The following is a 50,854-nucleotide window of genomic DNA, read 5'->3' on the forward strand; positions in this document are numbered from 1 at the left end:
GCACACCGTCGACGCCTACCTCCGCCGCATCCGCGCCAAGCTCAACATCAACAGCACCGCCGAAATGACCCGCATGGCCATCGCCCTCGGACTCTGACATTGACGCCGTCGCTCCGATGTCAGAGGGTCCTGAGAACCTGGAGCCATGACGGACCGTACCGAGTTGATTACCGCCTACTGGGATGCCGCCGCGGCAACCTTCGACGAGCAGCCCGACCACGGGCTGAGGACTGACGACACGCGCGCCGCGTGGGCCCGGCTCCTGCGGTCGGTGATGCCGGACCATCCGGTCGACGTTCTCGACATCGGCTGCGGCACCGGATCGGTGTCCCTGCTGCTGGCCGAGTCCGGGCACCGGCCCACCGGTGTCGACCTGGCGCCGCGCATGATCGAGCAGGCCCGCACGAAGTTCGAGACCGCCGGCTTTGCGGGCCGTTTCCTGATCGGCGACGCCATGGCTCCCCCGACCGGGGAAGAGCTCTTCGATGTCGTGCTGTCGCGGCACCTGGTGTGGACACTCCCCGATCCGGAGACTGCCTTGCGGGAGTGGGTGACGCGTGTACGGCCGGGAGGCCGGCTGGTGCTGGTCGAGGGGCGCTGGGGTGAGGCGGGTCAGAAGGAGGCCCCGTATGTGGCCGGCGCCGAATCACTACCGTGGAACGGCGGACTCAGCGCCGAAGCCCTTGCTGCGGCCGTACGCCCGCTTGCCGCCCGCGTGCGCGTGGAACTGCTCAGCGGCAACCCGGACCTGTGGGGTGGCCCGGTGGACGACGAGCGGTACGTCCTGGTCGCCGAGCTGTGACGGGCCGAGGCGGCCGGCCCGCGGCGGCCGGCCCAGCCGGGCCTTCCCGGCGGGGGCGCGGTCCGACCGGTCAGGCATCATGCATCCGTGAGCACCATCGTGAAGTTCTTCGTGGCACCGGACGGTGCGTCGGCCGCCCTCGCCCTCGGGGCCGGACCGGGACGCGCTTTCGAGCCCCTTTCGTTCGGCAACTTCGATGCCGACGAGGCCGTGGTCGAGTGGGAATGCCTCATCTCCGGAGGCAGGTTCGAAGAGCTCCTGGAGGCGGGTGAACCGCGAATCGTCGCCGGCGAGGACGATGACGGATGCGTCGTCTTCGCTCTGTCCGGCCGTCTGGTGGACGCTCTGGCCGAGGCGGAGCCTGCGCGGCTGCACGAGGTAGCCGCGGAGTGGGCCCGGCAGCGGGCAGAAGACGGCGCGGCGATCGATGCTGATGTGGCCCGCGAGATGCTGGGGAGTCTTGGTGTCCTGGCGCGCGGCACGAAAGAACACGGCCACGGCTTGTACTGCTGGGTCGCGTAGGAGTCGGGGTTGGACCGGCTAGCCTCCGGGGGTGAAGGTCACCGGCAGGGCCAGGGGGCCGCGCAGGCCCCCGGGACGCCAGCGGATCTTGTCGGGCGCTACGGCGAGGGCGAGTCCGGGCAGCCGGCGCAGGGCCGTGCCGATGGCGATCTGCCCTTCCAGGCGGGCCAGCGGCGCGCCCAGGCAGTAGTGGATGCCGTGCCCGAAGGCGAGGTGGGCGTTGTCCTGCCGGGTGATGTCCAGCTGGTCGGGGTCGGCGAACCGCGCCGGGTCGCGGTCGGCGATGGCCGAGGCGATCAGTACGGTCGCGCCCCGCGGGATGGTCACGCCCGCGATCTCGGTGTCTTCGCGCGCGAACCGGGCGATGCCGGGGCTGACCGGTCCGTCGTAGCGGAGGAACTCCTCGATCGCGCCCGGCAGCAGCTCGGGGTCGGAGCGCAGCCGGTCGAGCTGGTCGGGGTGGGCGAGCAGCATGGCGATGCCGCCGCCGATCAGGTTGACCGTGGTGATGTAGCCGGCGACCAGCAGCAGGAACACCATGGCGATCAGCTCGTCCTCGGTCAGCTGCTGTTCCTGGTCCCGGGCGGTGATGAGGCCGCTGAGCAGGTCGTCGCCCGGGGCTTCCCGTTTGGCCCGGATCAGCCCGGTCAGATAAGCGCGCATGTGCTGCCACGCCTCGTTCACCACGGCCGGGTCCGGCGGCTCCGCTCCGCGCATGATCATGCGGTCCGTCCAGCGCTGGAAGTCGTGACGGTCGTCCACCGGCACTCCGAGCAGTTCGCTGATCGCCGTGACCGGGAGCGGTAGCGCGAAGTCCGCCACGAGATCGGCGCGGCCGGACGGGACGACCTCTTCCAGCAGCCGGTCGGCGACGGACTGGATCCGGGGCCGCATCCCCGCCACCCTGCGGGCGGTGAACGCCTTGGAGACCAGGCGGCGCAGGCGGGTGTGGTCGGGCGGGTCGCTGCGGAGCATGTTGCTCAGCATCGACTCGCGCTCCGTTGCGGGCAGCTGTTGCAGGAGCCGGGTGTCCGAGGCGTCGCGTACGTCGCTGCTGAGACGGGGCTCGGAGAGGGCCGCGAGTCCGTCGTCGTAGCGGGTGACGAGCCAGGCCTCCAGGCCTCCCGCGATGACGACGCGGCGTACGGGGCCGTCCTCGCGCAGTTGCCGGTACAGCGGGAAGGGGTCCGAGACGAAGGCCGGATCGGCGTAGGGCAGAAGGACCGGACGCTCGCTCATCATGCCTCCAGAAGTACTTCGCCTTCTCGTGGAGCGTGATGATATACGCGCATGTTTCCCTGAATGCCGCTTTCCAGCCATCCCGGTTGGTGTCCGCCTCGGCCCCTGCGGACCGCACCGGCAGCACGCCCCGGCAGGGCCGCCCGGGCGTGCCGGGCCCGGCCGTCCGTTAGTTCAGGCCTATCTCTTCGCACGTGGCCTTGACCCTGTCGACGCAGATCTCCTCGACGGTGAAGACACCGTCGAGGACCACGGTGCTCCTGATGTTGTCCCTGGTCACGGAGGTGCCGGGAATGAGCACCGCCGGCACGCGCTTGCTGGTCGGGCTGCTGACCACCTGGTTGATGATTCCGTCGATCTTCTCGCCCTGGGCGAGCTTGACGGCGAGCTCCGCGGCGGCCTCGGCCTCGCGGGCGTACGGCTTGTAGACGCTCATGTACTGCTCGCCCGCGACGATGCGCTGCACACCGGCGAGTTCCGCGTCCTGGCCGGTGACCGGGGGCAGCGGGTGCACGCCTGCGGCCTTGAGGGCGGTGATGATGCCGCCCGCCATGCCGTCGTTGGCGGAGTAGACACCGACGATCTTGTCCTTGCCGAGTGCGGAGAGCGCGGCCGCCATGTTGCTGTTGGCGTTCTCCGGCTTCCACTCGACGGTGTCGTACTCCTTGCCGACGGTCACCTTGCCTTCGAGGACGGATCTGGCGCCGGTTCTGAACTGTGCGGCGTTCGGGTCGGTGACCGCGCCGTTCATCATGACGATCTTCCCGGTCCTGGCCTTGTCGCCCAGGGCCTCCAGCAGGGCCTTGCCCTGGACACGGCCGACGTCTTCGTTGTCGAAGGAGGTGTACGCGTCGATCGGGCCCTCCGCCAGGCGGTCGTAGGCGACGACCGAGATGCCCGCGCCCTTGGCCTTCGTCACGGCCCCGGCGATCGACTTGGAGTCCACCGCGTCGATGATCAGAACGTCGACCTTGTTCTCGATCATCGTGTCGACCTGGGCGCTCTGCTTCGCCGCATCCCCCATGGCGTTGGCGTAGACCACTTTCCCCTTGCCGAGCGTCATGAGGGCGACCTTCTTCTCGATCAGGGGCTTGTCGAACTTCTCGTAGCGTGCGGTCTCGCTCTCGGGGAGCAGGAGGCCGACCGTGACCGCACCATCACTCCCGCTGTCGCTCTCGTCCGCGCCACCGCAAGCGGCGAGCGTGACGGTGAGCGCCGAAACAGCCAGTCCAACGGCGGCACGACCCAGATTCGCGTTCACGAAGTGAACCTCCCTGACGGGGCCGTGTCCTTACGGCCGAGGTGGGGGCAGTCAACTTGGCCCTCCCACTGCCGTCAAGAAGTGAATTGTTAACGACCTGGCAACGTTGTCGTGGCGCCTCTGCAAATCGCCCATGCCGGCCTTTTGTCCCCTACCCGCACCCTGAACTTCTGACGTCACGTCAACTTGTGAAGGGTCATCGCGGCAGGTTCGGGCCGGGACGAGGGGTGCGGCACCGCAGGTCCCCGGTGTGTCGGTACGGACCGTCACCCGTGCCGTCCGGCACGGTTGACGCATGGCCGAGAACGACATCAGCCGGACCAGCCGTCGTGCTGTTCTACGGGCGGCCGGAACGGCCGGGGCCGCCGCGCTGGCCGCGGCCTGCGCCGGACCGGCCGGCACCCCCGGCGCCGCGGCCCGGCCGTCGGCCTCGGCACCCCGACCGGCCAAGGCCAGCAGTACCCCCGCCCCGGCCTGTGTGCTCAGCACCGAGGCGGGCGCGGGCCCGTACTACGTGGACCTGGACCGGGTGCGGTCGGACATCACCGAGGGCCTGGGCGGAGTGCCGTTCCGGCTGGACCTGACGGTGGTCCGGGTGTCGGCGGGCTGCCGGCCACTCGCGGCCGCGGGCGTGGACGTGTGGCACGCCGACGCCTCGGGCGACTACTCCACCGGCAAGGCCACCTTCCTGCGCGGCACTCAGGTCACCGACGACGCCGGCCGATGCGTGTTCCGCACGATCGTGCCCGGCTGGTACGCGGGCCTGGCACCGCACATCCACTTCAAGGTGCACCCCGACGCCCGGACCGAAACGACCTCGCAGTTCTTCTTCCCCGAGGACCTCCTGGCGAAGGTGTACGCGCGCCAGCCCTACGCCCGGCGCCGCGCACCGGAGCACCCCAACCAGCGGGACAGCCGCTACAGGGCAGCCGGCGCCACCATGACGCTGGCCGCCTCGCCCGACGGCGACGGCTACCGTGCCGCGTACACCGTGGGAATCGCCTGAGCCGGGCGCCCGGCGCCCAGCCCCAGCACCCGCTGCCAGGTGCCCGCTCCCCGCTGCCCGTCCGAGGACGGAACCGGTACGCGGAACGGGGGCGCGGCCTCGCCCGTCAGGCGGGCGAGGTGCCGAACGGGTTGTCGATGACGTAGCGCCACAGACCGTCCGGGCCGCGCCGGGCGACGTCCGTGGCGGTTCCGGTCAGCCGGACGGTCGCGCCGTCGGGGCCGGTGCCCTCGATGTGCCAGTCGACGACGAGCAGCGCGAGGTCACCGGCCGTGTACGTGTGGCGGGGGCTCACCTGGATCGGCAGCCCCAGCGCGAGGAACTCGGCCGTGGCCGAGACCAGTGCGGTGCCCGTCAGCGGGGTTCCGGGCCGTGGGACGAAGACGGCGTCCGGTTCGTACACCCGGGCCACTGCCGCCGGGTCACCGGTGTTGAAGGCCGCGGCGAAGACGGCCGGATGTTGCCGCGGATCGGTGGTCAGGACGACAGTGGGCGCATGATCGCGTTCGAAGCTCATGACCACAGCCAAGCCGGGGCCGGAATGGGTCACCAAACGGAAAGTCACGCCGGCCGATGGGACACCGAGCTGGTCCCGGACGCCGGCGGCCGGACCCTGCGACCGGAGCCGGACTGCCCGGTGGAGCTGGCGCTCGCGGCCGTGTCCGGGCGCTGGACCACACTCGTGCTGCGGGAACTGATGGGCGGACCGCTGTCGTTCGGGGCGCTTTCGGCCCGGCTGCCCGACATCAGCCCGAAGGTTCTCACCGAGCGGCTGAGGACGCTGGAGGGGCGGGGTCTCGCCGTCCGGGAGCGGCTGGCGGGGTTCCCCGTACGCACGCGCTACGGTCTGACGGCGGCGGGTGCGGCCTTGCGGCCCCTGCTGGTCGAGCTGTACCGGACCGGTGTGGAGCTGGCGGAGGCAGGGGCCGCGGCAGAGGCGGGCCAGGGCTCCGGGAGGGTACCCGGTCCAGTAGCCTGAACGCGTTCAACCGTAGGGGCGCGGACATGACGCCATGAGGGATGCCCGAGGGATGCCATGAGGGGGGACGCTGTGAGAGCCATCGCGGCGAGCGGCAGAGACACCGCGCCCGGCCGAGCTGCTCGTGCAGGGGCTCCCGGTGGCCCCCGTGAGGGTGCCCGGGACTGGGTTCACCCGTGGCAGTTCGGGCTCGCCGTGTGCGCCCTGCTCGCCCCCGTGCCGCCGGCGTTCGTTTTCGGCGCCTACACGGAGGGCATCGGCTACGCCGTTCTCCTCATCGTCACGGCCGCGCTGGTGGCGTGGCCGCTGTTCCTGCGCCACCGCCGCGCGGCCTTCGTACGGGCCTCGGCGATAGGCGGGCTCGTACTCATGATGTGGTCGTACGTAGGGGCCCTGGGCGGGCTGGGCGTCTTCTTCCTGTCGGTGCCCCTGATGTGGCTGGCCGCCTTCGCGGACCCGCGCCGCAGGCCGGTGCCCGCGGCCGTCATGACCGGGGCCGGGGCCCTCCTGATGGTGGCGATGGCGACCGTGCCCGGCTTCTGGTGGCGCGTCTGACCGGGCGGGATCCGGGCCCGTCCCGCACCCGACGTGGCGTGGCGTCGCATCGCTTGCGGTCGTCCGGCGGACCTCCCCGCTGGAGTCGGGCGCATCACCCCGGCCCCTCGCCCCCGGCGGCCTGGTCACCGCCGTCACCTCACCGGCGACGCTCCGGCAGACTCGGGAGAGCAGGAGGATGGGGGCATGCCCGCGGCAGACACCGGGGTGGAAGTACTGATCGTCGGCGGCGGGCCGGTCGGGCTCACCGCCCGGGCGCTGCTCGACGCTGGGGCGTGCGGACCCTGCTGGTCGAGAAGCACCCCGAGCTGTCACCCTTCCCCCGGTTCCGGCTGGTCAACACGCGCTCGACGGAGATCTTCCGCCGGATGGGCATCGCTGCCGAGATCACGGGCAACGCCTTCCCCAGGGAATTCGGCCGGATCCGTTTCCGCGACACGCTGCACGACGGCGACTTCGCCACCGCGGCGATGGTCGGCGTCAACGCCCCGATCCCCGAAAACCCCGTGATCGGCGTGGCGACCTCGCAGGACCGGTTGGAACCCACCCTGCTCGCCGCGGCGGACGCACCCGTGCGGTTCGGGGTCGAGCTCCTCGACCTGGCCGAAGAACCCGAGGACGTCATGGCCCATGTCGTCGACCACCGACACGGTGGAGGGACGCGCGCCCGTGCGCGCTACGTCCTCGCCGCAGACGGGGCGAACTCCACCGTCCGGCAGCGGCTGGGAATCGACACGACCGGCCCCGGTGCGATGGCGGCCGTCACCACCGTCGTGTTCGACGCCGACCTCCACACCTGGTGCGCCGGCCAGCCCGCCGGGGTTTACTTCACCGCCCACGGATCGTTCCTCCCGCTCTACCCCGAAGGGGGCCGGGCCTGGCTCGCTCCCACGCCCGAAGACCCGGACCGCGCGGACTGGGCCGATCTCGTCTCGCGCGCCCTCGGCCCCGGCGCCGCCGTACGAGCCGACGTATTGCGTGTGCTGCACTGGGTGATGAACGCGCGTTCGTCGCCGAACGCTTCCGACACGGCCGGATCCTGCTGGCCGGCGATCCCGCTCACGCGCTCCCCATCATCGGCGGCCTGGGCATGAACACGGGCATCTCCGATGTGCACAACCCCTGCTGGAAACTGGCCGGACTTCTCCGCGGGTGGGCCGGAGCCGGCCTGTTGGGGACTCACGCGACGGAACGACAACCCGCCAGAGCGACGATGGAGCACCGCGCACGTCGAACTGCCCTGGTCGCAGCGGTATTTCGCCCAGCTCGGGCTCGTACTCGGGGTCGCCCACCGCTCTGCCGCCGTCCTCACCGACGGCAGTCCCCCGCCCGATCTCGGCGACCTGGGCACGGACTACGTCCCCACTGCGGCACTGGGCCACCGCATGCCTCACCTCTGGCTCGGGGCCGACCGCTCGACGCTCGACGCCTTCGACGAATGGTTCACCCTGCTCACCCCGGACCCCACCCGTGGGAGCAGCGCACCGCCGCACCATGCCCGCTGCACGTCGGGAGCCTTGCCGCCGAACAACCGACCTCTGCGGCGTCTCCCCCGAGGGAGCCCTGCTGATCCGGCTGTGTCCGCTCTTCCGTGAAGGCTCACGCAAGGGCGGACACAGCCACGTGCTTCCGCTCGGATCAGCGGGCCGGTCGGGCAGGGCCCGTCAGCACTCACCGCCCCAGCGGTGGGACGAGCCCCGGTCGGCAGGGTTGGCGTTCGGGTACCAGCCCTCGTCCCCGAAGTGCAGGCAGGCGATCTGACCGGAGTAGTTGTAGCCGTCGTAGATGCGCACGTGGTCGCAACCGGCGCACGACGTACCGTTGTTGCGCCACGACCGGTCGTCGTTGTCGATGTTCGCCCCGTTGGACAGGTAGTTGTCCGACCAGTTGGCGTCGTTGCCGGACCACGAGGCGCTCGGGCCGTCGTAGTTGGTCAAGTACCACGCGCAGAAGTTCCCGCTCGCGCAGGCGCCCGTGCCCGCCGTGGCCGGGGCCGCGGTCATCAGTCCGAGGCCCAGAGTGGCGACCAGGGCGAAGAGTAAGCCGACGATCTTGGATCGCATGAGTGCTGCCCTTCTTGTTCGTCCGTTGTGCTTCTTCTGATTCACCGCGCCCGCTGTCGGGTGCGGAGCTGGGGGCGGGCGGGCGGTTCAGCGGGCGTCGTCGACCAGCTGCCGGGCGCACGGCAGGGCTGCCGCGGCGAGACGGTCACGAGTGCGGATCGCGTCCCCGTGCGTCTGCTCGAGCTGGGCGCGGTACCGCTGTTCCACCCGCGTGGCCGAGGTCACCAGACCGGTGGTACGGGCGCATGCCGCCTCAGCTTCCGCGGCGGCGCGTTCGCGCGCCAGCTCGGTCTCGGTCGGGACCTCGCGCGCCGCGGCCGAGGCCTTGACCCGCAGTTCCTGCGGGTCCTTGACCGTCCAGTCGTGGCCGGCCATGCACGCGGACCAGTCCTTCACCGCCGCCACGTAGGCCGGGTCTTCGAGGGCCTTCGACTGCCAGACGGTCTTCAGGTTCTCGACGGTCCGCGCGGCTTTGAACCAGGCCGGGTAGTCCCCGTACAGCCGTCGGCGCGCTTCGGCCAGGCACCCGCTGTCGTTCGTGGCGATCCGGAACCCACTGGGCAGTGTCACCTTGATCCGCTGCCGCTCGGAGCCCGTCATCGCCACGGAGTAGGCGGCCCTCTGTGACGCGTCCAGCCCTTGGAAGTAGACCCGGTTCGGATCCTTTTCGGCGCGGCTCAGCAGCTCCCGGTCCAGGTCGGTGCCGAATCCGTGCGTACGGGCGAACTCCGTGTCGTCGATGCCGTAGGGGAAGTCCGGCTGGCGGGGCAGCTGTTCGGCCGGCGGGACGACGGTGTACCGGAATCCCTTGGCCTCCATGCACGGACCGATGAGCAGCGACTCCGCGTGCTCCAGCGTTTCCCACTGCGCGGCGGTCGGCTCCCGCGGTGGCTCACCGGCGGGGGCGCTGCCGGCAGCCGTGCAGCCGAGGCCACCGATGGTGACCGCCGCTGTCGCCGCCGCAACAGCGGCGCCAGCGGCGGGCAGGCGCCCCGCTCTCCTGCGCGCAGGCCGGTTTCCAGACATGCCATCCCCCGCCCCGGCCGCTTCGCCACCTGGTGTGGCGCAGAACGAAGCCTGCCCTGCTGTCCGGTGAGGTTCGATCCCAAGAAGTGGGGGTTTCGCCGGGCGGCGCAACGCGGTAACAGACCCGCGTGACCCCATCGAACGCAGGCTTACCCAGCGGCGCCGAGTTGCGCCGGGCCCACAGGCGGATCGAGGAGCTGTGCCGGGAACTGCCGGATCCGATGACCTTGTTCAGCCGATTGAACGACATCGTTCCCGCGGTCGTGCAAGCCGACGGGGTGTGCGGGCTGACGCTGGATCCGACCACGCTCCTGCACACCGGCGGCTTTCACGAAAGGGGCGTACCGCACACCCACCTGCCCCGGCTCCTGGAGATCGAGTACGGTGAAGAGGACGTCAACCACTTCCCCGACCTGGTCAGGTCCGGCCGGCTCGCTGCCGGTCTGTGGCAGGCCACGCGCCAGTGCCCGCACCGCAGCACCCGGTACCGCGACGTCTACCGCCCGACCGGAATGGGCGACGAGATGCGCGTGCTCCTGCGCAGTCGTCACACGGTGTGGGGCGCTCTGGTCCTGCACCGCGGCGCCGACCGGGCGCCGTTCACCGACGACGAGACCGCGGTCCTGTCCTCGCTCGCACCGGCCGTCGCCCAAGGGCTGCGCCGCGCGTACGTCCGCCACGACGCCACCGCCGCCAGTGCCGCCGCCACCGCGGAAACCCTCGCCGCTCCGGGCCTGCTGACCTTCGAACCCGACGGCGGGATCGAGTCGGTCACCCCTGCCGGTCATCTGTGGCTCGACCAGCTCGGCACCGTTCCGGTCCGGGCGGGCCGGCTTCCGCAGCCGGTCCTGCACCTGTCCAGCCGGGCCCGTACGTCGGGCGACGCGTGCGTGCACGTACGCGGCGCGGCGGGCCGGCGGATATCTCTCACCGCCACCCGCATGGACGCGGAGGGACGCGTGGCAGTCATCATCCAGGCCGGCCGACCCGAGCAGACGATCGGGATCCTGATGGACGCGTACGACCTCACCGCACGCGAACAGGACGTCGCGCAACTGGTCGTCTACGGCATGTCCCACGCGGAGATCGCGGGGCGGCTCGGCATCTCCCAGCACACCGTCAGGGACCACCTCAAGAAGGTCTTCGACAAGACCGGTGTGAACAGCCGCGGCAGATTGCTGCGGCTCCTCTACTTCAGCCACTACCAGCCCGACGTCGAGACCGGGCGCGCCATGGGAACCCACGGCTGGCTCAGCTGATCCCACAGCCCCGAGGACGTTCCGCAACACACCGGGGGTGCACTCCGTCCGGTGCCCGGGAACGGTCCGCCCCGTCGGTGTCACACCGACGGGGCCGGGCGGTGTGTCAGAGGGCGCTCTTCGTCGCGCTGTCGACGGAGCACTTCTTGTACTCGCTGCCGTCGCCCTTCCCGGTGTACGCCGTCTTGGCCTCGGCCTGTGCGGAGGCACCCGCCTTGACGGTGAGTGCGCTGACCCTGGCCTGGGCGGAGGTCGCGGTCGAGGTGGCGTCGCCGCTGAACTTCATGGTGATGTTGTAGGTGTAGTCCACCGAACCGCTGTTGGTGACGGTGAGCCGGGCGACCAGGTTCTTGCCCGAGTCGTCCAGCTTGCAGCTGTCGATCCGGATGTCGCGCTCGGCCTTGTTCTTGCTGCTGGAACCGCCGGTGACGGAGGTACCGCCGGAGGTGCTGCTGCCGCTGGTGCTGCTGCTGTCGCTGCCACCCCCGCTGGTGCTGCTGCTGTCGCTGCCACCACTGCTGGTGCCCCCGCTGGAGCTGCTGGAGCTCGAGCCGTGGCTGCTGCCGCCGCAGCTGGCGCCGTGGGAGCCACGGGCTCCGGTGAGTGCGACGATGGCGATGCCGAAGACGGCGATCGCGCGGACATGGCGAAGCTTCACGTTCAACCCCGTTGAAAATGTCAGTGACCGAAAGGGCCCGCCTTGACGGGCACACGTCACCCTAACAGCGGACGCCGGATGCCTTGTCCGGGCCCACGCCGACGGCACGGCAGCGCTCCGGTTCCTCAAAATGCCGGGTCCAGGCGCTTCGCGCATCATGAGTGCTGTGCATGACCCACACAGTGGCCCGGTCCGTCTGTCGATCGTGGTTCCCGTCTTCAACGAGGAGGAGGCCCTGCCTGTTCTGGCGGCGCGGCTCCGGCCCGTCCTGGACGGGTGCGGGGAACCGTACGAGGTACTCACCGTCGATGACGGCTCGACCGACAAGACTCCCCGCCTGCTGGAAGATCTGCGCCATGTCTGGCCGCAGCTCCGCGTCGTGACGCTCCGGCGGAACAGCGGCCACCAGGCGGCCCTCACCGCCGGACTGCACCGTGCCCGTGGCGCCTATGTGATCAGCATGGACGCGGACCTCCAGGACCCGCCGGAAGTCATCCCGGACATGCTCGCCCTGGCCCGGGCGGACGGCCTGGACGTCGTCTACGGCATCCGTATGGACCGCTCCACCGACACCGGTTTCAAACGCCGGACGGCCGCCGCCTACTACTGGCTCATGCGCCGCCTGGCGGGCTCCTACGTACCCGCTCAGGCCGGCGACTTCCGCCTGCTCTCCCGCCCGGTGGTGGAGACCCTCAAAACCCTGCCCGAGCAGCAGCAGATCTACCGCCTGCTCATTCCCTGGCTCGGTTTTCCCGGCGGCCAGATCACCTACCAGCGCGGAGAGCGGGTGGCGGGCACGACCAAATATCCCCTGCACAAGATGATCCTCCTGGCGCTGGACAGCATCACCAGCTTCTCGGCGGTCCCGTTGCGGCTGGCCACGGCGCTCGGCGCCTTCAGTCTCGCCGTCTGCCTCGCGTTCCTCACCTGGACCCTTGTCGCCTACGTCACGGGGAACACCCTCCCCGGCTGGACCTCCCTGATCATCACGATCCTGTTCTTCGGCGCCGTCCAGCTCTTCTGCGTGGGAATGCTCGGCGAGTACGTGGCCCGCATCTACACGGCCGTCCAGGCCCGGCCCACCTATTTCGTCGCCCGTGACACGGACGAAGAACAGCGGTAGGCCGGTCAGACCAGCACTCCGGCGAAGAACATCGCCCCCAAGAGGGCGTACTGGACCGCGCAGCAGGCCAACAACGGCACCTGAACCCATCGGGGCATGCGCCTGACCAGAATGAGCCCGACGAACATCTGCGCGTGATTGCGGTACCACGACATCTCCGCGCCGGCGAAGAACGGCGCCAGGAAGATCGCCACCGTCAGGATCAGGGCGGCCCATTCCTCGACCTCGAGCCGGCGGTTCCGGACGAGCAGAGCGGCAGCCGTGGCCAGTACGAGCAGCACGAAGGCGAGGTTCAGCCAGAGCTGCGTCCTGTGCGCCTCAAGAGCGTGCTCCACCAGCCACGGCAGATGGCCCTCGGGCGTGTACCAGTCCCTGAACGGGAAAGCGTAGGCCTGCCTCATCGCGTCGAAGGGCTGGTGCAGGCCGCCTTGCCGGTAACTGGATTCCTGGAGGATCTCGTACGCGTCCCAGCGGCCCGTGGCCTGCCACATCAGCCATTTGGCCCAGAGCACGCCGCAGCCGGCGAGAGCCGCCGACAACCCGGCCTTCGCCAAACGAATGGGCCACCTGTCGGTTTGCCACGCGAAGAACACACTCGACGCCAGCATGCCGACGGCTACGGCGCCGACCGGATAGCAGGAGGCCGCCACGAAACCGCCGGCAGCAGCGAGCCCCCAGGAGCCGCGCTTCACTCCGGCTGTGCAGACGAGCAGTGCCAACGTTCCGGTGGCGATCGGGAACAGGGCATGGAGGTAGATGCCGCCCGGGAATACGGTACCGATGGCGAGGGTGAGGCCGGTGGCCCAGGTGAGCCGGGCGCCGAGCAGCCACCACAGCACCGCGAACATGCCGAGCAGGGACACTTCGGTGACGACTACGGCGGACCACTCATGGGAGAGCCCGGTGGCGGAGACCGCCCGGACGGACATGGGATACCCGGGGAACCAGGCAACGTTTCCGCACATGACGTCGCGGAAGTTCGGGTAGCGGTCCCGGCACCAGAACATCTCGTAGCCGGTCCTGGCAATGGACAGGTAGTGCGCGGAATCCCAGCGACTGCGACCGGCGGTGGACCAGTACGCCACTTTGGATCCATCACCGGCAACGGATGCCGTCGCGACCGTCCAGGTGACGAGGTTCGTGATCAGCCAGGCGACGACCGGTGGCAGCAGGGACTGGCGCCAATCGCGGCCCGCCGGCCGGGTCGGTTCCACCATCTCCAGCCCCGCGATCGTCTCGTCGGCGGTCTCGGCCCCGCTCGGAGGGGAGGTCCGCGATCCGCCGCACGGCCTGGCCGGGCGGAAGGGAGCCCTGGCCGCCCGTACGGTGCCGTGCTTCACGATCAGTCTGGCGAAGGCCTCGCGGAGGTGCATCCGGAAGTACTCCGCCGGCCCGGGCGTCTCTCTCGGGCCACCGCGCCGATCGGGTGAAGCTGCCGCGACGTGGACCGCGGCCACGCCGGCTTCAGCTCCCCGGGTCCGTGTCGCGCGGAGCGGCGGCGGGCTGCCCGGACCGGCCGGGTCCGGGCGGCCCGCGCGCGGCGGATGCGGAGGCCGCGGGCAGGGGTGGAACGCGTGGTGCTACTGGCCCGCGGGCTCCTCCTCGAACGGGAAGCGGGCGAGTGGGGCCTCGCCGTGGAAGAACGTCTTGGCGCGGACCATGGCGCGTTCGTCGTTCTTCACCTGGCCGGGGCGCGAGCCGTTGCCGAACAGCACCCCTCCGAATCGCATGTGCATGTAGGCCGCCGAGTTGTTGAGGCTGGTCACCAGGCCGTCGGCGACCGCCTCGTCACGATCAGCCATGACCGTGACCCCCCACAGGGTCCGGCCCGCCATCCGCTGCTTGAAGTCGGAGCCGGGCGTCGTCAGCCAGCCCGACCAGTAGTCGAGGTAGCGCTTGGTGTGCGCGGAGAGGGAGTACCAGTAGAGGGGCGAGGCGATGACGATGTCGGTGGCCTCCAGGGTGGCCCGGCGCAGCAGTTCCTCGTTCTCGTCGACGGTCCGGGAAGGGCTCTCGTGGCGGCCGTCCTCGAAATCGGGCAGCGGCAGCGTGGCCAGGTCCACCCAACGCCGGGGCACTTCGGCGGGGAGCTGTTCGGCGGCAGCCCGCGCGAGCATCTCGGTGTTGCCGTCCGCGCGGGAGCTGCCGAGGACGAAGAGGAACGAGCGGTCGGTGGCGGGCGTCTCGGTCGGCATGTCTGCTCCGGCTGTTGGACCCCCGGGTGCGGGGGTGGGTATGGATTCGATCTTCGCCTCCAACACCACGGACCTGCACGGCTATTCCGGCGGGCCCGCCGCCGCTCGCGGCGAAGAACTCCGCGATGTGCGCGGTGCGTACGGCGTCACCGTCACCGTCACCGTCACTGAAGACGAGCGGGCGGGGCCGTTGATCCGCCGGATCTCGGAACTCCGTTCGTACGGAGGGCGGTTCAGTTCGGCGCTCTCAGCGCGTGTGGTCGGTCCCCGCCCGTGCCGACAGTCCAGTGCGCAGACATGCGGTGAGGCGGGCCGCGATGGTCCCGTCGGGGTCGAGGCTGGGGTTGAGGATCGTGACGTCGAGCCCGACGGCGCGTTCGTCGGCCAGTGCCGTGCGCAGCACGCTCTCCAGCTCCGACCAGGTCAGCCCGCCTGGGATGCGGTAGTCGACGGCGGGCATGACCGCGTCGTCCAGGACGTCGACGTCGAGGTGGACCCAGTAGCCGGCGCTGTCGTCGTGCGTGAGGTGGCTGATCGCCTCGCGCACGGCGCCGACGGCGCCGGCCGCGCGCACACCGTCGAGGTCGATCGCACGCAGCTGCGGCGGCAGCGGCTGCATCCCGGCCTCGTGGGACTCCGCGGAGTCGCGGAATCCGAAGGCCACGACGTCCTCGTCGCGCAGCAGGGGCCCGCGGCCTTCGAGGTCGGTGAGCAGCCGGGGGCCGCGGCCCGTGGCCAGGGCGAGTTCCATCGAGGCCGCCTCGCCGGTCGGCTCCGCCGCGGGCTGGTAGAAGTCGGTGTGGCCGTCGAGGAACAGCAGGCCGTAGCGGCCCCGGCGGCGCAGGGCGAGGAGGTTGCCGAGCAGGACGGTGCAGTCGCCGCCGAGGACGACGGGGAAGCGGTCGGCGTCGAGGACGGCCCCGACCGCGTCGGCCAGCCGGACGGAGTACCGGGCGATGCCTGCGGGGTTGAGGACCTGGGTGTCGGGGTCCCGCCGCGGGTCGTACGCCGGTGCGTCGACCCGGCCGGCGTGCACGACGCCGGGGTGGTCCGCCAGACCGGCATCGAGCAGCGCCGCGGGCAGGTACTGGACGCCGGACGGGCGCAGCCCGAGCACGGACGGTGCCTCGATGATCGCGATTTCGCGCACGGAACCATGATCCCGCACGGGGGAGACCGTGCCGAGTCGAGCCGTGCGCGCTTCCTTTCCGTGTTCGTGTTCGTGCTCGTGCTCGTGCTCGTGCTCGTCGTCAGCCGGTGTCGAGGACGAGGTCGGCGCGGTGTCGGCCCGGGGCGATGAGGCGGGCGTTCGCCTCGTCCGAGCGGTCCACCCACTCGCGCGCGTACGCCGGCTCCTTGCCGTGGCGTACGTGCCGGTCGACCAGGCGCCGGACGCGCAGGTCCTCGTCCGGGGCGAGGTACCAGGCCTCGTCCAGCAGCGGCCTCACCGCCGCCCACTCCCCCGCCTCGTGCAGCAGGTAGTTCCCCTCGGTGATCACCAGCGGTACGGCCGGGGCCACGGGGATGCTGCCCGCGATCGGCTGCTCCAGGGAGCGGTCGAAGGCGGGTGCGTACACCGTGCCCCCCTCGGACGCGCGCAGGCGGTGCAGCAGGGAGACGTACCCGGCCGCGTCGAAGGTGTCCGGGGCGCCCTTGCGGTCGGCGAGCCCCAACCGGATCAGCTCGGCCTGGGCGAGGTGGAACCCGTCCATCGGGACCACCACGGCCGTCTCCGGGCCGAGCGCTTCGGCGAGCCGGGCGGCCAGCGTCGACTTGCCGGCCCCCGGTGGCCCGGCGATGCCCAGGATCCGCCGGCTGCCCCGTGAGGCCGGCCCGTCCGCTCCCGTCGGCCCGGCAGGCCCGGCCAGCCCGGCCGCTCTCCGTACCAGCTCCGTGGTCGTCTGCACCCGCATGCGCACATCCTGCCCGAGGATCACGCACCTGTGGGAGCCCCGCCCTTCCACCCCCAGGCCGTGAGCATGCCCGGTGACAGACCGGTGCAGCGAGGGGAATCCAGGTAGCGCACGGCTTCGTCGATCTGTCCGTCGTCGACGAGGCCGGTTCCCACCATGGCTTCGCGTGCCCGCTCCCAGGTCTCGGCCCAGAACCTGCTGATCGTGCTGCCCGGCAGGAGCGGTGGTACGTGGATCTCGGCGGCCACGGATTCCAGCCCGGCCTCGCGCAGCAGATCGAGATGGCCGGGTACCCGTGACACGTCGGTACCGATGCTGTCGTGCAGCCCCTGCCACATGGCCCGCATGGCGCGGGTGTACGGCGTGACGGGCGCCGACCCGGTCGTCAGGTCGACCGCGTCGCTGACGACCAGTACGCCGCCGGGTGCGAGCAGGCCGCTCAGCTTGGCGATCATGCGCTGCGGGGACGGCAGGTGCATGAGGACGAACCGGGCGTGGACCAGGTGGAAGAGGCCCGGGGCGAAGTCGTCCGCGGTGACGTCCGCCTCCAGCACCGTCAGTCCTGGCGCGGGGTGCGCCGCGAGGAACCGTACGTCGCGGTCCACCGCGAGGACCGAGGCTACGCCCGCTTCGTCCAGCAGGCCGCGCGCCACCGTGCCGGTTCCGGCACCCACGTCCAGGCAGTTCCAGCCCGGGCCGGCTCCCAGCAGGCGCAGCCGGGCCAGGGTCGTCGCGTCGTAGGTGAGGGCTCCGAGGTCGATGCGGTCGCCCTCGCCGCCTTCCTCGGGCCGGAAGACCCGCTCGCCGTAGCGCCCCTCGCCCGGGGAGCTCGCGTCCTCCGACGACAGCCCTGCGTCAGTCATGCGCCGATTGTCCCTCGGACCGCCCGTGCGGGCGCGCCCGCACGCGCCGCCGCTGCCGGCAACGCCCTCGTAGGACCGTCACACCAGTTTGCCTAAATGCTTTAGGTAGCTTAACAATGGCTTAGGAAAACGGGAGGATGATTATGGCGCGGGTGGGCCTGACCACGGAACGGCTGACCCGGGCGGGGGCGGAGCTCGCCGACGAGGTCGGGTTCGACCAGGTGACCGTCTCGGCTCTCGCCCGGCGCTTCGACGTCAAGGTGGCGAGCCTGTACTCGCACGTGAAGAACTCCCAGGACCTCAAGACCCGGATCGCGCTCCTCGCCCTGGAGGAACTCGCCGACCGGGTCGCCGCGGCCCTCGCGGGGCGGGCCGGCAAGGACGCCCTGACCGCGTTCGCGAACGTCTACCGCGACTACGCCCGGGAGCACCCCGGACGCTACGCCGCAGCCCAGCTGAGGCTCAGCCCGGAGGAGGCGGCCGCCAGCGCGGGGCCCAGGCACGCACGGATGACCCGGGCGATCCTGCGCGGCTACGACCTGACGGAACCCGACCAGACCCACGCCGTCCGGCTCCTGGGCAGCGTCTTCCACGGCTACGTGAGCCTGGAGCTGGGCGGGAGCTTCAGCCACAGCGCCCCCGACGCACAGGAATCCTGGTCACGGGTCCTCGACGCCCTCGACGCCCTGCTGCGGAACTGGCCCGCGCCCACCGGCGGCCCCGGTCCGACCACTCGGAACAACAGGCTGGAGCCATGAGCACCGCACCCCGCACCGCATCCGACCGGATCACCACGCCCATCACGTCCGACCTCCTGCGCGGCGCCCTCGATCTGGAGCGGACGGCACACGGCGTGCTGCCGCACCGGCTGCCCGCCCGGGCCCGCGCCCAGTGCACCGACGGCCAACTGGCCATGGCGGAGGCCCAGCCCTCCGGTGTACGCGTGGTCCTGCGCACCCGGGCCACCGTCATCGAGCTGGACGCGCTGCGCACCAAGCGGGCCTACCGGGGCGCCCCGCCCCGCCCCGACGGCGTCTACGACCTCCTCGTCGACGGACACCTGGCCGGGCAGGCCGGCGTGACCGGCGGCAACCTGCTGACGGTGGACATGGCCACCGGATCCACGGAGACCCGGCCCGGTCCGGTCGGCACCGCCCGGTTCGCCGGCCTCCCCGACCGTGTCAAGGACGTCGAGATCTGGCTGCCGTACAACGAGACGACCGAGCTGGTCGCCCTGCGCACCGATGCCCCCGTCGAACCCGTGCCCGACCGGGGTCGGCCGCGGTGGGTCCACCACGGCAGCTCGATCAGCCACGGCTCCGACGCGGCGAGCCCGAGCACGACCTGGCCGGCCGTCGCCGGCTTCCTCGGCGGTGCGGAGCTGACCAACCTCGGCCTGGGCGGCAGCGCCCTGCTCGACCCGTTCACCGCACGCGCGCTGCGCGACACCCCCGCCGACCTGATCAGCGTCAAGATCGGGATCAACCTCGTCAACACCGACCTGATGCGGCTGCGCGCCTTCGGCCCGGCGGTGCACGGCTTCCTCGACACCGTCCGCGAAGGCCACCCCACCGTGCCCCTCCTGGTCGTCTCGCCCATCCTCTGCCCCATTCACGAGGACACGCCCGGACCCAGCGCCCCGGACTTCGAGGAGCTGAGAGAGGGCCGGCTCCGCTTCCGGGCCGCGGGCGACCCCGCGGAACGGGCGGCCGGAAAACTGACCCTGGGCGTCGTCCGGGACGAACTCGTCCGCGTCGTGCGGCAGCGGGCGCCCGAGGACCCCAACCTGCACTACCTGGACGGCCGGGCCCTCTACGGCGAAGCGGACTTCGCCGAGCTGCCGCTGCCCGACCAGCTCCACCCGGACGCCGCCACGCACCGTCGCATGGGCGAGCGCTTCGCCGCGCTGGCCTTCGCCTCCGACGGCCCGTTCGCCGCCCACGGCTGACCGGGGTCCACGGGTGACCGGGGTCCACGGGTGACCGGGATCGACGGGTGACCGGGGTCCGCGTCCTCGACGTGGGCGCCGGCGCGTCGGCGCCGTTGCGCGTGCCGAGCCTCCCTTCGGCGGCGCAGTCGGACCACATCTGGCGTGGCGTCCGCGCACCCCGAGCCGAAGCCCGGTATACCCCCAGGGGAGTCCCACCAGGTCCTTGCTCCCCCGGCCCGCGGGAGGCCCCGTGTTCCACCGCCTCGGCCTCGTCGGCCTCGGTCTGGTCCTCACCCTCGCCGCGGGCCCGTCCCTTGCGGCTCCGACGCCCGGTCCCGTTCCGGTTCGCGTGCCGCAGACGGCTGGCGCGCCGGGCTCCGGGGCGGGGACGGGTCCGCAGGCCAACGCGGCCACCACGGTCACCGCTGTCGACCCGACCCCGGGCAGCACGACGGTCTTGGCCGGCTACGCCATCCGGTCGACGAAGGAGGTCACCGACTCCGCGGCCGCCGTCTCCAGCCCCGGCTACGCGGCGACCGGCTGGTATCCGGCCGGCGCACGCTCCACCGTCCTCGCCGCGCTGCTCGCCGCCGGCGTGTACCCCGACCCCTTCTACTCCACCCAGCAGCAGCGGATCGCTGCCGCCGACTTCGACGTGCCCTGGTGGTACCGCTCCGACTTCACCGTCACCGGCGCGGCGGCCCGCACCTACCTGGACTTCAGCGGGGTGATCTCCGCCGCCGACGTCTTCGTCAACGGCCACCGGATCGCCACCGCCGCCGACGTGGCCGGCGCGTACACCCGGCACGAGCTCGACGTGACCGACCTGATCGAGGAAGGCGCGAATACGGTCGCCTTCCGGATCCAGCCCAACGATCCGCGGAAGCAGCTCACCATGAGCTGGCTCGACTGGCTCCAGCCGCCGCCCGACGAGAACATGGGCATCGTCCGCGACGTCACGGTGCGCCGCGGCGGGCCGGTCGCCCTGCGTGACGCACATGTGGTGACGGCCCTGGCCATGCCTTCGATGGCCTCCGCCGACCTGACCGTCAAGGCCCAGGTGCGCAACGATTCGGCTGCCACGGTCACCACCACGGTGTCCGGCACGGTCTCCGGCGCCGAGTCTCCGGTCGCCCTCAGCCGCGGCGTCACCCTGGCCCCGGGCGAAACGAAGACGGTGGTCTTCTCACCGGCCGACCACCCCGCGCTCCGCCTCACCTCGCCCCGCATCTGGTGGCCCGCCACCATGGGCGAACAGCCCTTGTACGGCCTCGCCCTGACCGCGACCGTGAACGGCGCACCCTCCGACACCGCGCACCAGTCCTTCGGCATCCGCGACGTGCAGGCGCCGCTGAACGCCGACGGCGACCGGCAGTACCGGATCAACGGCCGCCCGTTGCTGATCAAGGGGGCCGGCTGGTCCCCCGACGAGTTCCTCCGATGGGACCGCACCTACGTCGAGGACCGCCTGAAGTACGCCCTCGACCTGGGCCTGAACACCCTCCGCCTGGAAGGGCACATCGAGCCCGACGAGTTCTTCGACCTCGCCGACCGGTACGGGATCCTGACGCTGCCCGGCTGGGAGTGCTGCAGCAAGTGGGAGGGCGAGGTCAACGGGACCGAGGCCGGGGAGGAATGGGACGATCCCGACTACCCCGTCGCCCGGGCCTCCATGGCCGCCGAGGCCGCCCGGCTCCGCCACCACCCCAGCGTGATCTCCTTCCTGATCGGCAGTGACTTCGCACCGAACGAGGAGATCGAGCGGGGCTACGTCGACGCGCTGCGGGCCGCCGACTGGACGGCTCCGGTGGTCCCTGCGGCCTCCGACACCTCCGCCCCGGTCACCGGGCGCTCCGGCATGAAGATGACGGGCCCGTACGACTGGGTGCCGCCCGGTTACTGGTACGGGAAGCGGGAGGGCGGCGCCACCGGCTTCAACTCCGAGACCAGCGCCGGCCCGGACGTCCCGACCCTCGACACGCTGCGCCGCACGATGTCGCCGGCCGAGCTGGAGACCCTCTGGAAGGACCCGTCCGCCGCCCAGTACCACCGCTCCCCCTCGCGCACCTTCTCCACCCTGAGGCTCTACAACGCCGCACTGGCCGGCCGCTACGGCTCCCCGACCGGCCTCGACGACTACGTGCGCAAGGCGCAGCTCGCCCAGTACGAGAACGTGCGCGCACAGTTCGAGGCCTACGCGCGCAACGCCAAGGACGCCTCCGAGCCGTCGACCGGGGTCATCTACTGGATGTTCAACAGCGGCTGGACCTCCCTGCAGTGGCAGCTGGTGGACCGCTTCCTCGACCAGGGCGGCGCCTACTTCGGGGCGAAGAAGGCGAACGAGCCGCTGCACGTCCAGTACGGGTACGACAACCGCTCGGTGTCGGTCGTCAACAACCGGAACGCCGCCGCCTCCGGCCTGACTGCGCGGGTGACGCTCTTCGACCCGGACGGCACGCAGCGGTACGACCGGACGGTGACCGGCCTGAGCGTCGCGGGCGGCGGCGCGAGCAGCACCGCGCTCACGGTCCCGGAGTCGGTGCCCGGCCTGTCCACCACCTACCTCGCCCGGCTGTTGCTGACCGACGGCGCCGGGCGCGAGGTGAGCCGGAACGTCTACTGGCTCTCCACCCGGGCGGACGTCCTCGACTACGAGGACAGCGACTGGTACTACACGCCGACCACTTCCTACGCCGACCTGCGCGGGCTGAACTCGATGCAGCAGACGCCGGTCACGGCAGCCGCCTCGACGACGGAGGACGGCACGGGGACGTCCACGACGACGGTGACCGTACGCCACCCGGGCACGGGCACCACGCCGGCCCTGCTCACCGACGTCCACCTCGTGGGAGCGCAGGGAGCTCCGGTGCTGCCGGTCCGGTGGAGCGACAACCAGGTCAGCCTGTGGCCGGGCGAGTCGGCGACGCTGACTGCCACCTACCGGACCGCGGACCTGCGCGGCTCCGCGCCACGGCTGCGGATCTCCGGCTGGAACACGCCGACGTCCACGGTCCCGGCCACCTGATCGACGGCTCCCCCGCTCGTGCTCCCGCTCCCCGGCCGCCTCCGTGATCATCCGAGGCGTGCCGGGTGTAGCGTCGCGATCATGGAACAGTCGACCGGAAGCACCACCGGCCAGGCACCGGCCGACCCGGCCGCCGGCGACGACATGCCGGCCAGCCAACCCGTCGGCTGCTGGAGCGGGTTGGTCCACGAGGCCGTCACCCGGTATCTGCGTGACGCCATGGCCGGGATTCACGTCACTCAGCCGCAGTACTGGGTGCTCGACCGCGTGAACGGCGGGGCCGCCGCGCGGGTCGTGAGGACGTGGTCACCCAGCTCCCCCCTTGCGGACGGGCCGCACGAGATCGCCCGGGTCATCGACCAGTTGCTGCACCGCGGTTGGCTCCGGTTCGACGCCGGTCGGCGCCTGCATCTCACGGACTCCGGGGAGGCTGCCCGGGTGCGGCTGCGCGGGCTGGTCACCGAGGTGCGCGCCGTGGTCCACCAGGGCATCAGCGACGAGGAGTACGTGGCAGCGCTCAAGGTGTTGCGCACGAGGGTCGCCAACGTCGAGGGCGACACGGGCTTCTGAACCCTCCGGTCGGCGCCGTATCCCCGGGCCTTCCGGGGACCGGTCCGGGGATCCGGACCCGTAACACCCGCCCTCCGTGCTCCGTTGGGCAGGAGAAGGGACGCGGCGAAGTGGCCGGGCAGGTGGCGGGCGTGGCGAGCCCGCTCGACGGACGCCTCGGCGACTGCGCCCCTCCGAGCCGTTTCCCGGACGGCCCGACGCCACCGAACGCCCCGCCCAGACCGGAGGCCCGTACCCGTCATGACCACCCTCGCGACCCAGACCGTCCGGCTCGGCACCCGGCCCAGCCCCATGGCCATGGAACAGACCGGCCGCTTCGCGCTGGCCTTCCGCGCCCGGTACCCGGACGTCACCCTCGACACCGTGAAGATCACCTCCGAGGGCGACGCGCACCGCGGCCCCCTCCACGAGATCGGCGGCAAGGGGGCCTTCACGCGCCGCGCCGACGAGCACCTCCTCGACGGCCGGGTCCGGGCCACCATCGCCTGCGCCAAGGACCTGCCCGGCGCCCACGACCGGGCCCCCGGAATCGCCGTGGGGGCGGTCCTGCCCCGCGAGGACGTGCGCGACGTCCTGGTCCGGCCCGCCGGCCAGCCGCCCACGACACTGGCCGACCTGCCGCCCGGCACCCGCGTCGGCACCAGCGCGCCCCGGCGCGCCGCCCTCTTGCGCGCCCTCCACCCCCACCTGGTCCCGGTGCCGATCAGGGGCAACGCCGACAGCCGGCTGGCCCGGCTCGACTCCGGCACGCTCGGTGCGGAGGTCATGATCGCCGCCCTGGCCGGTCTGCGCCGTCTGGGGCTGGCCGACCGGATCTCCGAGATCCTCGACCCCACGGTGTGGCTGCCTGCCGCAGGAGCGGGAATCGTCGTGATCGAGCACCGCGCCGACGACCTCCCCACCCGCGCGCTGCTCACCCCGCTCACCCACACCCCCACGCAGGTCCTCCTCGAGGCCGAACGCGCCACGCTCGCCGCCCTGCACGGCGGATGCCAGACCGCGGCTTCCGCCCACGCCACTCTCGATGAGAGGGCCCGCCTGGTCACCGTGCACGCGGTCGTCCTGGACCCGGCCGGCGGCGCTCCCCTCCGCGCCGGCGCGACCGGACCCGCCGACGATCCCGTCGGCACCGGACTCCGCGCCGGGCAGCGACTGCTCGGCGCGGGTGCCGGCCGGCTCCTCGGCGTCCGGCCGTGACACCCGGCTGAACACCCGCTCGCCACTCCCGCTCCCGTCCGCCCGGAGGAACCATGGCCACACCGAGTCTGCTCGGCGTCTTCGCCCATCCCGACGACGAGTCCCTGCTCGCGGGCGGCGTGCTCGCCCGGCACGCCGCCTCGGGCGGGCGTACGGCCGTCGTCACCGCGACCTGGACACCGGACAGCCACCGCGCCGCCGAACTCGCCGACGCCCTCCGCATCCTGGGAGCCGGCGAGCCGAGGCTGCTGGAGTACGCCGATGCCCGGGTTCCCGCGTCGGCGCCGGGGCGGCCGCGGTTCGTCGACGCACCGCTCGACGAGGCAGTGGCACGGCTCGTACGCCACGTACGCGAAGTGCGGCCCGACATCGTCGTCACCCACGACGACTACGGTCAGCTGACCGGGCACCCCGATCACGTCCACACCCACCGGGTCACCCTGCTGGCCGTGCACGCCGCCGGACTCGAACACCTCTACCCCGAGGCGGGGGAACCCTGGCAGCCCGCCGCCCTTTGCCTGGCCACCCATCCGCACGCGGCCGTCGGCGAGCTGGGTGCGCTGCTGGCCGACGTCGGGAAGACCGTGCGGAGCGTCCCGGACGGGCGGGTCAGCGCGACGATCGACGTACGTCCGTGGCTGGAGCGGAAGTGGGCCGCCATCGCCGCGCACCGGAGCGAGGCGGAACGCCGTCGCTCCCTGCCCGGCATCCTCTCCCGCCTTCCCGCCGAAGCCCGCGAGCGCATCCTCGCGACGGAGTGGTACACGCGCCTGGCCGTCCGCCCGACGCCAGTCGACCCGGCTGGCTCGGGTGAGCTGACCGTCTGAGGCGACGCCCCCGCTCGCGGACCTCACCCGTGCGGGTGGAACGCGGCATCCAGTGGGCGCAGCACGGCCAGCCGTACGGCCACGGCCGCGACGGTGCGAACAGGCTGTGGCCTGTCACGGGAGGGCGGCGACGCGCTGTGCAGCGGCGAGGAGAAGAAGGGACCCGGGTCTCCATGTCCACATTCATGTCCGGTCCGAGAAGAAGGCTGGGCCGCACCGGGGTCGCGGCCGCCACCGGCCTGGTGTTCGTCCTCACCCTGCCGGGGGCGGCTCTGGCCGCGCCGGGCGACCTCGATCCGGCCTTCGGCGGTGACGGACGGGTCGTCACCGACTTCGCCGGCTACGACGAGAGCCGTGACATGGTGCTGCAGGCCGACGGCAAGATCGTCACCGTGGGCCTCAACACTGCCCCCGAGGGCGGCGCTGCCGATTTCGCACTGGCCCGCTACCGCACGGACGGCAGCCTCGACACCACCTTCGACGGCGACGGCCTGGTCCTGAGCGACCTGCGCGGCGGAGGTGAGGACGTGGCCAACGGGGTGGCCGTACAGCCGGACGGGAAGATCGTCGTGGTGGGCCGCAGCGCGGAGCCCGATGGCGGCGCCCTGTTCACCGTGGTCCGCTACCGGAGCGACGGAAGCCTCGACACCGGCTTCGGCGGTGGCGACGGCATCGTCCTCACCGACTTCGGCGCGGGCGGCGCGCAAGAGGCCTTCGCGGTGACGGTGGGGTCCGACGGCGGGATCCTCGCCGCCGGCATGAGCGGAGCCGAGCTCGCGCTCGCCCGCTACCACGCGGACGGCAGCCCCGACGCCGGATTCGACGGCGACGGCAGGGTGACCACCGCCTTCGCAGGGGGCGCCGCGACGGCCTTCGACGTGACGACGCAGCCGGACGGCAGGATCGTCGTCGCCGGCCGCGCGGGGTACAACTATCCTGCGAACGCCTCCGACTTCGCGCTGGCCCGCTACCACGCGGACGGGAGCCTCGACACCGGGTTCGACGGCGACGGCAGGGTGACCACCGCGTTCGCCGAGGCCGACGTCGTTGGTGGGGTGAAGGTCCAGCCCGACGGAAAGATCGTCGCGGCCGGGTCCAGCGCCTTCGACTTCGCCCTGGCCCGCTACAACGCCGACGGCACCCTGGACGGCGGCTTCGGTACCGGCGGCAGGGTCACGACCGATTTCGGTACCGGCACCCTGGACGGTAGCTCCGACCTGGCGCTGCAGCCCGACGGCAAGATCGTCGCCGCGGGCATCAGCCGGACCGATTTCGCGGTGGCCCGCTACAACGCCAACGGCACCCTGGACGGCGGCTTCGGTACCGGCGGCAAGGTGACCACCGACGTCCACTTCGGCTTCTTCGACGTCGCCAGCGCGGTGGCACTGCAGCCGGACGGCAAGATCGTCGCCGCCGGCAACACCGGCGACGACCGCGGCCTGGTCCGCTACCAGGTCGCCGCCACACCGCCGCCCCCGCCCGGAGTGAACCTGTCCGTCACCAAGTCCGGCCCCGCGACCGTCAGCCTCGGGGACCAGGCCGCCTACACCGTGACGGTGACCAACACGAGCGCCACGACGACGGCCACCACGGTCACGCTGGCCGACACCCTGACCGGGCCCGGATCCCTCCTGTCCGCCACGCCCAGCCAGGGCACCTGCACCAGGACCTCCACCACCGCCGACTGCGCTCTGGGCTCCCTCGCCCCGGGAGCCAGGGCCACGGTGCAGGTGGTCGCCGAACCGCGGGCCACGGGCACTCTGTCCGACACGGCGACGGCCGGTTCCGCGCAGACCGACCCGGTGCCCGCGAACAACACCGCGACGGCGGCCAGTACGGTCGACAACGCGCGCGGCTGCACGATCATCGGCACCAGCGGCGCCGACAACCTGGCCGGCGGCTTCGGCAACGACGTGATCTGCGCCCTCAGCGGCAACGACGTCATCAGGGCCGGCTACGGCAACGACACCGTGCACGGCGGCCCCGGGAACGACAACGCCGACGGCGGCTTCGGAAACGACGTCCTGGGCGGCGGCCCCGGAACCGACACGCTCACCGGCTCCTACGGTGACGACCGGCTCGACACCGTCGACACCGTCTCCGGAAACGACACCGCCAACGGCGGCCCCGGCACCGACGCGTGCACGACCGACCCGGGCGACACCCGTCTGAGCTGCCCCTGAGGGATGTCCGGCCCGGCGGGGCCCCGAGGGCGCTCGTCCTTTAGGGTGACCCAGCGGATGCTCCGCACGAGGCGGGTCTGCAACGGTCATGGGAACAGGTGGAGTTGGTGGAGTCTTTGCTGCCCGGTGACCCGCCGGAGATCGGCGGCTACCGCCTGCTGGCGCGGCTCGGCGCGGGAGGAATGGGCGAGGTGTTCCTGGCCCGGACGGCCTCCGGGCGGCCACTGGCCCTGAAGACCGTGCACCGGGATCTGAGCCTGCAGCCGGACTTCGCCGAGCGGTTCGACCGGGAGATACGCACCAACGACCGCGTGCGCAGTGCGTGGACGGTATCGGTGGTGGACTTCAGCCGGCCGGGGACGTCGCCGCAGTGGCTGGCGACGGAGTACATCGCCGCTCCGTCGCTGGGCGACTGGGTCCACCGGTACGGGCCGCTGCCGGCAGCGGCCGTGGAGGCCTTGGCCCGGGAGCTGTCGGCCGCGCTCGTCAGCGTACGGGCGGCCGGGGTGGTCCACCGCGACATCAAGCCGGCGAACGTGCTGCTGGGTCGGGAACGGCCCTTCCTCATCGACTTCGGCATCGCCCGCGCGGTACGCGACCCCCGCTACACGCAGACGGGCTCGGTCATCGGCACCCCCGGCTTCCTCTCGCCGGAGCAGGCGACCGGATCCGTGGCCTCGGCGCCGGCCGACGTGTTCTCCCTGGCCTCCGTCCTCGTGTACGCGGCCACCGGGCGCAGCCCGTTCGTCGCGGACGGCGAGGAGCTGGAACTGCCCGCCCTCCTCTACCGGATCGTGCACGACGAGCCGCTGCTCGACGGCGTACCGGCGGTGCTTCTCGCGCTCGTGCGGGAGTGCCTGGCCAAGGATCCGGACCTGCGCCCCACCGCCGAGCGGCTGCGGGAGCGGCTCGGTGCCGGCGAGGGTGCGGAGGAGGACCACGAAGGATGGGGCGGGGCGGTGCCGACGGCCCTGGTCGCGGAGGTCGGGCGCCGGGAGGCCGAACTCCGTCGGCTGCTCACCACACCGCAGCCGCCCTCCTACGCCCCGGGGGGCAGCGGCCCCGGCCCGGCCACTGCGCCGCAGCCGCCTGCGACGGCTCCGGGCACTCCCCTGCCCTTCCCCGCTCCTGTTCCCGTTCCCGTTCCCGTTCCCATGGGGGGCGTCGGCGGGTGGGTGTCCCGTCGGCGCCGGGTGATCACCGCGGTCGCCGGTGGCGCCGTGTTCGCCGCGGTCGTCGCGCTGGCCGTCCGCCTTCCCTGGGGCGCAGACGGCGGCAGAGCCGCGCCGCCCGCCGCCTCGCCCACACCGTCCTCGTCCGCACCGTCCCCGTCCGCCCCTTCCGCCTCGTCCCCCTCCGCCTCGGCGCTGCCGGCATCGTGGGTCGGTACGTGGTCCGGCGTCGGCCCCGGAACGCCGGAGGCGGACGGCATCACCCGGGCGCGGGCCGGTGAGTTCTCCGTCACGGTCACCCTCCACACCGGAGCCGTGGGCGAACTCGTGGGCCGGCAGGTCAGCGACCTCAAGGAGATCTCGACGGGACGGAACCTCGGGTGCACGGAGGCCCTCCAGCTGCGGCAGATCCGTCAGAACAGCGCGGTCTTCGAGGCGGTGACCAGCCATCCGACCGACCAGACGGCCACCTTCGACTGCCCCAAGGGCAACCTCTACGTGCTGACCATGGCGCAACCGGACCGGCTGACGCTGGAGTCGGAGGGAGCACAGTCGGCCGGCGCACCCGGGGCCCTGACCCGCCGTCGGTGAACCGGGGTTGACCTCAAGTGAACTTGAGGTCGTAAACCTGTGGTCATGACTACTCCACTGCGTATCGCACTCGTCGTCGGCAGCACCCGGGAGGGCCGGTTCGGCCCGACGGTCGCCCGCTGGTTCGAAGCCGTCGCCGCCGACCGCACCGACATCGAGCTCACCGTCATCGACCTGGTCGACGCCGACCTCCCGGCGCACTGGACCCATGACCTCGCGCCACGCGGCCGGGCCTTCGTCCAGCGCCTCGCCGAGGCGGACGCCTACGTAGTGCTCACTCCCGAGTACAACCACTCCTTCCCGGCCTCCCTGAAGCAGGCGATCGACATCGCGGGGCGCGTCTGGGCGCGCAAGCCGGTCGGCTTCGTTTCGTACGGCGGGCTGTCGGGCGGTCTGCGCGCCGTCGAGCAACTGCGCCTGGTCTTCGCCGAGCTGGCCGCCGCCACGATCCGCGAGACGGTCAGCTTCCACCAGTTCCCGTTCGACGACGCCGGCCGGCCCCACGACACCGGGGCAGCCGAGAAGGCGGCCGTGACGATGCTCGACGACCTGGTCTGGTGGGCCGACGCCCTGCGTACGGCACGTGAGCGCGACGCGGTGTGGAGCGAAGCCTCGTAAGGACCGCGTACTACGCTGCCGATCATGAGCGCAATGGGGGCCGAGACGCCCTGGCACGTCCTGGAGAAGGTCAGCGAGGGGCAGGAGGAGATACCCGGCCTGCTGCGCGGACTGGTGACGCCCGGCAGCGGACGGGTCCCCTGGTCGGCGTTCGACCACCGGCTGCGCTGGACGGACCCTCCGGAGCTCGTCGTCGCCGTGCTGCGGCGGTTGCTGGACGTGTTCGTGCAGCTGGACGAGGCGGGGCGGACCGGTGTGCTCGACCTGGTCGCGGCTCGCGCCGTGATGCTCCGCGTGGGCGCCCTGCGGGCGGAGGCCCCCGGCATGCGGGAGGTGCTGGTGGACGGCCAGCGCGCCGCGGCGCGGCTCCTGGCCGACGGCAGCGCCGAGGTGCGCTCGTGCGCGGCCCGGGCGATCGAGCAGGTCCGCGCCGCCGACCCCGGGACGTTGGAGGCGCTGCGGCGGCAGGCCACGGTGGAGGCCGACCCCGCCACGCTGGGCCGCCACCTGATCGCGGCCGGCGAAGTACTGGCGGCACTCGGCGCGTCCCGGCCTCCGGGATGGCTGGACCCCTGGCTGGACCACTCCGATCCGCACGTCCGACTGGCCGCCCGGAGCGCGCGACTGACGTCGGGTGAGGTCACGGCCACCACGTCGCCTGCGGCAACAGCCACGGCAACGGCCACAGCGGCCCCGCTCACCGGAAGCCCCGATGCTCGTCGTGCGGCCGTCGAAGGGGCCGGCGCCCGGCTGTGCACGTGGCGGAACACGCCGGCCGGGACGTGGGAGACGGTCCTCGCCGGCCTGTCCGACGACGACCTCCTCACCTCGCACGAGGCGCACCGCATCGTCGCCCGGGGCGGTTCGTCGCTCGCGCCGTACGCCGACCTCCTCGTTCCGGACCGCTGGCGGGCGGGTGAGCGCGCCGACCACCTCGTACGCGGCCTGATGGGCATCGGTGACGCGCGTGCCCTGCCGTGGTACCTCAAGCGTGCCGACAGCTACTGGATGGAGGTCGAGTCACTGCCGGCGGAGTGGGCCCAGAGCGTCCTGCCCGCACTGCTGGTGCAGGTCGGGGGTCCCCGGACGGAGCGCGTCCTGCGCATCCTCACCGGCTGGGGTCCTGCCGCGGCACCGGCAGTGCCGCATCTCACGGGCCTGCTCGACACTCCGCACGCACGCGCGGCCGCGGGCGCCCTGGGCCGGATCGGACCGGCGGCGGTCGACGCCGCTGGGCTGCTGGCCGCCCTCGCGAAGGGCGGCCTGCGCCCGCGGCGCTTCGCGGGGAGCGAGCACCGGGAGCCGCGCCGCTGGCACGGCGTCCAGACCGCCGCCTGGGCGTACTGGCGCGTCACGGGTGACCCGGGGCTCGCACTCGACGCCCTCGAGGCGGCGACCCGGGGCGGGCTGGCCCGTCCGGTCCTGTCCCACCTCTGCGAGCTGGGCCCGCTCGCGGCCGGGTACGCCGACGCCCTCAGGCCCTTGCTCGGCAGCCTCGGCGAATGGACCCGGGTCGGGGCGGCCGAGGCCTGGTGGCGGCTGACCGGGGACGCCGAGACCGCGGTCGCGGCCCTGCTCCCCGAACTGCACCCGCTGTCGGAGCAGCGGGCGGGTCCGCTCGTCCTTCGGGTCGTCACCGCCCTCGGTGTGATCGGCCGACCCGCCGCGGCGGCCGTGCCCCTGCTCACGGAGGTCATCGTTGCGGAGCGCCGCTACGGCGGGGACATCCTGCACGACGAGGAACTCTGCCGTGTGGTGCGCACCGCCCTGGCGGCGATCGACTGACTCCGGCCGGGACGCCCCGGCCGGCGCACCGGCACGGCCTGGGGACGCTGCCGTACCGGCCGGGCCGACCCTCGACCCGCCGCTCGGCGGCACGCGGTCAGCACAGGTCGAGCCGCATCAGGACGCGGGGATGGCCGGCGAGCACCGAGGTCGTGTCGGCCGCGTGGGTGAACCCGGCGCGTTCGAAGTTCTTGCGGATCCCGGCGTACGCCATCGTCATGTCGACCTTGGCGTCACCGTTGTCGAGGGGGTACGCCTCGACGGCCGGTGCGCCGTGGGCGCGGGCGAACTCGACCGCGCCGGCGATGAGGGCGTGCGAGATGCCCTGCTTCCGGTGGCCGGGGCGGACCCGGATGCACCACAGTGACCAGACGGGCAGGTCGTCGACCTGCGGGATCTTACGGCTGCGCGCGAAGGAGGTGTCCGAGCGCGGCGCCACCGCGGCCCAGCCGACGGGCTCGTCGCCGTCGTAGGCGATCACTCCCGGAGGGGGTTGTTCACCGCACAGCCGGGCGACGTACTCACCGCGCGCCGGGCCGCGCAGCTCGTTGTTCAGCTTGGAGGGGATCCGGTAGCTCAGGCACCAGCAGACGTTGGCCCCGGCCGACTTCGGGCCGAGCAGGGCACGGACGTCCCGGAAGTCCGAAGCCGGGCGTACCTCGATGGTCATGACACCACCATGACACGGCGGGCGGAGCTCACATGGGGAGGGAGCGCAGGTGTACCGGTCCGTCGAGCCAGTGTGCATCGGCCCGCAGGGGGACCGTCATGGTCCGCAGCGGCATCGTCACGGTCCCACCCGGCTGTTCGACGCGGACCTCCTGGTCGAGGGTTCGCCAGCCGAGCCGTTGGTAGAGGGGGACGAGGGGCGGCCGGCAGAAGAGCAGAGCGTGCTGCAGTCCCGTCGTCCGGGCGTGGTCCAGAGCGGCCGTCAGGACCGCCCGGGCCAGTCCACGCCCCCGCACGTCGGGCGCGACGGCCACCCCGCCGACGCCCATCACCTCGGTGTCCACGCCGCCGATCGACAGGGGCAGCCTCAGCAGACCGGCGTGGGCCACGAGGCGGTCGCCCTGCCGGACACCGAAATGCTCCTCCTTGGGGAGCCAGGTGAGGCCGGCGCCGGCCACGCCGAACGGGTCCGGGCCGTCGCCGAGAATCTCGCTCTGCTCGGTCTGCGTGTAGCGCGCGAGGCGTACTGCGATCGGATGGGGTAAAGAGGCCTGATCGGTCATCCGGCCATGATCGCTTCCCCGGCATCCGTCCGGCCAGGCCGCGGTCGGCAGTGTGGTGATGATCATCCGGAACCGCCGCGGCTTGCGGGACGTCGGCGCCTGTCCCATAGTCCGAGGTATGGACGCGCGCGAGGCGGCGCTCCGACGGGCGCACGACCATGCCGTCCGCTGGCTGGCGAGCCTGTCGGACCGCCGGGTTCCCGCACGCGCTTCGGTCGACGAGATCGTGCGCGCGCTCGGAGTCGATCTGCCCGAGGGTCCCAGCGCCCCCGCCGACGTCGTCGATCTGCTGGCCACGGCTTGTGAACCGGGACTGACGGCGTTCCCCAGCGGCCGTTTCTACGGGTTCGTGGTCGGCGGCACCGAACCGGCTGCGCTGGCCGCGGACTGGCTGGTCAGCGCCTGGGACCAGAACTGCGTGATGCGCGCCGTCTCACCCGCGTACACCGCGACCGAGGAGATCGCCGGTGCGTGGCTGCTCGGTCTGCTCGGCCTGCCCGGTGACAGCGCGGTCGGCTTCACCACGGGTGCCACGATGGCGAACTTCACGTGCCTCGCCGCCGGGCGGGACGCGGTGCTGCGGGGCGCCGGCCGGAACGTCGCCCGCGACGGGCTCGTGGGCGGACCGCCCGTACGCGTCATCGCCGGCGAGGACCGCCACATGGCGGTGGACCTGGCGCTGCGCTACCTGGGGCTGGGCAGGCCCGAGCTGGTGGAGGCGGACGACCAGGGACGGATCGGGCCGGAGGGCCTGCGGCGCGCCCTGGCGGAGGGCGGCCGGAGCCCGACGATCGTGGTCCTCCAGGCCGGAGACATCCATTCCGGCGCCTTCGACCCCTTCGCCGAGACGATCCGCGCCGCGCGCGAGGCGGAGGCGTGGGTGCACGTCGACGGCGCCTTCGGGTTGTGGGCGGCCGCCTCACCGCGCCACGCACATCTGACGACGGGGTGCGCGGACGCCGACTCCTGGGCGACGGACGCCCACAAGACCCTGAACGTCCCCTACGACTGCGGACTCGCCATCGTGCGCGACCCGCTCGCGCTGCGGGCAGCGATGGGACTGCAAGGGGACTACCTCATCCAGCACGAACACGGTGACCCCGTCGACAAGGTCCCCGAACTCTCCCGGCGCGGCAGGGCCTTCACCGTATGGGCCGCGCTCAGGTCCCTCGGCCGGTCCGGGGTGGCCGACCTCGTCGACCGGCTGTGCCGTCACGCGTCCGAGTTCGCCGCCGGAATCGCCGCCATCGACGGCGCGACGGTCCTCAACGACGTGGTGTTCACACAGGTCTGCGCCGAGTTCGGCGACGACGCACGCACGGACCGGGTACTCGCCCGGCTGCTCGACGACGGCACGGCGTGGATCAGCGGCTCCACGTGGCACGGCCGGCGCGTCATGCGGATCTCGGTGAGCAACTGGTCGACGACCGACGACGATGTGACGCGGGCCCTCGACGCGATCCGGCGCGCGTCCGCCGCAACCCCCGGGCCGTCCGGCTCCTGATCCGGAAGCCGCGGTACCGCAACTCCGGCCCCCAACCCGACCCCTCCTGCGGGCGGGTGCGCTCTCACGTCTAGCATTCCCCCGCTCGTGAGAAGACCCGGAAGGTCTTCCGGGACCGCGGTCCCGGCGGTCGAACAGAGAAGAGGCGCCACACCGTGATTCCGGTACGTTCCCCGCGCCGCGGCCTGATCCTGGGCCTGGCCATCGCCCTCGGCAGTGCGTCCGGCCTCGGCCTGCTGGTCGGGTACTTCTACCTGCTCGCCTACGGCTCGGAAGGCGCGTGCGAGGAGACCGGTGCGCAGGAGCGCACGGCACAGGTCTCGGCCGCGACCCCTGCTGCCGCGGCCGGCACGACGCCCGTGGCCGACAGGACCATGACGGAGTGCATGGACGACAGTGGGGATCCCTGGATCACCGCGAACAGCCTGTACACCCACGGAGGAGACGTCCGGCCGCTGTTCACCCACTACTGGGACACCGCGGCGGCGGACGGATGGAAAGCGGTCGGCACGCGCGCGGGCGCCGCGGACAGGTTCCGGAGCGGCTCCGGTATGTGCTTCCGCAAGGACGTGGCGGGCGAGCCGGCTCTGCTCCGGGTGAGCTCCACGAAGCGGGAGGAACTCTTCGTGTCCGTGGAAGCCGCGCTCGACGGATCCGCGATGCCCTGCTGAACCGCGAGCACCACGAGCCGGCCCGCCCCGGCGCGTTCGGCGGCGAGGCGGGCCGGCATGGCGCGGCCGGGGAGCCTGCTTCGCGGGGCGCGGGAGCGCGCCGGGGCGCGGCGGTCAGCCCCGGAAGGACTCGGGGCGGACCGGGGAGGCTTCCGCGAGGGCCTTGGTCACTCCGTCGACGCCTTCCCGGAGTCCGTAGACGGGGGTTTCGGGCTGCTGGCGCCAGGAGTCGTCGAGGCCGCCCGCGTCCACGGTGTCGAAGCCGAGTTCCTCGATGAGGGCGCGGACGGCCTTCTTCCCCGCCTCGTCGTCACCCGCGACCGGCAGTGCGATGCGGTCGGGCGCGCCCGCCGGACGGTGCCGGTCGAGGATGTCCTGTGCGTAGGTGCCGTTGAAGGCCTTGATCACGGGGCGTCCGAGCTGCCGCTCGGTCCAGCGGCTCTCGGTCAGGCCGTCGTCCTCGACGCCGGCGATCCGGCCGTCGCGCTGCTGCGGGTAGTAGTTGCCGGTGTCGATGACGGTGAAGCCCTCGGCGGCCTCGTCGAAGAGGCCGGCGGGCAGGTCCGGCACGTTCTTGAACGGGATGGTGACCACGACGATCTCGGCACCGCGCGCGGCTTCCCGCACGGTGACGGGGGTGGCGCCGGTCTCCTCCGCGAGGGCTGCCAGGGTCGCGGGGCCGCGAGAGTTCGCCACGGAGACGTCGTGCCCGAGGGCCGTGAGCCGGCGGGTGAGGTTGCCGCCGATGTTGCCCGCGCCGATGATGCCGATCTTCATGAGCTCTCCTGTGCCTGCGGGGTCAGTGTCGCGCTGGTGCCAACTTCCGGCGTCGGCGCGGCATTCCGGTCCCGGACGGCCTCGCCCCGTAGGAGCGACGGGATCGCGCCGCGGCAGGAAGGCCGATCGGCGGGCGGGGACGCCTGCCGCATGCGCCGATGGGCCCGTCAGCATGACTTTTCGGCCATTTCTCACATTCCGAGAACCGGACGGGGCCGGGGGCGCGTCGGTCCGTTCAGCCACTCAGCCCGGGGAAAGGCCCAGCCGATGTCCAAGCCCACAGCCGAGCGAACCGCCTCCCTGACCCTCGCGGCCGCCGCCGTACTCACCCTCGCCTTCGTCGCCACCACCTCCGCCTCCGCCGACGGATCCACGCCGAAGGAGGCCCCGGCGGCGGCCGCTGCGTTGCCGTCCGTCTCGGGCAGCCCCGAGGCGGCGTTCACCCGCATCGCGGACTTCTACGGTTCCTACATCGACGCGGTCTACGACGGGGACGGGCGGACCGCGGACCGGCTGCGCGCCTCCTACCTCTCGGAGCCCCTCCGGGCGGAGCTGAGGAAGTGGGAGGAGACGAACCACGCGGACGGCGTGCTCCGCGCGCAGAACGTGCCCCTGCAGTGGAAGGTCGCCTCCACCGGCAGCGGGACGGGCAGGACCAATGCCACCGTCACTCTGACGTGGGGCGGCGGCGACACGACCAAGGTCTTCGTCCAGGCCGACCTGGCCACCAGGAAGATCGTGTCCATCCGGGACTGAGGCAGCTCTCGCCGATCCGCGACCGAGGAACGTCCTGCCTGGGGGCGGTGGTGGTTTCAGTGGATGACGCTGAAGCTGCGCCAGGGCAGGCTTTCGGGAGCCGTCACGTTCGAGAGGGTGGTGGCCACGTAGATGCCGTCGGCCAGGTCGGTCTTGCGACAGTTCTCCGTCCGGTACAGCACGATGTCGACGAGGGTGTTGTTCTCGACGTGGGTGGCGCCCCTGGGGATGGCGATCTTGTGGCAGCCCGTGACCAGGGTGTTGGAGTAGCTCACCTCGACCGGCGAGTCGTGACCGCGGAAGGTGAGCATGCCGACGGTGTTCCGGCCCAGGCCCGAGCAGGCGGTGGCGGTCAGCAGGAGTGCTGCGGCCCCCGCGAGGATGCTGATGCGTCGCCTGTGGGACATGGTGCGGTCCTCGTCTGTGCGGTGGTGGCGGTCCTTGCACACAGGGTGGCCCGGCGGCGCCCGGCAGGCTTCCGCTGCTGGGCCGACCGGATGAACGCCGCGGCGGATGGCGGGTGGGACACCACCCGCGAGGGGGACGGCCGGGCGGCCGGGTGCGCCGGTGACCCCGGTCGTGGGCCGCTCGGGGCCTCCTCGGAAGGGTCCGGCCGAATCTTCCCGGTCCGGCGCGTAACCCCGGCCACGGTGAATCGTTTCTCTATCTGTCGCAGATACACACCCGCGTCCCCCGCGGCATCAGCGGCACGAGGGTCCGGGGAAGTCCATCGCTCCCCGGGCCCTCGGCTCCTCCCCCGGTCGGCGGGACCGGACGCCTGGTTGGGCCCGTCCGGTCACCGCCCCGCATTCCTCGGCACCGGAGCGGTCAGCGGCCGCGGCGGTTGTCGTAGACGCTGAGGGACAGCGCCTTCATCGCGCTCTCCGCCCGCTTGGCATCCAGGCCGTCGTCGATCGCTTCGAGGGCGGCGGCCGCCGAGGTCTGCACGGGGTGCGGGAGGCCCTCGTAGGCGGCGATCCGGTAGGCCATCGTGCGGCGGGCCGTGCGCTCGGCTTCGGTCACTCCGTCGGGGGTGAGGGGGAAGACGGCGGCCTGGTACGTCGCGATGCACACAAGGGTCGCGTCGGAGAGGCCCTCCGCGTACCCGTCGCCCGGAACGGCATTCTCCCGCTCGGGTTCGAGGAAGGCGAAGACCTGACGGCGGGAGAGGAACGCCCCCGCACCCGCGCCCAGGCCGGCCGCGCTCGCACAGACCAGGGCCATCAGCCGGCCGGACCAGAGAAGGCCGACGCAGGCTCCCCCGACCGCACCGCACGTCACCAGGACGAAGGTGATCATCAGGTGGATGCGCCGAGCGGGCGGGGAATTCATGCCAGCAGTATGCACAGCGCCGCGGTGCCCGTCAGAGGCGGCGGTCGGCCGCGTCGAAGCGGGCCAGGGACAGGGCTCCGGCGTGCAGGGAGTCCTCCAGCGCGCGCCGCGTCGCCCCGTCCAGACCGCCCAAGGCCTCCGCGACCTCCTCGGTGGCGTCACGGGCTATCTCGGCGGCCAGGTCTCCCGGCGGGGTACGGGGCCCCAGTTTGCTCACGGCCGACGCGGCCCGGGCCGGGGTGAGCAGGCCGGTGGCCTGTGCGAGCAGCCAGCCGGGTACGCCGGCCGCGCCTTCGGCGGGCGCCTGGTAGGGGCGCGAGCCGTCGAAGCGCTCGTCCTCGGCGAAGGCGGGCTGCTTGAACTTGGCCATGGGCCGGCCGGGCTCCCGGGTTTCCCCGGCGGGCTTGACGACCAGGCCTTCCGCGAGGTTGCCGGGCAGGGTGGGCAGTCCCAGCAGGCCGGGCAGCCGGGTGGGGAAGACCGCCGGCAGTTCCTGGACCCGCGCGATCGGGCCCTCGGCCAGCAGCGGGACGCAGACCAGGCCGGCCCCGTCCGCAGCCGCGCGCAGCGTCCGGTCGGCGACCCAGCGCAGTCCGTCCCCGTCTGCGACGGTCGCGTCGAAGGGCAGCCAGAGCAGGTCGGGGGCGTACCAGACGCCGGTCTGTACGGGCTCGGCGCCCCGGGTCGGCGGGACCTCGGGGTGGGGGTAGTGGCCGCCCGCGAGTTCGCCGTAGAGGGTCACCACCGCCGAGGCCGCGGCCCCGCACTCCGCCCGCAGGGCCTGGGCGCAGCGGGTCGCCGCGACCGCGAGGGCGGGCCAGATCCGGCCGACGCCGAAGAACTCGTCCAGTCCGGCGTCCGCGAGGAGCTCGCGGCGCTTGGCCGGATGCGCGCCCGCCTCGTCGCACACGACGGCGAAGTTGGCGCCGTGGATCTTCTCGTGGGCGACCCAGTTCCGTCCGCGGACCTCTCCCAGCCGGCGGTTGGCGGGGATCTTCGGATACGGGGACCAGGGGCGGGGTTCGGGGTGCACCGCGCGATGGTAGCGAGCGCGACGGGTGCGGAGCACGGGATTTCCGTGGCGGGGCCGACCCGGGCCGGTCGTCCGGGGCCACGCCCGCACAGCTTGGCCCGAGGGGATCCCCGGCCGGAACGTGCCTGGTGGGCGCCCTCTAGGGTGATTACGGCAACTGACCTGCCGAGAAGGGGAATCCAGACGTGTTCGCTGTGATCTACAGGTGGCGGCTCCGTCCGGGCATGGAGGAGCAGTTCGCCGACGGCTGGCACCGGGTGACCGAGGCCATCCGCGCGCGGTGCGGCTCGTACGGGTCGCGGCTGCACCGGGCGGACGACGGCACGTGGGTGGCGTACGCCCGCTGGCCCGACGAGGAGACGCGTGAACGCTGCTCGGCGCCCGACCCGCGCGGGGTGGCCATGATGCTGGAGGCGATGGCCGAGCGGCTCCCGGAGACCCGGCTGCACATCGTCGACGATCTCCTCGCCGAACCCGGCACCGTCTGAAAGCCGACCCGCCGCGGGCGCGGGCGGGAAGACTCCCTCGGAGTGGACTTCGTTCCGCGGTCGTTGCGGCGGCGCGGCCGGGCCGCGTCGACCTGCTTGCCTGGGATGCGGTCACGTCCGGTGGCTGTAACCGACGCTCAGGAGAACGCGCCCATGGCGGCACCGCGGGAACCGGACGGCTCGAAGCTCGAGGCGTTCATGGAGAAGGCGCTCGGGGACCTGAGCGGGACGATGGCCACGGCCCTGTGCGTCCTGGGCGACCGGCTGGGCCTGTTCAAGGACCTCGCCGCCAACGGCCCCTCCGGCAGCCGGGACCTGGCGGACCGGCTGGACCTGCAGGAACGCTATGTGCGGGAGTGGCTTCGCGGTCTCACGGCCGCGGGCTACCTGGAGGAACCGGAACCGGGAACCTTCTCCCTCCCCCGCGAGCACGCCCCCGCGCTCGCCGAGGAGTCGGGGCCGATGTTCCTGGGCGGGGTCTACCAGATGCTTCCGGGCCTGTGGCAGCCGTACGAGCGGCTCACCGAGGCGTTCCGGACCGGCGGCGGCGTGCAACAGGCCGAGTACCCGCCCTCCTTGTGGGAGGGCATGAGCCGCTTCTCCGGCAGCTGGTTCGAGAGCGTCATGATCGACGACTGGCTGTCCACGTTCCCGCACGTCGTCGGCAAGCTGGAGCGCGGAAGCACGGTGGCGGACGTGGGATGCGGCGCGGGGCGTGCGCTGATCGTCCTCGCCAAGGCGTTCCCGCGGTCGCGGTTCGTGGGCTTCGACAGCTTCCCGGGCCAGGTCGAGCGGGCCCTTGCCAACGTCGAGAAGGCGGGGGTCGCCGACCGGGTGACCTTCGAGACGCTCGACGCCGGGCAGGGACTCCCCGGCCGGTACGACCTCGTCACCACGTTCGACGTCATCCACGACGCGGCGGAGCCTCGGCGCCTGCTGGCCGCCATCCGGGCCGGGGTCAAGGACGACGGGGACTACCTCATGCTCGAGGTCAACTCCCGGGACCGTCCGGAGGACAACGTCGGCCCCGTCGCGTCGCTGCTGTACGGATTCAGCATGTTCTACTGCATGACCACGTCCCTTGCCGGGGGCGGAACGGCCTTCGGAACCTGCGGGCTGCCGGAGTCGACCGTACGCACGCTCTGCTCCGAAGCCGGGTTCTCCGAAGTCACCCGCTCCCCGGCCGAGGACCCGTTCAACGTCCTCTACGACATCCGGCCCTAGCGTCGTTCGCGCGGCTGGTGGGCGTCGGCCGGGACGGGTGCGAGCCGGTAGGCGCCCTTGCGGGGGACGACGCGGCCGGCGGTGGGCGGCGCGAAGTGTGTGCCCCGGAGGGGGGTGTCCGTGCGGACGAGGGAGCCGAGCAGCGTGCGGCGCGAGGCCTCGGACCGCACGGGGTCGATGTCGACACAGGTGCCGTTGGCGGGGCGGGCGAGCTGGACGGGGTGGTGGATGCAGCCGCCGGTGATCAGAGCCGTCCGGCCCCGGCTGGTCAGCTCGACGGCGACGCGGCCGGGGGTGTGGCCGGGCGTGGGGAGCAGGCGTAGGTGCGGCGGTGCACACCGCGGTGCGCGAGCTCACCGCGGAGGTGGGCCGGGACGCCCTGACCGTCCCGCTGATCGCCCAGCGGGCGGGCGTGACCCCGTCGACGGTCCACCGTCGCTGGGGGGACCTGCAGGAGCTGTTGTCGGACGTCGTGGTCGAGCGCCTGCGACCCGAAACCGCGCCGCAGGACCACGGCGCCCTCTCGGCCGACCTGACGACCTGGGCCGAGCAGTTCCTCGACGAGATGTCCTCCCCCGCCGGCCGCGCCTACGTCCGCGACGCCCTGCTCGGCGACCCGGACGGCAGCAACGCCCGGCAGTGTTCCGCCTACGCCGCCGAACAGATCGGCGTCATTCTCACCCGCGCGGCCGAACGTGGGGAGCGGACACCCGACGTCGAAACGGTCATCGACCAGGTCGTCGCCCCGCTGATGTACCGCCTCCTCTTCCGCCCCCAGGGGCTCGACAGCGCCTATGCGCTGGGGCTCGTGACGGCGGCTCTCGGCGCGACCGGTCCTTAGCGCGGTAATGCGGTGCGTTCCGAGGTGGCCGCGGCATACCGTGGCGCGATGGTCCACGTACGGGAGATGGAGGGGGCCGACATCGAGGCCGTCTCGACGATCCGCGTCCGGGGTTGGCAGGCGGCGTACGCCGGCATCGTTCCCCGGACGTACCTGGACGCGATGACGGTCGAGGACGACGCGGGCCGGCGGCGGCAGTGGTTCTCCCAGCCCCATCGCGAGTCGAGAGACCTCGTGGCGGTCGGCGACCGTGGCCCGGTGGGGTGGGTCTGCTTCGGGCCGTGTCGCGGTCGGGCGCCGGGTGCGAGGCCGGTGGGTGAGGTGTACGCCCTGTACGTGTCACCGGATCTGATCGGCCGGGGCATCGGACGCAGGCTCCTCGGCGAGGCCCACACCCGTATGCGGGACCGGGGCTTCGCGACGTCGGCCCTGTGGGTGCTCAGGGACAACCAGCGGGCCCGGCGCTTCTACGAAAGGGCCGGCTACCTGGCCGACGGCTCAACCCAGGACGACGTCTACGACGAGATCACCCTCTCCGAGCTCCGCTACCGGCGCGCGCTCTGATTCCGCACGCTGCCTGGGCCGCCCCAGTCCGTCCCCGGCCCGCGCGGCCCGGGGATCCGGGCCGGACGGGCCGCACGACGGGCCCGGTCCGTCACAGGGGGTCCACGTCCAGGAAGGCGGCGAGGGCGGGTTCGATGCCGCCAGGGGTGCCGGGGAGGAGCAGTTCCGCCCAGATGACCTTGCCCTCGGGTGTGTACCGCGTGCCCCAGTGTTCGCTGAGCTGCGCGACGAGGAACAGTCCGCGCCCTCCTTCGTCCGTGGTGGCGGCGTACCGCAGGTGGGGTGCGGTGCTGCTGCCGTCCCACACCTCGCAGGTCAGGGCGTGGTCGTGGAGCAGCCGGACGCGGACCGGCTCGCTGCCGTGCCGCATGGCGTTGGTGATCAGTTCGCTGAGGATCAGTTCCGTGGCGAAGCCGAGCTCCGACAGGCCCCACTCGTCGAGCTTCTTCGCGGCGACGCTGCGCATGGCGCCGACCGCGCTCGGCTCGAACGGTACGTCCCACTGCGCGACCCGGTCCGGGCCGAGGGTCCGCGTCCGCGCGATGAGCAGGGCCACGTCGTCGGTGGGCCGGGGCGGCAGCAGCATCTCGAGTACGGCCCGGCAGCTGTCCTGGGGGTCCCGGTCGGGGTGGCTCAGGGCGGCGCGCAGCAGTTCCAGTCCCTCGCCGATGTCCCGGGTCCGCTCCTCGACCAGCCCGTCCGTGTAGAGGACGAGCTGGCTGCCCTCCGCCAGCTCCAGTTCCGCGGTCTCGAACGGCATGCCGCCGAGCCCCAGGGGAGGTCCGGCCGGCAGCTCGACGATCTCCGTCGTGCCGTCGGGGGCGACCACCAGGGGCGGCAGGTGCCCCGCCCGTGCCACCGTGCAGCGCTGGGACACCGGGTCGTAGATCGCGTACAGGCAGGTCGCACCCATGATGCCGCCGCCACCGTTCGAGTCGGGGCCGTCCCCGTCGCGGTCGTGGTCGATGCGCTGTACGAGGTCGTCGAGGCGGGCGAGGATCTCGTCGGGCGGCAGGTCGAGGGAGGAGAAGTTGTGCACCGCCGTGCGCAGCCGTCCCATGGTGGCGGCGGCGTGGAGGCCGTGCCCGACGACGTCTCCGACGACCAGCGCGACCCGGCAGCCGGGGAGCGGGATCACGTCGAACCAGTCGCCGCCCACTCCGGACTGCGCGGGCAGGTAGAAGTGCGCCACGTCCATGGCGCTCTGCTCGGGCAGGGCCCGCGGCAGCAGGCTGCGCTGGAGGGTGACGGCGAGGGCGTGCTCGCGGGTGTAGCGGCGGGCGTTGTCCATGCTGACGGCGGCGCGGGCGACGAGCTCCTCGGCCAGCGACAGCTCGTCCTCGTCGAAGGGCTCCTTCTTCTGCGAGCGCCAGAAGTTGACCACCCCGAGTACGACGCCGCGGGCCATGAGCGGGGCCGCGATCAGCGAGTGGATCCCGTACTCGACGATGGCCTGGGCGCGGGGCGGGTCCTGGGCCTGCCAGCCCGGCGCGTCGGACAGGTCCGTGACCAGCTCCGCCCGGCCGGTGCCGTAGCCCCGTGCCTGGGGGGTGGACGGCAGGAAGTCGATGAGCCGGCCGACGGGGTAGAGGGGATGGTCGGACCGGATGCCGCTGACCGCCGTGCGCCTCATGTCGGCGCCCGGGGCGGGTTCGTCACCGTCGAGCACCTGGTCCGCCAGGTCGACGGTGACGAAGTCCGCGAACCGGGGGACGGCGACGGCGGCGAGCTCTTCGGCCGTCCGCACCACGTCGAGGCTGGTACCGACGTCGCCGCCCGCGTCGTAGAGCAGCTTGAGGCGCCTGCGGGCCGTCTCGGCCCGGGCGGTCAGCACCCGCATCTCGGTGGAGTCGCGGATGGTGACCGCGGCGCCCTCCGGCCGGCCCCGGGGGTGGGTGGGCCGCTGGTTGACCACGAGCAGCCGGTCCCCGCTCTCCAGCACCTCGTCGGTGGCCGTCCGGCCGGAGAGCAGCAGGTCCGCCATCCGGCGGTCCAGGCCCGGTACGTCCGCGATGTGGCGCCCGTCGGCGTCCTCCGGCAGTCCGAGCAGCCGTTTGGCCTCGTCGTTCGCCAGCAGCAGCCGTCCTTCACCGTCGGTGATCAGGACCCCCTCGCGGACGGCGTGGAGCACCGCGTCGTGGTGCTCGTACATGCGGGTCATCTCCTGCGTGCCGAGCCCGTGGGTCTGGCGGCGCAGCCGTCTGCTGATCAGGGCCGTGCCGCCGGTCGCCAGGGCCAGGCCGGTGGCGATGGCCAGGAGGATGACGGGGAGCTGGCGGTCGACGACGCCGGTCACGTTCTTCACGGTCAGTCCGGCCGAGACCAGGCCGACGACCTTGCCGTCGGGGCCCTTGACCGGTACGACGGCCTGGATCTCCTTGCCGAGGGGGCCCTGCACGCTTTCGGTGTGGACCTTGCCGGCGAGGGAGGGCTCGATGGTGCCGACGAACCGTTTCCCGATGCGGTCGGGCCGGGGATGGCTGTAGCGGATGCCGTTGGTGTCCATCACGACGATGAAGTCCACGCCGGCGGCCTTGCGCGTCTCCTCGGCTAGGGGTTGCAGGACGGAGGCCGGGTCGCGCGTCTTGAGCGTGTCCTGGAGGCCCAGGGAGTGGGCGAAGGTCTCGGCCACGGACACCGAGCGGTTGCGTGCCTCGCGGTCGATGTCGTGGCGCGACTGGAGTACCAGGGCCAGCAGCGCCCCGGCCGCGAGCAACACCACGATCGCCACCTGGAGGACGAATACCTGTCCGGCGACGCTTCTGGTCCTGTTGCCTAGCGGTGACCGCACCGACGTGCCCGGCACGGGTGGCGAGGAATGGTCACGCACCCAGTTGTAGCACTTCCGGGCCTGCATGGCTCCCATCACGCACGGCGCGCTCCGGATCTGTCACGCGTCGTTCTGGACGGACGGTCGGTGCTAGGGGGTGCCGCCGAGGGCCAGGGGGCTGCCCGTGGCCGTGGCGGACGGGGCCTGCGGGGCCTGTGCGGCCCGTGCGGTCTGCGGGGTCTGCCGGGGCTCCGGGGTCTGCTCGGCCGGCCGGGTTCCCGGGGCCTGCGGGGCTCCCGGGGTGGGCGAGGCTTCCGGCGTGCAGGTCACCTCGTCACGCGGTGTGTAGTGGGTCTTGAACTCCTCGTGCTTGACCTCCTCCCCGCCTTGGACGAAGACGCGGCCTACGGCCACGTCGAAGCCCTCCAGCGGGGTCTGGACCTCGCACGTCGGCCCGCTGCCCGTGCGCTTGGCGGGCGGGGTGACGTTGGTGCGCGGACCCTTGGTCGCACGTATCTCGTCGTACTTCTTCGTGCCGAGGAGGGTGATGGTCAGCGAGGTGTCGGTGGACCGGGCCTGGATGTAGAGGGGGTGGCCCGAGTCGTTGATCCAGCGCAGGTCGAGGGTGCCCCAGGCGACGGTGGCCTCCCGTCCCTCCGGGTAGCGCTCGATGTAGAAGGAGTGGGCGCCGTGCTCGACGGGCTTGAGGCCCGCGAAGAACACCGCGTTGTACATGGTGGTGGCGACCGCCGAGACGCCTCCGCCGGGCGATTTCACGTACTGGCCGTCGTTGATCATGATGCCGTCGACGAAGCCGTTCTCCGGGGTGCGCTCGCCGACCGTCCGGTTGAAGCTCCACTCCTCCCCCGGCATGACGACGGAGCCGTTGATGAGCTCGACGGCCCGGCCGATGTTGGTGGTGCGGTACGGGGCGGCCGGGAAGTCGACGGTGAAGGAGGAGACCTTCTCCTTGATGCCGAGCCGTCGGGCCTCCTCGCTGGTGAGGTCCGGCTGGACGGCCACGGTGGCGACCTCGCCGCTGCGGGCCGCGCCCGAGCGGGTCAGCAGGGGCAGCACGGCCTTGCCGAGGGCCGCCTCGGTGACCTGCCGGCCCTCGCGGCCGGGCTCCCCGATGACCACGCTGCCGTCCGCGTCGAGACGGGGCACGGCGTCGCGCGGGGACTCGGTGACCGCCCCGATCGGGCGGGCCACGGCGGGGTCGGCGAGGAGGCCCTTGGAGTCGAGGGCCGGTACGAGCCGGCCCTGGGCGTCGGGCCGCATCGCGAGGTGCTCGCCGAGGACGCCGGGGCCTATGGACAGGCGCCGCCCGGCGACGGTGAGGTTGACGGGCCCGGACATCGCGGGCTGCGCGAACTGCCGCATGGCCCGTCCGGTCTCCTCGGCCCCGATGCGGGGCTGGGTGCGCTCGACGGGCATCACGACGGCGTCTGCGGCAGGCCGCAGGTAGGCCTCGCGGAGGGTGGTGAGGGCCCGGTCCTGGACGAGGGTGACGCCCTGCTGGGGGGCGACGGCCTTCGCAGCGCCCTTCTCGAAGGTGATCGACCCGTCACGGGCCTGCCGGCCGGTGGCCGAGCCGATGCGGTCGACCGCGGCACGGGCGGTCTGCTCGTTCATCCGGATCACCGGCTCGACCTCGCGGTCGGCGGAGGCGAAGAGCCGGCCGACGACGGTGGCCGGTCCGTAGCCCGTCCGGACGGCGCGGTCCACGGTCGCGGTGGTGTCGAGCGAGAGCCCGAGCGTGGCGGGGGCGGCCTTCTCCACGTGGTCGCCGATCTTCATCGCGACCGGGGCAGCGGCGGCGGGCCCGAGCTCCCGGGTCAGCGTCTGCTGCGCCTGCCCCCGGCTCATTCCGCCGATGTCCACGCCCAGGACGCGCGTGCCCCGGTCGATGTCGCTGCCGGCCACGAGGCCGGTGACGTAGAGGCCGCCGCCGAGTCCGAGTACGACGGCGCCGCCTGCCAGCGGCAGGGCGATCCGTCGGTTGCGGGTCCAGTTGCCCACGCGTCCCATGTCTCTCCCACGGCGCCGACCGGTCAAGCGGGTGGCGCGGGCCCCACAAACGACCCATAGACGACAGTTCCGAGAAGCAATGATCCACGCCGAATGGGTGATTCCGGGGCGAATGTAATAGTTCTCACGAACAGCAGGTGGCGATCATGTCGAGCCGCGGCAGGGCGCGCAGGCGGTACGGGCGGAGGGTCGACCCCTCCAGAGCAGGTCAGTCGTCCCGGGCGCTCGCCAGCAGGTCCTTGAGCAGCTCCTCGGGGGCGTCCCGCATCAGGTGGTGGCCGCCCGCCGCCAGGGCGTGCCGCTGGTTTCCCTGATGCAGGCGGTCCGTCTGGAGGGCGGGCTCGACCGGTACCGCACCAGGGACTACGTCTGCGCCCACCGGCTGGGAGGGCCCGGTCGCCCTTCGCCCGGGGCGGGGGTGGCCCGCGGGTCGAAGAACGGCAGCGGGGCGCCGCTGTGGCCGGTCTCCCCGACTCCGCCGAGTTACCAGGCACGCTCCCGGTCGGTCACCAGGGACCAGGGACCAGGGACCAGGGACCAGGGACCAGGGACCAGGGACCAGGGACCAGCAGGAGTCTCCGTCCTCCGGCACCACGGCGTCCACGGAGACCAGACCTGCCACCCGGTCGGGGACGCGGTCGGCGGCTCCGGTGTCAGTCGGTGACGGAGAGGACGATCTTGCCGGTCGTGCGGCGGCTGTCGGCGAGTTCGTGGGCCTTGGCCGCGTCCGCGAGCGGGAGGACGGTGTCGAGCTCGGGGCGCAGCAGCCCGGCTTCGGCGAGGGCGGCGATCTCGCGCATGCCCGCCTGGTCGGCTTCCACGGCCATGAAGGCGGCGCGCAGTCCGAGCGGCCGTGCGATGTCCGCCAGTCGCGCCTCGGCCGGTGAGGCGAGCGCGACCAGGATGCCACCGGGGCGCAGGGCGCGCAGGGAACGCGGTCCGTAGGCGCCGCCGATCGCGTCGACGACCACGTCCACCGGCTCCACGGCCGTCTCGAACTCGGCTTCGGTGTAGTCGACGAGCTCGTCGGCGCCGAGCGAGTGCAGGAAGCCGTGCTTGGCGGCGCGGGCGGTGCCGATGACGTGGGCGCCGCGCGCCTTGGCGATCTGCACGGCGAGATGGCCGACCCCGCCCGCCGCAGCATGGATCAGCACGCGCTGTCCCGGGCGGACGTCGGCGGTGTCCACCAGGGCCTGCCAGGCGGTCAGTCCGGCCAACGGCATCGCGGCGGCCTGCTCGTGGGTCAGTGCGGCGGGCTTGCGGACCAGGTGACGGGCCGGGGAGGTGACGTACTCGGCGTAGGTTCCGGCGGGCAGCGGGTGACGGGGCATGCCGAACACCTCGTCGCCCGGCGCGAGCGTGGTCACGCCCAGACCGACCGCCTCCACCACGCCCGAGACGTCCCAGCCGAGCCGGATCACGGCGCCGGCCAGGCCTCCGGTGGCGCGGTGCCAGGAGTCGGTCGGATTGACGCCCGCCGCACGCACCCGGACCAGTACCTCGGCCGGCCCGGGCACCGGGCGCTCCACCTCGACCACCCGGAGTACCTCGGGCCCGCCGAACTCGTCCTGGCCGATCGCACGCATCGTGTTCCCCCTGTCTTCGCCGGGCCCCTGCGGCCCTGTTGGATCAAGGTTCTCCGATGCCGCGGACCCCAACGAGTGGCAAGATTGCCATGATGTGGAAGGATCTTGCCATGCATCGCGTCGTCGTCCTGGCCCTCGAAGGCGTCTACCCCTTCGAACTCAGCATTCCCGTCCGCATCTTCGGCACCGCGGCCGGATTCGACGGCGAGCCGCTCTACGAGGTCGTCACCTGCAGTCTGGACGGCGGCCCGGTCACCACCAGCGCCGACTTCGCCATCACGGTGGCCCACGGGAGCGAGGCGCTGAGGACCGCGGACACCCTGGTCATCCCCCCGTTCACCTGCGGCACGCAGGAAGAACGGGACTGGCTCCCCGACGAACTGGCCGACGCCCTCGGCGACTTGCCGGCCGACGCCCGCATCGTCTCCATCTGCACCGCCTCCTACGTACTGGCCTCGGCCGGCCTCCTCGACGGGCACGCGGCCACCACGCACTGGAACGAGGCCGGGAACTTCCAACAGGCCTTCCCGCAGGTGCAGGTCGACGCGAACGTCCTCTTCGTGGACAACGGCCGGATCCTCACGGCGGCGGGGGTCGCCACCGGGGTGGACCTGTGCCTGCACCTGGTGCGCCGCGATCACGGCAGCGAGATCGCCAACAGGGTGGCCCGGCTCTGCGTCGTACCGCCCTGGCGGGAGGGCGGCCAGGCCCAGTACATCGACCGTCCGCTCCCGGAGCCGGAGGCCGCCACGACGGCCGCCACCCGCGAGTGGGCCCTGCGGCAGCTGCACCGTCCGCTCACCCTGGCCGAGCTCGCCGGCCACGCCGGGATGAGCGTACGGACGTTCTGCCGGCGATTCGGCGAGGAGGTGGGCATGCCGCCCGGCCAGTGGCTCGCCCAGCAGCGGGTCGAGCACGCGCGCCGGCTGCTGGAGACCACCGACCTGTCGGTCGATCACGTCGCCTCCCGGGCCGGCTTCGGAACGGCGGCGTCCCTGCGCCAGCACCTGGCGCAGACGATCGGGGTCTCCCCCACGGCCTACCGGCAGGCGTTCCGCGTCGGCTGAGGGCGGGGGCGAACGGGGCGCCAAGTCGGCGGCCGGCCAGGCGCGTTGCCGTTACGGGATCATCGGGTTAGATTCCTAGAAACTGATTCTAATTCCGGGCGGGGCAGACGTGTTAGAGCTGACGGGGAGCGGGGCCGAGCCGCTGGAGGCGGGGGATCCGCGCCGGATCGGGGCGATTCCGCTGGCGGGCCGGCTCGGGGCCGGAGGCATGGGGCGGGTGTACCTCGGGGTCCAGGACGGGCGGTACGTGGCCGTCAAGCAGCTGCTGTCCTCCGTCGTCGGCGAGGACGAGGACTTCCTGCGGCGCTTCGGGCACGAGCTGGACAACCTCGCCCGGCTGCCCGCGGAGGCCACCGCGCCGCTGCTCGACAGCGACCGCACCGCGAGCCCGCCGTGGTTCGCCACCGCGTACATCCCCGGGCTCACCCTGCGGGAGGCCATCGGGCTGCACGGCGGCCCGCTCCCCGCGGACGCGCTGTGGCTGCTGCTGCGCGAGGCGGCGGCGGGCCTGGCGTCGGTGCACGCGCTGGACATGGTGCACCGGGACCTCAAGCCGTCCAACGTCATGCTGACGCTCGACGGCCTCACCCTCATCGACTTCGGCGTCGCCCGGGCCGCGGAACAGAGCCAGCTGACCAGGACCGGCATGGTGGTGGGCACGCCCGCCTACATGGCCCCCGAACAGGCTTCGGGCCGACGGCGGTTGAGCGGCGCCACCGACGTCTTCGCGCTGGGCTCGGTCCTCGCGTACGCGGCGTGCGGGCAGCCGCCCTTCGGCGACGAGTCGGGGCACGGCGTGCTGTACCGGATCGTGCACGAGGAGCCCGACCTGGAGCCGCTGCGGGAGGTGGAGCCGGAGCTCGCCGACCTCGTCGCGGCCTGCCTCGACAAGGACCCCGACGCCCGCCCCACCGCGACCGAACTCCTCGAACGCGCCTCGCAGCACGGCCCGTTCACGCAACCGCTGTGGCCGGCGGCCATCGCCGAGCGGCTGACCGAGCGGGCCGCCTTCGCCGCGAACGTGCAGGAACTCGACGTACCGACGCTCCCGCTCACGGGTGAGAAGCCGGAACCGGAAGACGCGGGAACGGAGCCGGCACCGGCACCGGCACCGGAGACGGGGTCCGGGAAGGAACCGGAGGAACCCGGGCCGGCGCCCGCACCCGCCGCGTCCCGTCCGGAACGGCCCGAGCGGGCGGAGCGGCGCCGCCGTACCCGCGTCCTGCTGGCCGTCTTCCCCGTCGTGGTGGTCGCGGGCGGCACGACGCTCGCCATCCAGTACCTGCCGCACACCGGCTCGCCGCAGGCCGAGGCGGGGAACACCCCGCACAGCTCGGTCACGGCGCCGGCCGACCCGACGCCGCCGACGACCACGGGCGGCAGCCCGACGGCAACGGCGTCACCCGCTCAGTCGCCGGCCCCGGACCAGGCGCAGGGCGGGGCCGGCGGCGTCCCCCCGGAGGCGGCCGCCGCGGGCACGGGACAGGGCCCCGGCCCGGCCGGCGGCGCCCAGACCGGACCGGGCGGCTCGGCAGGCTCGGCCGGGTCCGGAAACTCCGCGAAGGCGGGCGGCGCCGGCAGTACGCGCCCGTCCGGCGGCGGGACGTCCACCGCCC

At 72.5% G+C, this 50,854-nt stretch carries 48 protein-coding genes and 2 pseudogenes; 28 read left to right on the top strand and 22 right to left on the bottom strand.

Features of this window, described 5'->3' with window-relative positions:
* Nucleotides 1-145 precede the first annotated feature (145 nt).
* Nucleotides 146-802, top strand: coding sequence for a class I SAM-dependent methyltransferase (locus PV721_RS09000; protein ID WP_319722320.1), 657 nt, complete (start codon nucleotides 146-148; stop codon nucleotides 800-802).
* Between the two features lie 87 nt (nucleotides 803-889).
* Nucleotides 890-1,324, top strand: coding sequence for a hypothetical protein (locus tag PV721_RS09005; protein WP_319722321.1), 435 nt, complete (start codon nucleotides 890-892; stop codon nucleotides 1,322-1,324).
* 18 nt (nucleotides 1,325-1,342) lie between these two features.
* Here PV721_RS09005 and PV721_RS09010 read toward each other — a convergent pair whose 3' ends face one another.
* Together PV721_RS09010 and PV721_RS09015 are read right to left on the bottom strand one after the other, a co-directional pair.
* Nucleotides 1,343-2,563: a cytochrome P450 gene (locus PV721_RS09010; protein ID WP_319722366.1), complete on the bottom strand. Its 1,221-nt coding sequence runs from the start codon at nucleotides 2,561-2,563 to the stop codon at nucleotides 1,343-1,345.
* Nucleotides 2,564-2,732: 169 nt separating this feature from the next.
* The gene (locus PV721_RS09015; protein ID WP_319722322.1) at nucleotides 2,733-3,824 is read right to left on the bottom strand and encodes a sugar ABC transporter substrate-binding protein; all 1,092 of its coding nucleotides are present in this window, start codon (nucleotides 3,822-3,824) and stop codon (nucleotides 2,733-2,735) included.
* 295 nt (nucleotides 3,825-4,119) lie between these two features.
* Between PV721_RS09015 and PV721_RS09020 the strand changes: the two genes are divergently transcribed.
* Nucleotides 4,120-4,830: an intradiol ring-cleavage dioxygenase gene (locus PV721_RS09020; protein WP_319722323.1), complete on the top strand. Its 711-nt coding sequence runs from the start codon at nucleotides 4,120-4,122 to the stop codon at nucleotides 4,828-4,830.
* A gap of 106 nt (nucleotides 4,831-4,936) precedes the next feature.
* Here PV721_RS09020 and PV721_RS09025 read toward each other — a convergent pair whose 3' ends face one another.
* Nucleotides 4,937-5,347 carry an SgcJ/EcaC family oxidoreductase gene (locus tag PV721_RS09025; protein WP_319722324.1) on the bottom strand — a complete coding sequence of 137 codons (411 nt, stop codon included), beginning with the start codon at nucleotides 5,345-5,347 and terminating at the stop codon, nucleotides 4,937-4,939.
* A 24-nt stretch (nucleotides 5,348-5,371) separates the two neighbouring features.
* Between PV721_RS09025 and PV721_RS09030 the strand changes: the two genes are divergently transcribed.
* The 4 genes from PV721_RS09030 to PV721_RS09045 all read left to right on the top strand — a co-directional run bounded on the left by PV721_RS09030 (nucleotide 5,372) and on the right by PV721_RS09045 (nucleotide 7,934).
* Nucleotides 5,372-5,809, top strand: coding sequence for a helix-turn-helix domain-containing protein (locus PV721_RS09030; protein ID WP_319722325.1), 438 nt, complete (start codon nucleotides 5,372-5,374; stop codon nucleotides 5,807-5,809).
* 195 nt (nucleotides 5,810-6,004) lie between these two features.
* Nucleotides 6,005-6,364, top strand: coding sequence for a hypothetical protein (locus PV721_RS09035; RefSeq protein ID WP_319722326.1), 360 nt, complete (start codon nucleotides 6,005-6,007; stop codon nucleotides 6,362-6,364).
* Between the two features lie 275 nt (nucleotides 6,365-6,639).
* A complete protein-coding gene (locus PV721_RS09040; RefSeq protein WP_319722327.1) occupies nucleotides 6,640-7,458 on the top strand; it encodes an FAD-dependent monooxygenase in 819 nt (272 codons plus the stop codon).
* Entirely contained in the window at nucleotides 7,407-7,934 is a 528-nt protein-coding gene (locus tag PV721_RS09045) for an FAD-dependent monooxygenase (RefSeq protein ID WP_319722367.1), read from the top strand. Before PV721_RS09040 ends, PV721_RS09045 begins: the two co-directional genes overlap by 52 nt.
* 94 nt (nucleotides 7,935-8,028) lie before the next feature.
* Here the strand turns inward: PV721_RS09045 and PV721_RS09050 are convergent, their stop codons facing one another.
* Both PV721_RS09050 and PV721_RS09055 read right to left on the bottom strand, forming a co-directional pair.
* Nucleotides 8,029-8,427: a peptidase inhibitor family I36 protein gene (locus PV721_RS09050; RefSeq protein WP_319722328.1), complete on the bottom strand. Its 399-nt coding sequence runs from the start codon at nucleotides 8,425-8,427 to the stop codon at nucleotides 8,029-8,031.
* 87 nt (nucleotides 8,428-8,514) lie between these two features.
* Nucleotides 8,515-9,453 (bottom strand): hypothetical protein, encoded by a 939-nt coding sequence (locus PV721_RS09055; protein ID WP_319722329.1) that lies wholly within the window; start codon nucleotides 9,451-9,453, stop codon nucleotides 8,515-8,517.
* A gap of 128 nt (nucleotides 9,454-9,581) precedes the next feature.
* Here PV721_RS09055 and PV721_RS09060 point away from each other — a divergent pair, with 128 nt between their 5' ends.
* On the top strand, nucleotides 9,582-10,712 hold the full coding sequence (locus PV721_RS09060; RefSeq protein ID WP_319722330.1) for a LuxR C-terminal-related transcriptional regulator: 1,131 nt from the start codon (nucleotides 9,582-9,584) through the stop codon (nucleotides 10,710-10,712).
* Between the two features lie 106 nt (nucleotides 10,713-10,818).
* Here the strand turns inward: PV721_RS09060 and PV721_RS09065 are convergent, their stop codons facing one another.
* The gene (locus PV721_RS09065; protein ID WP_319722331.1) at nucleotides 10,819-11,370 is read right to left on the bottom strand and encodes a hypothetical protein; all 552 of its coding nucleotides are present in this window, start codon (nucleotides 11,368-11,370) and stop codon (nucleotides 10,819-10,821) included.
* A 157-nt stretch (nucleotides 11,371-11,527) separates the two neighbouring features.
* Here PV721_RS09065 and PV721_RS09070 point away from each other — a divergent pair, with 157 nt between their 5' ends.
* The gene (locus PV721_RS09070; protein ID WP_319722332.1) at nucleotides 11,528-12,493 is read left to right on the top strand and encodes a glycosyltransferase family 2 protein; all 966 of its coding nucleotides are present in this window, start codon (nucleotides 11,528-11,530) and stop codon (nucleotides 12,491-12,493) included.
* Nucleotides 12,494-12,498: 5 nt separating this feature from the next.
* On the opposite strand, the gene PV721_RS09075 is transcribed toward PV721_RS09070, so the two are convergent.
* From PV721_RS09075 to PV721_RS09095, 5 genes are all read right to left on the bottom strand, one after another.
* On the bottom strand, nucleotides 12,499-13,710 hold the full coding sequence (locus tag PV721_RS09075; protein WP_319722333.1) for a hypothetical protein: 1,212 nt from the start codon (nucleotides 13,708-13,710) through the stop codon (nucleotides 12,499-12,501).
* Nucleotides 13,711-14,073: 363 nt separating this feature from the next.
* A complete protein-coding gene (locus PV721_RS09080; RefSeq protein WP_319722334.1) occupies nucleotides 14,074-14,688 on the bottom strand; it encodes a flavodoxin family protein in 615 nt (204 codons plus the stop codon).
* A gap of 247 nt (nucleotides 14,689-14,935) precedes the next feature.
* Nucleotides 14,936-15,838: an arginase family protein gene (locus tag PV721_RS09085; protein WP_319722335.1), complete on the bottom strand. Its 903-nt coding sequence runs from the start codon at nucleotides 15,836-15,838 to the stop codon at nucleotides 14,936-14,938.
* Between the two features lie 100 nt (nucleotides 15,839-15,938).
* Nucleotides 15,939-16,601, bottom strand: coding sequence for a nucleoside/nucleotide kinase family protein (locus PV721_RS09090; protein WP_319722336.1), 663 nt, complete (start codon nucleotides 16,599-16,601; stop codon nucleotides 15,939-15,941).
* A 20-nt stretch (nucleotides 16,602-16,621) separates the two neighbouring features.
* Nucleotides 16,622-17,464 (bottom strand): class I SAM-dependent methyltransferase, encoded by an 843-nt coding sequence (locus tag PV721_RS09095; RefSeq protein ID WP_319722337.1) that lies wholly within the window; start codon nucleotides 17,462-17,464, stop codon nucleotides 16,622-16,624.
* Nucleotides 17,465-17,607: 143 nt separating this feature from the next.
* Between PV721_RS09095 and PV721_RS09100 the strand changes: the two genes are divergently transcribed.
* The 10 genes and pseudogenes from PV721_RS09100 to PV721_RS09145 all read left to right on the top strand — a co-directional run bounded on the left by PV721_RS09100 (nucleotide 17,608) and on the right by PV721_RS09145 (nucleotide 31,362).
* A complete protein-coding gene (locus PV721_RS09100; protein WP_319722368.1) occupies nucleotides 17,608-18,222 on the top strand; it encodes a TetR/AcrR family transcriptional regulator in 615 nt (204 codons plus the stop codon).
* Nucleotides 18,219-19,412, top strand: coding sequence for a GDSL-type esterase/lipase family protein (locus tag PV721_RS09105; RefSeq protein WP_319722338.1), 1,194 nt, complete (start codon nucleotides 18,219-18,221; stop codon nucleotides 19,410-19,412). Before PV721_RS09100 ends, PV721_RS09105 begins: the two co-directional genes overlap by 4 nt.
* A gap of 232 nt (nucleotides 19,413-19,644) precedes the next feature.
* The gene (locus PV721_RS09110; protein ID WP_319722339.1) at nucleotides 19,645-22,419 is read left to right on the top strand and encodes a glycoside hydrolase family 2 protein; all 2,775 of its coding nucleotides are present in this window, start codon (nucleotides 19,645-19,647) and stop codon (nucleotides 22,417-22,419) included.
* 81 nt (nucleotides 22,420-22,500) lie between these two features.
* Nucleotides 22,501-22,989 (top strand): annotated as a pseudogene (locus tag PV721_RS09115) (MarR family transcriptional regulator).
* A gap of 240 nt (nucleotides 22,990-23,229) precedes the next feature.
* Nucleotides 23,230-24,186: a hydroxymethylbilane synthase gene (gene hemC / locus PV721_RS09120; RefSeq protein ID WP_319722341.1), complete on the top strand. Its 957-nt coding sequence runs from the start codon at nucleotides 23,230-23,232 to the stop codon at nucleotides 24,184-24,186.
* A gap of 53 nt (nucleotides 24,187-24,239) precedes the next feature.
* Nucleotides 24,240-25,013: a PIG-L deacetylase family protein gene (locus PV721_RS09125; protein ID WP_319722342.1), complete on the top strand. Its 774-nt coding sequence runs from the start codon at nucleotides 24,240-24,242 to the stop codon at nucleotides 25,011-25,013.
* Nucleotides 25,014-25,186: 173 nt separating this feature from the next.
* Entirely contained in the window at nucleotides 25,187-27,196 is a 2,010-nt protein-coding gene (locus PV721_RS09130) for a calcium-binding protein (RefSeq protein ID WP_319722343.1), read from the top strand.
* 107 nt (nucleotides 27,197-27,303) lie between these two features.
* Entirely contained in the window at nucleotides 27,304-28,959 is a 1,656-nt protein-coding gene (locus PV721_RS09135; protein WP_319722344.1) for a serine/threonine-protein kinase, read from the top strand.
* Nucleotides 28,960-29,004: 45 nt separating this feature from the next.
* Nucleotides 29,005-29,577, top strand: coding sequence for an NAD(P)H-dependent oxidoreductase (locus PV721_RS09140; protein WP_319722345.1), 573 nt, complete (start codon nucleotides 29,005-29,007; stop codon nucleotides 29,575-29,577).
* 24 nt (nucleotides 29,578-29,601) lie between these two features.
* Nucleotides 29,602-31,362 carry a hypothetical protein gene (locus PV721_RS09145; protein WP_319722346.1) on the top strand — a complete coding sequence of 587 codons (1,761 nt, stop codon included), beginning with the start codon at nucleotides 29,602-29,604 and terminating at the stop codon, nucleotides 31,360-31,362.
* A gap of 97 nt (nucleotides 31,363-31,459) precedes the next feature.
* Here the strand turns inward: PV721_RS09145 and PV721_RS09150 are convergent, their stop codons facing one another.
* The gene (locus PV721_RS09150) at nucleotides 31,460-32,032 is read right to left on the bottom strand and encodes a GNAT family N-acetyltransferase (RefSeq protein WP_319722347.1); all 573 of its coding nucleotides are present in this window, start codon (nucleotides 32,030-32,032) and stop codon (nucleotides 31,460-31,462) included.
* Between the two features lie 28 nt (nucleotides 32,033-32,060).
* Nucleotides 32,061-32,594: a GNAT family N-acetyltransferase gene (locus tag PV721_RS09155; RefSeq protein WP_319722348.1), complete on the bottom strand. Its 534-nt coding sequence runs from the start codon at nucleotides 32,592-32,594 to the stop codon at nucleotides 32,061-32,063.
* A gap of 118 nt (nucleotides 32,595-32,712) precedes the next feature.
* Between PV721_RS09155 and PV721_RS09160 the strand changes: the two genes are divergently transcribed.
* Entirely contained in the window at nucleotides 32,713-34,098 is a 1,386-nt protein-coding gene (locus tag PV721_RS09160) for a pyridoxal phosphate-dependent decarboxylase family protein (RefSeq protein ID WP_319722349.1), read from the top strand.
* Nucleotides 34,099-34,253: 155 nt separating this feature from the next.
* A complete protein-coding gene (locus PV721_RS09165; RefSeq protein ID WP_319722350.1) occupies nucleotides 34,254-34,769 on the top strand; it encodes a hypothetical protein in 516 nt (171 codons plus the stop codon).
* 114 nt (nucleotides 34,770-34,883) lie between these two features.
* Here the strand turns inward: PV721_RS09165 and PV721_RS09170 are convergent, their stop codons facing one another.
* Nucleotides 34,884-35,720 (bottom strand): NADPH-dependent F420 reductase, encoded by an 837-nt coding sequence (locus tag PV721_RS09170; protein ID WP_319722351.1) that lies wholly within the window; start codon nucleotides 35,718-35,720, stop codon nucleotides 34,884-34,886.
* 93 nt (nucleotides 35,721-35,813) lie between these two features.
* On the opposite strand from PV721_RS09170, the gene PV721_RS09175 reads away from it, so the two are divergent.
* Entirely contained in the window at nucleotides 35,814-36,302 is a 489-nt protein-coding gene (locus tag PV721_RS09175; protein WP_319722352.1) for a hypothetical protein, read from the top strand.
* Between the two features lie 56 nt (nucleotides 36,303-36,358).
* Here the strand turns inward: PV721_RS09175 and PV721_RS09180 are convergent, their stop codons facing one another.
* The 3 genes from PV721_RS09180 to PV721_RS09190 form a co-directional block, all read right to left on the bottom strand.
* Complete coding sequence (locus tag PV721_RS09180; RefSeq protein WP_319722353.1) at nucleotides 36,359-36,709, bottom strand: hypothetical protein; 351 nt, start codon at nucleotides 36,707-36,709, stop codon at nucleotides 36,359-36,361.
* Nucleotides 36,710-37,130: 421 nt separating this feature from the next.
* Nucleotides 37,131-37,634 (bottom strand): hypothetical protein, encoded by a 504-nt coding sequence (locus PV721_RS09185; RefSeq protein WP_319722354.1) that lies wholly within the window; start codon nucleotides 37,632-37,634, stop codon nucleotides 37,131-37,133.
* A gap of 31 nt (nucleotides 37,635-37,665) precedes the next feature.
* Nucleotides 37,666-38,667, bottom strand: coding sequence for an RNA ligase family protein (locus PV721_RS09190; RefSeq protein WP_319722355.1), 1,002 nt, complete (start codon nucleotides 38,665-38,667; stop codon nucleotides 37,666-37,668).
* 185 nt (nucleotides 38,668-38,852) lie between these two features.
* Here PV721_RS09190 and PV721_RS09195 point away from each other — a divergent pair, with 185 nt between their 5' ends.
* Nucleotides 38,853-39,155, top strand: a complete 303-nt coding sequence (locus PV721_RS09195; protein ID WP_319722356.1) for an antibiotic biosynthesis monooxygenase family protein — start codon at nucleotides 38,853-38,855, stop codon at nucleotides 39,153-39,155.
* Nucleotides 39,156-39,308: 153 nt separating this feature from the next.
* Nucleotides 39,309-40,379, top strand: coding sequence for a class I SAM-dependent methyltransferase (locus PV721_RS09200; protein ID WP_319722357.1), 1,071 nt, complete (start codon nucleotides 39,309-39,311; stop codon nucleotides 40,377-40,379).
* Here PV721_RS09200 and PV721_RS09205 read toward each other — a convergent pair.
* Nucleotides 40,376-40,708, bottom strand: a pseudogene (locus tag PV721_RS09205) (MBL fold metallo-hydrolase); the annotation flags it as partial. The gene PV721_RS09200 and the pseudogene PV721_RS09205 sit on opposite strands and share 4 nt — an antisense overlap.
* A gap of 2 nt (nucleotides 40,709-40,710) precedes the next feature.
* Here PV721_RS09205 and PV721_RS09210 point away from each other — a divergent pair.
* Together PV721_RS09210 and PV721_RS09215 are read left to right on the top strand one after the other, a co-directional pair.
* On the top strand, nucleotides 40,711-41,220 hold the full coding sequence (locus tag PV721_RS09210; protein WP_319722358.1) for a TetR/AcrR family transcriptional regulator: 510 nt from the start codon (nucleotides 40,711-40,713) through the stop codon (nucleotides 41,218-41,220).
* A gap of 48 nt (nucleotides 41,221-41,268) precedes the next feature.
* Nucleotides 41,269-41,784 carry a GNAT family N-acetyltransferase gene (locus tag PV721_RS09215; protein WP_319722359.1) on the top strand — a complete coding sequence of 172 codons (516 nt, stop codon included), beginning with the start codon at nucleotides 41,269-41,271 and terminating at the stop codon, nucleotides 41,782-41,784.
* Between the two features lie 91 nt (nucleotides 41,785-41,875).
* Here the strand turns inward: PV721_RS09215 and PV721_RS09220 are convergent, their stop codons facing one another.
* From PV721_RS09220 to PV721_RS09235, 4 genes are all read right to left on the bottom strand, one after another.
* Nucleotides 41,876-44,515, bottom strand: a complete 2,640-nt coding sequence (locus tag PV721_RS09220; protein ID WP_319722360.1) for a SpoIIE family protein phosphatase — start codon at nucleotides 44,513-44,515, stop codon at nucleotides 41,876-41,878.
* A 189-nt stretch (nucleotides 44,516-44,704) separates the two neighbouring features.
* On the bottom strand, nucleotides 44,705-46,585 hold the full coding sequence (locus PV721_RS09225) for a VanW family protein (RefSeq protein ID WP_319722361.1): 1,881 nt from the start codon (nucleotides 46,583-46,585) through the stop codon (nucleotides 44,705-44,707).
* Nucleotides 46,586-46,793: 208 nt separating this feature from the next.
* Nucleotides 46,794-46,964 (bottom strand): hypothetical protein, encoded by a 171-nt coding sequence (locus PV721_RS09230; protein WP_319722362.1) that lies wholly within the window; start codon nucleotides 46,962-46,964, stop codon nucleotides 46,794-46,796.
* 274 nt (nucleotides 46,965-47,238) lie between these two features.
* Nucleotides 47,239-48,171 (bottom strand): NADP-dependent oxidoreductase, encoded by a 933-nt coding sequence (locus PV721_RS09235; protein WP_319722363.1) that lies wholly within the window; start codon nucleotides 48,169-48,171, stop codon nucleotides 47,239-47,241.
* A gap of 110 nt (nucleotides 48,172-48,281) precedes the next feature.
* Here PV721_RS09235 and PV721_RS09240 point away from each other — a divergent pair, with 110 nt between their 5' ends.
* Nucleotides 48,282-49,238 (top strand): GlxA family transcriptional regulator, encoded by a 957-nt coding sequence (locus PV721_RS09240; RefSeq protein ID WP_319722364.1) that lies wholly within the window; start codon nucleotides 48,282-48,284, stop codon nucleotides 49,236-49,238.
* Nucleotides 49,239-49,347: 109 nt separating this feature from the next.
* The coding region (locus PV721_RS09245; protein WP_319722365.1) for a serine/threonine-protein kinase at nucleotides 49,348-50,854 on the top strand (1,507 nt) is incomplete at its 3' end.

This window comes from Streptomyces sp. MB09-01, assembly GCF_033794505.1.
In the GTDB taxonomy this organism is placed as follows: Bacteria; Actinomycetota; Actinomycetes; order Streptomycetales; family Streptomycetaceae; genus Streptomyces.

Coding starts and splice junctions, on each gene's coding strand:
- PV721_RS09070 (WP_319722332.1), top strand. CDS start 11,528: ATGAGTGCTGTGCATGACCCACACAGTGGCCCGGTCCGTCTGTCGATC.
- PV721_RS09100 (WP_319722368.1), top strand. CDS start 17,608: ATGGCGCGGGTGGGCCTGACCACGGAACGGCTGACCCGGGCGGGGGCG.
- PV721_RS09105 (WP_319722338.1), top strand. CDS start 18,219: ATGAGCACCGCACCCCGCACCGCATCCGACCGGATCACCACGCCCATC.
- PV721_RS09090 (WP_319722336.1), bottom strand. CDS start 16,601: ATGCGGGTGCAGACGACCACGGAGCTGGTACGGAGAGCGGCCGGGCTG.
- PV721_RS09155 (WP_319722348.1), bottom strand. CDS start 32,594: ATGACCGATCAGGCCTCTTTACCCCATCCGATCGCAGTACGCCTCGCG.
- PV721_RS09180 (WP_319722353.1), bottom strand. CDS start 36,709: ATGTCCCACAGGCGACGCATCAGCATCCTCGCGGGGGCCGCAGCACTC.
- PV721_RS09010 (WP_319722366.1), bottom strand. CDS start 2,563: ATGAGCGAGCGTCCGGTCCTTCTGCCCTACGCCGATCCGGCCTTCGTC.
- PV721_RS09020 (WP_319722323.1), top strand. CDS start 4,120: ATGGCCGAGAACGACATCAGCCGGACCAGCCGTCGTGCTGTTCTACGG.
- PV721_RS09140 (WP_319722345.1), top strand. CDS start 29,005: ATGACTACTCCACTGCGTATCGCACTCGTCGTCGGCAGCACCCGGGAG.
- PV721_RS09185 (WP_319722354.1), bottom strand. CDS start 37,634: ATGAATTCCCCGCCCGCTCGGCGCATCCACCTGATGATCACCTTCGTC.
- PV721_RS09200 (WP_319722357.1), top strand. CDS start 39,309: ATGGCGGCACCGCGGGAACCGGACGGCTCGAAGCTCGAGGCGTTCATG.
- PV721_RS09075 (WP_319722333.1), bottom strand. CDS start 13,710: ATGGTGGAACCGACCCGGCCGGCGGGCCGCGATTGGCGCCAGTCCCTG.
- PV721_RS09145 (WP_319722346.1), top strand. CDS start 29,602: ATGAGCGCAATGGGGGCCGAGACGCCCTGGCACGTCCTGGAGAAGGTC.
- PV721_RS09225 (WP_319722361.1), bottom strand. CDS start 46,585: ATGGGACGCGTGGGCAACTGGACCCGCAACCGACGGATCGCCCTGCCG.
- PV721_RS09240 (WP_319722364.1), top strand. CDS start 48,282: ATGCATCGCGTCGTCGTCCTGGCCCTCGAAGGCGTCTACCCCTTCGAA.
- PV721_RS09130 (WP_319722343.1), top strand. CDS start 25,187: ATGTCCACATTCATGTCCGGTCCGAGAAGAAGGCTGGGCCGCACCGGG.
- hemC (WP_319722341.1), top strand. CDS start 23,230: ATGACCACCCTCGCGACCCAGACCGTCCGGCTCGGCACCCGGCCCAGC.
- PV721_RS09055 (WP_319722329.1), bottom strand. CDS start 9,453: ATGTCTGGAAACCGGCCTGCGCGCAGGAGAGCGGGGCGCCTGCCCGCC.
- PV721_RS09000 (WP_319722320.1), top strand. CDS start 146: ATGACGGACCGTACCGAGTTGATTACCGCCTACTGGGATGCCGCCGCG.
- PV721_RS09175 (WP_319722352.1), top strand. CDS start 35,814: ATGTCCAAGCCCACAGCCGAGCGAACCGCCTCCCTGACCCTCGCGGCC.
- PV721_RS09025 (WP_319722324.1), bottom strand. CDS start 5,347: ATGAGCTTCGAACGCGATCATGCGCCCACTGTCGTCCTGACCACCGAT.
- PV721_RS09030 (WP_319722325.1), top strand. CDS start 5,372: ATGGGTCACCAAACGGAAAGTCACGCCGGCCGATGGGACACCGAGCTG.
- PV721_RS09160 (WP_319722349.1), top strand. CDS start 32,713: ATGGACGCGCGCGAGGCGGCGCTCCGACGGGCGCACGACCATGCCGTC.
- PV721_RS09125 (WP_319722342.1), top strand. CDS start 24,240: ATGGCCACACCGAGTCTGCTCGGCGTCTTCGCCCATCCCGACGACGAG.
- PV721_RS09235 (WP_319722363.1), bottom strand. CDS start 48,171: ATGCGTGCGATCGGCCAGGACGAGTTCGGCGGGCCCGAGGTACTCCGG.
- PV721_RS09050 (WP_319722328.1), bottom strand. CDS start 8,427: ATGCGATCCAAGATCGTCGGCTTACTCTTCGCCCTGGTCGCCACTCTG.
- PV721_RS09170 (WP_319722351.1), bottom strand. CDS start 35,720: ATGCTGACGGGCCCATCGGCGCATGCGGCAGGCGTCCCCGCCCGCCGA.
- PV721_RS09215 (WP_319722359.1), top strand. CDS start 41,269: ATGGTCCACGTACGGGAGATGGAGGGGGCCGACATCGAGGCCGTCTCG.
- PV721_RS09095 (WP_319722337.1), bottom strand. CDS start 17,464: ATGACTGACGCAGGGCTGTCGTCGGAGGACGCGAGCTCCCCGGGCGAG.
- PV721_RS09080 (WP_319722334.1), bottom strand. CDS start 14,688: ATGCCGACCGAGACGCCCGCCACCGACCGCTCGTTCCTCTTCGTCCTC.
- PV721_RS09150 (WP_319722347.1), bottom strand. CDS start 32,032: ATGACCATCGAGGTACGCCCGGCTTCGGACTTCCGGGACGTCCGTGCC.